The sequence below is a fragment of the Sporomusa sp. 246TCP1 genome (assembly GCF_057319775.1).
The window spans coordinates 3147844-3204854 of record NZ_CM170492.1 but is presented as its reverse complement, the minus strand read 5'-3'; the positions used below and the strand labels follow the sequence as shown (position 1 = coordinate 3204854).

Sequence of the window (57011 nt, the reverse complement as noted above, 5' to 3'; positions counted from 1 at the left end):
GTCGCAGGTTCAAGTCCTGCTCCCGCAACCAATTATATGGTGGCTGTGGTGAAGTGGTTAACACGCCGGATTGTGGCTCCGGTATTCGAGGGTTCGAGACCCTCCAGTCACCCCAATTTATATTTATGAATATATAAGGCAGAAATCTATCGAATAGATAGATTTCTGCTTTTGTTGTGCTTAACAGTAGAGATTTGTACTCGTTTATGTGGTCAGTCTGGTTGCCGTTGTGGCGGAACTATGCGGTACTGATTAGCTATACTGTCTGTGAGATAATAATTAGAAGGAAAATTGAATACTGCCGTGTACATAGGCGCCAAGCAGCGGAACATCTTCATCGGTTTTATTAAAGATATTATCAATACCAAGCCGTAGTTTGTAGTGATCGGAAAGTTTTTGCGTGAGGGCAAGATTCCAGATCGAATAGGTTTTATTGCCACCGGGAGATACCAGGTATTTGCCAAAAGTCTGAGACTGCAGACTGGCTGTAAATCCGTGCTGGTTATGATAAGTCAGTCCTGATACTAGCACATGCCGTGCCCGGTTTTCCAGCCGCTGGTTGGTAGCCGCATTGACGGCATCAAGATAGGTATAGCTATTTGTCCAGGATAGCTGATTAGACAGTACTTGGGTAAATTCTGCTTCGATTCCTTTAAGTGTGGCTTTGCTAATATTTTGATACTGTTTGTTAGTCCCGGAGAGGGTGACTAAATCAATCATATTGGTGACATCATTGTTAAAGAAGGTTAATTTGGCTGATTTTTTGTTCCAATCTTTTTCAACAGAGATATCATAAGAATGGGAAGTCTCTGATTTCAAATTAGGATTTCCCTGTTGCGTTGATGTACTCTGATAGAGTTGATTTGGTGTTGGACTGCGGAACCCCTGAGCTATATTTGCTTTGAGACGCATAGCATCATTAAGTTTATAGGTAAGGCCAAGTTTGGGGCTGATATTACTTTCAAATTTATTGCTGTCATCATACCGCACCGACATAACTGCCAGCAATTTATCATTTACATTCCATTCGTCCTGTAAGTAGGCGGCCCGATAATTGAGATAGGCTGTCGAGCCTGTTTTGCTCTGACCACTGGGATGAACAACGGTAAAATATCCTTCATGGGTATTGACTGCTGTACCGCGGAAGGTTTCCGGACGGTATTCGGCACCAAAGGTCAGTCGGTGCTGCTCATTTAGTGTTTGAGTGAAGCGGCCTTCATACATATTGATGGTGCGCTTGGCTCGCACCCAGTTAGCTAATGCATTTGTAGAAACATTATATTGATCAAGGTTTTTTTCCATAATTGACTGGTAAAAACGCAAGAATAATTCGTTATCTGTTTCTTTTTTGTTGTAGGAGATTGAATATTCATTCCGTTCAATATAATCTCGGGCTTTTAGCAGTACAGTCGCTGGTTTTACATACTCGTCTGTTGTTTCTTCGGAATGATTTTTTGAAAAACTGATTGTCTCGCTGCCGGACAGTCGGTAGTCTATGACTGCATTGAGGCTTTTTCTGGTCCCGTATGGTTCATAGGTTAACCCGTTGCTTTTAAACATCGCGTTATTCTCTACCTGTGAGCCGGAAACTCTAACCGAAAACTTGCCCAGGTCACCGGAATCATAAGTAAAACTATAGCGGTCTTTGTCGTTTTGGGCGTCATTGTAGAAACCGCTGTCAACATCAATAATTAGCGATTGTGTCTTTGATTTTTTGGTGATAATGTTAATAACACCCCCTAACGCTTCGGTACCATACAATGAACTAACCGGCCCACGGACAATTTCAATGCGTTCGATATTTTCCAATGGAATACGGTCTAATTCGTAGTTCTGGTCAATCTCCGATGCCAGTCGCTTACCATCAATCAGAATCATGGAAAAGCGGGAATCAAAACCGCGGATAGAGACGGCTTCCCGGCTTGATGAGGTGTTGCGGCGCGTTAACTGTATGCCGGTAGCATAACGCAGAACATCCTCCAAAGTCTGTGCGCCTTGTTCTTCGATTGTCTGGCTGGTTATCACCTGGATGGCAGATGGAACATTTTTGGCAGAGGTTTCTGTCCTAGTAGCCGTAACGACAACTTCATCAAGGGTAAAGTTTTTTTCTGTGGTATTCTCTGCATAGGCGGTTGCTGAAAATAATACTAAGCCTGCAACCGCCAAAATAGCATGGTTCCTTTTTCGCATTTTCAAATCCCCCCATAATTGTAAAATATATAGTTCAAATTTTTTATTGTAAGATGCTCTTTATTGAAAAATAAAATGAAACAGATCATAGGCGTCTCGGGCGATAAGTATGGCGGCAAGCTCTTCTTTTATCTGTTGCAGACGCTCTTTTTCCACAGAGGTAATTGTTCCGTCATGGGTTTTGGTCGCCAAGTCTAAAAATTCCTGGGGAACTAGGCCCTGCTGCAGCCACACTGCCAGTCTTCTGTCGGCATAAGTAACAACGAAATAGTACTTGCCCTCGGCGCCGTCTGCCGCCATCGGTGCATCTTTGCCGCTGGCTATCTGTTGATTAATTGCCATTGTTCCCCGGGTTCTTGCACGCGTAGCCATTTCGATGCCATCAATAATACCCGGTCCGTTTACTCCCAGTATTATGTGGAATTTGTCCCGCTCAAGTATACCGTCAAAAACACCATTAAGCAACTCTAAGAGTTTATAAGCCATAGCCGCGCCGGCAATAAAGCTACGGCCATGGTATTTGATTATATCGTCATACGATATGCGCAGCAGGTCATCATGGTCTTTAACACAAATCATCTTTTTGTCTTCCTTTCTGTGCGTTTTATTGTCTAAAGGAACGTGTTTTGAATATGTATAGCGTCGATCCTTCAGGTTAAAAAATCCGGCAGTTGCAATGTCTGTTTAAAAGTAGTAAATAAACGGGTTGCAGCCCAACGGTGTCTGTCAGCGGCGTTCGGCTCCAGCTGCAACCATTTGGTATCGACTGGTTCCAGCCTTTTTTTTTGCATTGTGCTAATACCAGTTCCACCTTCGCAACCGGCACGGCAGTTATACAGTTCGGCTAAGTGGGGTAAAGGTTCGTTGGAGCAAGCGCGGCGTTCGTATTCCTCCAGCCAGCGGTACACTTTGTCTGGGCCGCTGACCTTAACGAAGCGGCGATCCGGCAAATGAGCGGCAATACTTTCACTGACACCACCATAGACGCCAAGTGTGAGACCGGCGCCTTCTGACCGGTCAGCGAAATCTACGGTTTCATACTTGGATAAATCAATATTGTGGTTGGCAATATACTGTTGCAACCTGTTAATGGTAATATTATAACCGTGATTATCCAATATCTTGAGTTCTTTGCGTTTGGCAACGCAGGGCGACAAAAAAGCCAGTCTGTCAGTAAGATTACGGTATTTTTGTAAATAGATTATGGTGCAAAGCAAAGGACTGTATACCGGCATGAGATATGGCTGTAGCCTAGGCTTATGATGGCGGATATATTCTGTCACTGCCGCGCAGGGCGAGGATAAAAAGGCAACTTGCTTATTGCAGCGCAATAACTCGACATAAGCCCAAATGGTAATATCAGCTCTTAAAAGTACATTATGAAAAGACCGCACTCCCAAACTATACAAATAGCCGAACAATTGGCGATAATCAGGGAAATTATTGACTGCCGCTGGCGCCGCCAACATTGCTATTGGTACACCCCTGTATACATCGCGCATAAAGCGGTCGGTATCATCTGCAAAACGCTGTTGCAAGCCTGCATCACAATCCACGCAATTGTTTGGATTGAGTGTTGTCAATATGCCATCTTCTTTAGGCTGTAGCATTATGGAAGCATCTTTATTAAAGCATAATCGGCAGTTTGTACAATTTTTGCTTATCATCTTATTGACGACCTCCCATCAGATTGAACAGCCTTTTGGATACTGCTAAAAAAATTGCTCCTCCGGCGAAACCTGTGATCAACTGCGGCCAGCCCAACATCATGGTTAGCGTAGTTGCTATGTTTCCGGTTATCCCCATGTACTGTATTAGGCTTGTTACCATTAGATAAATAATAAGAAACTTAGAAGTTGTTGCCGTACTTATCGCCAGTATATTATTTTTGCCGGCAAATGCCAGATAGCCACCAACATAAGCAAGATTTGCGGCAGCAACCGGCAGAATAAGGACAGGTAGTTGTAGAACCTGCTGCAGATACGCTACTACCGGCACAACAACAGACAATACCAAGGCGGCTTTCCAACCAGCTACAACTGTGCTTAGCAGCAGGCAGGCATTAACCAGACTGCCGATAATGTAGACTGACACAAAAGGTGGTATTGGCAAATACAAGCGCAATGCTTGGAACACAATTACAAGTGCAAGCAGTAGGGCTGTCCGACTGATTTTCTTTATACTCATACTCCCTCCTAAATAATCATTTTTTAAAAAAAATATGATAATGATTTTCATTATCAATTGATTTTTAGAAAATTATACTATACCATAAAAGTAAATACAGTATCTGAAGACACACTTATCATTTTTTAGGAGAAAAGTTATGGAGAAGTTGTTATCTGCCCTTCAACAGTCTGCTTTATTTAAAGGAAAAACACGTAGTGAAATTGCCGCTTTGTTAGCTAAGATTAATTACCGGGTCCGGGAATATCAGGAAAGTGAAATTATTTTTTCTATCAACCACCCTGCCGATACTCTGGGCATTATATTGGAAGGAGAGGTTGATGTAAAGAAGGATTTTTGTTCTGGTAAAGTCATTACTGTTACTACCCGCTGCCGGTTTGACCTCTTGGCAGACGCCGCCATGTTCGCCGGTACCCAATACTATCCGGGAACACTTTTTGCCAGTAAGCCCAGCAAAATATTGTTGTTGCACAGAAAGGATTTACTTCAGCTATTTGCTTTTGAACAAACCATTATGTTAAATTTCTTATGCTCAGTTTCAAGTCGCATGCTGGTTTTAAATCAAAAAATTGAGACTCTTTCCTTACCCTCGATTCAGAGTAAAATTGCGTACTTTATCATTACCGAAAGCCAAGCCAAGCGCTCTGCCGTTATTACACTTTCATTTTCTAAGAAAGCTTGGGCTGAACACCTTAATGTGTCTCGTACCTCCTTGTCCCGGGAATTGAGACAGTTAGAAAAGGCCAACCTAATAGCTTTTCATAAACGTACTATCCATATTAAACAGTTAGATAAACTTTATGAATTACTGGCAGGATGAAGGATGATAAAAAGGATTTCATTATCTATGTGTTGCTTGTGCAGATATTGACACTACCTGGGGTGTACTGATATTATAGACATAATCGATATATTTTCCGATAGAGGCGCGGCAGAGCAAGAGTAAGTATGAAGAGTTGGCAGCGATGACCATACTGAAAGGGGCTGACCGCCGAAGTGAAGGTTTTTGCCAAGAACTTTTTGCTGGTTTTGCATTTAATAAATGTAAGACTGTCACCTGTGGTTATGGTGGAGCGCTATCCTTGCAGCTGATGAGAGTCTCTCTTGTCTTTAAGCAGTTTGCGGGAATCAGCGCAAACTGCTTTTATAATGGGAATTATAGCATTTGCATACGCAAGCGGTAGTTTATTGCCGACAGCTCACCCGTATATGCAACAAGATTTAACATGCTGTTCTATTAAAAATAGTTATTAACAAAGGTAGGCGAAACAATTGGCTGAAAAAAGATTACCATTTACAAAAGAGCAAGTAACAGAAGTGATCAAACAGTATCCAACACCGTTTCATATTTATGATGAGGCACCCATTAGACAAAATGCCCGTAAACTAACGAAAGCCTTTGCCTGGGCACCAGAATTTAAAGAGTATTTTGCTGTAAAGGCTACTCCCAATCCGCATCTTTTGAAAGTGCTGAGGGAAGAAGGTCTTGGGGCAGACTGCAGTTCGCTGCCAGAACTTATTTTAGCAGAAAAAGCAGGTATGTGCGGTGAAGAGATTATCTTGACATCGAATGATACTCCGGCTATTGAATTCAAAAAGGCGCGTGAATTAGGGGCGATCATTAATCTTGATGATATTAGTCATATTGACTATTTAGATAAGCATGCTGGAATTCCGGAGATGATTTGTTTCCGATATAATCCAGGTCCGCTTAGGGACGGAGGCAACTCAATTATCGGTAACCCGGAAGATTCTAAATATGGCTTAACGCGTAAACAGCTTTTGGATGCCTACCGGATTATGCAGTCAAGAGGAGTAAAGCGGTTTGGTATTCATACTATGGTTATTTCTAATGAACTTGACCCTAATTACTTCATTGAAACTGCCAATATGATGTTTGACCTTATTATTGAGATTTATCGGACACTTGATATTAAAATCGAGTTTGTTAATTTTGGCGGTGGCATTGGTGTCCCTTACCGGCCTGAAGAGGAGCCCGTTGATATCGATGTGGTTAGTCAGGGTATTAAGAAAGCATATGAGGCCAAGATTGCGGCCAATGGTCTGGCACCGCTAAAGATTGCTATGGAGTGCGGCCGGATGATTACCGGGCCTTATGGTTATCTGGTATCGACAGTGTTGCATAAGAAAGAGATCTACAAAAATTATATAGGCTTGGATGCCTGTATGGCTAACCTGATGCGTCCGGCTCTATACGGTGCTTATCACCACATTACGGTATTGGGTAAAGAGGAGTGGCCGTTAGGATATATGTATGATGTCGCTGGTTCTCTATGCGAAAATAATGATAAGTTTGCCATTAATCGTAAGTTGCCCATGGTTGATATTGGTGATATATTGGTTATTCATGATGCGGGAGCTCATGGTCATGCAATGGGATTTAACTATAATGGCAAGTTACGGTCGGCGGAATTAATGCTGAAGCCGGATGGCAGTGTTGAACTTATCCGGAGGGCGGAAACTATTGAGGATTACTTTGCTACATTGGATTTTTCTGGTTTGGAAAAATAATGCGAAATTCGCCTGACGTTTGTCAGGTGAAGAAGTAGAGCAAGGGGCGACATTTTTTTTTTAGCCTAGCAAAAAAAATGTAAAAAAAATCATGATAAAGAACAATATTCCCTCTTCCAAAATTAGGCAATGTGATTTATAATGTTAATTGTTGCTAATATAAGGAAATTGTTTTGTGGAGGGCACATTTGTTGTTAGATAATATCGAAAAAATTACCATTAACGATATCATAGAAAATTTGCGCGAAAGAATGCATTCACTGGCTGTGTCCTATGGATTGTCACATCCCCAAGTTTTGGAAGCCAGCCAGTTATTAGATCACGAAATAAGTAAATATTACCATCAACTACGCAATCATTAATTGTTAGGTTGCAAGTACTCACCCGGGAGTTGAATGGTTTGGCTGATTTAAGCAGAGTTTTAGCAGGCTTAGAAGAAGAGTTGGCTGTATCAGCCAATTTATTACAAGATATCGCTATCCGGTTTAAAGGTGCAATGACTGCTGGTTTGCTCGGTATGCCAAGTTCTCTAAAAATGTTGCCGGCATTTATTAATGCTCCCACTGGTCAGGAGCAAGGTACTGTAGTTGCTGTTGACTTTGGCGGCACAAACATAAGGGTATTGCTGATTGAACTGACAGGACAAGGTCAGGCTCAGATTATTTCCAGGCGGTCATTTCCCCTCAAAAATAAGCAGGCCAATTATGACTTTACGGCTGCGTCAGCATCTGGAATGCAATTATTTGACTTCATAGCTGGGAAAATTGCTGAAATCGTGCCAACAGCCGACAAAACCTACCCACTGGGACATACTTTTTCTTTTCCTTGTCGCCAGTATGCTGTTAATAAAGCTGAACTAATTAGTTGGACAAAGGAGATCAAGACAGCGGGGGTTGAAGGAGAAAATGTCGGACAGCTATTGCAAGCGGCATTAGAACGCAACGGGATTGGTCATGTTCAGTCACTGGCGGTAATTAATGATACTACCGGTACTTTGCTAACTGCCGCATATAAGGATAACACTACTGATATTGGTACTATTTGCGGTACCGGACATAACAGCTGTTATCTTGAACCTGATCATCCGCTGACCAAGCAGCCGATGATCGTCAATATGGAATCAGGTAATTTTGATCAAATAGTGCAAACTAAATACGATATATGCCTGGATCAGAATAGTGAAAAACCAGGGGTGCAACGCCTGGAGAAGATGGCTTCAGGTCATTATTTAGGTGAACTTGTTCGAATTATTGTCAGCAGTCTGGTCGCTAATGGTTACATGAACGGAGAGACAGCAGAGCCATTGAATATACCATATTTTCTATCTACAGAAGATCTTTCCACAATGCTTGCTGATCATACATCAGGCTTGAATGCTGTAGCTAGAGTTGCTGCTAATCGCTTAGGAATGAGTGAGCTAAGGACAAGTGAACTTGTAGCTTTGCAAACCATTGCCAGATTTGTTACGATCAGATCTGCCCGTTTGGTGGCTGCTACCTGGGCTGGTATATTGTTTAAGATTGATCCGGAGCTTAAACGGCGGCATACGATTGCTGTTGACGGGTCACTATACGAAAAGATGCCAGGATATGCCGAGTATTTGGCACAGGCGATGAAGGAGGTGTTAGGTATAGGGAACAATCAGGTTGCTATTCGCCTTAGTAAAGACGGTTCAGGTATTGGTGCGGCTATTGCGGCAGCCACGGTATATAGTCCTCACTAAATACAAAAAAATGATTACTGGTGTTGACATTTTTTAATTTGCATAATATAATAGTCAAGTAGCACATGACTCCGTAGCTCAGCTGGATAGAGCGTTTGACTACGAATCAAAAGGTCGCAGGTTCGAATCCTGCCGGGGTCGCCATAGATATTTCAAGGGTTTTACGAGGTTTTCGTAAAACCTTTTTTTCGTTTTCATAGCAGTTTGACAAACATTGTCAATCGTTTTTATGGAGATGTATGCCAGGGGTTGCAGCGGTCCCTTGCAATTTCATACTGTCATGCGAAGAAATTGAGCTGTCAACTTTGTACCAGGCGGTATACATGACCGGCAAGACGATGAGTGTTAATATCGTAGCACCGAACAGGTCCGCTGGCAATAGCGACGGCCATGGCTCCCCAGAAAATACTAGATACTAACGGAATCATCCCCAGTATGGCGGCTGCCGCTGTCAGCAGTATGGGACGCAGATTTAAAATAAGGGAGGGAAAATCTTATTTTTTAGGTGGGAGTAGTCCGAACACGATGATATCGGCCATTGCCGATAATGCATCCGCGTGGGTCATGTTGCTTTCTTCCAGAAACCGGTAGTTAAACAGATCATTCATCGCACTGGTTACAATTTGCCTGAGTACAGGTACATTGACAGGGCGAAGTGACTGAGTTTCAATGCTCTGGATGATAAAGGATGTCAGGTGATGCAACTGCTCCTGGCGAAAATCTGATACTAACTGCCATTCCTCAGGATAATAATGGCGGAGGTCATCATAAAGATTATGATTGTTTATGGGGCCGAACACTTTTGGGGCGACTTTAAGCAAGGCCTGAATTTTTTCTGTTACGGACAGTTCGGTGTTATTGTAGATTTCCTGTTCCTGGTGTTGAACGTCCTGGGTGGCTGTAGCTATAATGTCATGCACAAGTTCATTTTTGGAGGCAAAGTGCTCATATAAAGAAGTTTTGCTGAGACTAAGACGCCTGGCCAGGTCGCTCATTGTAAATTTTACACCGCGGGTTTTCATTTCGTCGGCTGCGGCCATGAGAATTTGATTACGCAAAATAAAATCACCTCAAATAGTTTGTACTGAAATGACAGAATGAGTATCGTATAATTTAAATACAGGATATACCACTTTTTAGCATCTGTCAATCCATCATTACACTAAAAAAAGCAAAATAGCAAGTAACGTTATCTGGTGCTGTTGATAGTTGGAGCAACCAGTCTAAGTGGTGTAACTTCAACTTTTATTGGTAATCTTGTATTGACAGATGATAGGGAAAGGAATATTATGACATTATAATTATTGTACTTATTTTGTCGTAACGGTACAGAGATGAAATAGGCGAGTTAGAAAACTGATGTCAGAAACAAAAACATTGTTAGAACAAAAGTTTATTCTGAATGAAGTCTGTATATGAGGAGTTAAAAAGTATGTTGATAGTCTGTGGCTTTGGATTAATCAAAAGGGGGCAATAGGAACGATGGACGGGATGAACAGGATAATCGAGCGAAACATTAAAAAGGCAATTAACGAGGGAACTTTTAATGACTTACCTGGTAAGGGAAAAGCTCAACGACTTGCCGATCTGCGATTTATTCCCCCAGAGCAACGAGCGGCATTTTTGGTATTAAGAAACTCAGGATCGCTTCCACCAGAAATGGAATTGCGTAAAGAAATCAGTAGGTTAGAAGAACAATTACAAATAGCTACGGAACAAGATAAGCCTGACATAATGAAAACAATTACTGAAAAGAAGATGTTTTATGATATTCTAATGGAACGCCGGAAACGGTAAGACGGGATATTGAGAACGAGGCAGGAAGGAGAAAAAAATGCCTAATGTGACGGCCAATGGAATTCAAATTGAGTATGATACTTTTGGTGATAGGTCTTCTTCAGCCTTACTATTAATCGCCGGTAATGGTGCCCAACTGCTCTTTTGGGACGCTGAGTTCTGCAAATTATTAGCGAAAGCGGGGCTTTTTGTTATTCGTTTTGACAATCGCGATGCTGGCCTTTCGACAAAATTTGATGAAGCCGGCGTCCCAGATATTATGGCTGCAATCAAAGCTTCTATGGAAGGCAAGCACGTTGCCGCGGTATATTCCCTGGACGATATGGCAGACGACTGCGTGGGGTTACTTGATGCCTTGCATATTGAAAAAGCGCATATCTGCGGTGCTTCAATGGGTGGCATGATAGCCCAGGTTGTTGTTTATCGGCATCCACAGCGTGTTCTGAGTCTGACTTCTATCATGTCAAACACAGGGAATCCCGATCTGCCGCAGGGACAACCGGACGCGATAGCTGCTGTTGTCGCACTGCCGCCAACGGAGCGCAAAGCATATATTGAACATAATATGAATGTTTGGCGAAAGATTTGGAGTCCAGGTTTTCCCTTTGAGGAAAAAAGAGCCCGGACATACCTGGCGAAGAGCTATGACCGCTCATATTACCCGCAGGGAATGGCGCGTCAAAATATGGCTATTCTTTCCCGTGGCGATAGAACAGCAGCACTTTCATCCATTAAGGCTCCAACACTCGTAATACACGGGTCCGGTGATCCGCTGATCCCGGTCGAAGCGGGGAAAGAAACAGCGCACGTAATTCCTGGGGCAAATTTATTGATCATTGACGGAATGGGGCACGATCTCCCCACGGGGGTTTGGCCGGAAATAGTAACCGCTATTTCCCGTCATATAAAAAAGGCCACCCTAATTGTGTAAGGCGGCACAGTATACATTAAATTCATAAGCAAAATATTTTCTTACTCACCTGGAAGATTATACTATAATAAGTGTAACAGGCTGCTCGGGGGACGGTTAGCCCCTTCCTTTACAGGAAGGGGTGGTAGGGTGACTGTATATGAAGCATTGACATTTGCTGTCGCATTTGCCACGCTCATGGTATTGGTCATAACCCAAAAGAAATAACCGCCCCTGCTTAGATGGCGGTTATTTCTTAATAACGCAACTTTTGTCTAACCGTTTTCCGGTTAGACAGCCTGTGGGACTGGCGTGTATCAAGCACGTCAGTCCTTTTCTTATATTATACCCGTAGAGCGTAAAATATGCAATCTAACAAGAAAATAATTCTTTTCGTGTGCTCCGTTAACTTGATTTCGCGATGGATATCAAATAGCGCGACCGGCTGTTGTTGAAGCAGCTTCATAGCGGTACGCCGGGAACATTGATAGGCGTTCGCATCATGGGGATCGTGAAGGGTTTTGTCATGATTGGTCTGGTAACCGAGTTCGGATAACCGTTTGCTAAAGGCTTCACCTACAAGAAAGATGCTGCCATCGCCTGTGACGGTAGATTTACCGCCGGTAGGAATATAGGATTCATCTGTGTGGTATGGTAGATGCTCACCAGTTGACTTGCTGGCTGGGCGGGTGCCTGCACAGGGATTGTGTCCGGCCATAGCTGGGTAGCATGGCCTGGTATTGAAGATTATTGCTAAAATCTGCGTACTGTAACTATGATAAAAATCGCATAATGTCTTCATAACATCTTCATAAGTTCTTCATAATGGCTTGTTATAATCATGCCAAATACAAAACTAGCTCACTGAGGAGCTTTTGTTCCACGCTACATAAAGCGTTGGATTTTAAGACGGGTAAACTAGAATCTTAGGAGGTTGAACAATGAGCAGTATCATTCCCCAAATGGGCCCTTTAAGACCACTTATAGTAGGCAGTATTATGCTGGCAACAAACTTATCGCCAGTGCTTGCAGCGGAGCAGCCCCTGACCCTGCAGGAAATCGTGAATAATGCGATCAAAAACAACCCAGCGGTTGTAGAAACCGAAAGAAAATGGGAGGAAAAGTCCAGTCGCCTTCCCGCAGTTACAGCCCAGCCTAATCTCAAGGTCGGATTTATGAAGGATGATATCCCAACCACGAGTTTGAATCCTGGTAACGCCATGATGACAGAATTTAGTATTAGTCAGGAAATAATGAATCCAGCTAAGCTTAAAGCGATGGGTAAGATGGCGGAGAATGAAGCAAACATGACCAAAACCGGCTGGGCTGAGAAACAGGTAGAGATCTACGCACAAACAAAACAGGCCTATTACGATTATCTTTATTCCAAACAAGCACTGGTAATTGGTAAGGAGAGCCAAGAGCTTATGGGTCAGCTCGCGAAGTTGGCTCAAGTTAATTATTCAACAGGTATGGTACCGCTCCAGGATACGCTGAAAGCCCAGACTGAATTTTCCCGGATGACAATTGATTTGTTAAATATGGCGTCAATGGAAGCGGTAGCCAAAGCAAAAATTAACAATCTGATGGGACGCAGTACCAATGAAGCCCTCGAAGTTAAAGAAGAATTTATAGCTCCTCCGCCTAATTTTGATTTGGCCGACCTTATAAAAAACGCCACTGAAAATAAGCCGTCAGTAGCAGGGATGAAGTATCAAGTGGACATGGCCCAAAACGGGATTGATTTAGCAAAGAAGCAGCAACTGCCTGATTTTGAGGTCAATTTAGGTTACAAAAATAACAAGGAACCCATGCTAGAATCACAGGCAGACCCTATGGACCCCATGAGAACAACATTCATGCTAGGCGAAAGAAAGTCGACCTGGAAGATTGAAGTCATGGCAATGTTTCCTATCTGGCAAGGTAAAAACAAAGCTGAAATAAGCGCAGCACAGGCTAGCTTTGCTGCTTCGCAAGCTGCCCTGCAGAATATGCAGAATATGACCGAACTTGATGTCCAAATGGCGCTTACTGAAGCGCAAGCTACGTGGCGGCAGATTGACCTGTATAAAAATACCATCATTCCCCAGGCCGAGCAGACCTACCAGGCTGCCATTGTAGGGTATACCAACGGTAAGGTAGACCTTATGACAGTACTGGAAGGAGTTAATACCCTGCGCAATGCCAAATTAGGCTTATATAAAGCAAAGACAGATTATGAAAAAGCGGCGGCCAATCTGGAGAAAGCAGTAGGTAAGCCCTTATTTACCAATGGAGTGCAGCCATAATAAGTAGCCGGAAGAAGGAGAGGACAGCATGATCGAAAAACTACAGGCCAAAAAGAAACTTATCATTGGTGTGACTGCCGGTGTTCTGGTAATCGGCGGTGCGGGCTACTACTATACTGCTCAACATAATAAACCAGTGGCTGTAGATCATACGGGGCATCAAACAAATGCCCCGGTGATGGCCATGGGTGATACGGTTACCCTGGACGCTAAGGCCCGGCAATTGGCCGGGGTACAAACCGCGCAAGCCATTGTTAAGCCGCTGGCAAAGGAAATCAAGACCACCGGCAAGATTGCCATGAATGAAAGCGGCCGGACCTATATCACTTCCCGGGTCGAGGGACGGGTGGATGAACTCTACGTAACCGCCGATGGGGAAACGATTGCCCCCGGGCAGGCTATCGCCGCGGTATACAGTCCAACCTATATTGCTGCCCAGGAAGAATATTTGTTAACGTTGGAAAATGTGCAGAAACTGAATAATGCCGGTAAAGATATAGTCCAGATCAACAAAAGCCTGGTAACGGCAGCCCGGCGAAAATTGCAACTCTTAAATGTGCCTGACAGCGATATCATTCATCTGGAACATACCAGACAGATCAATGATCATATGACCATCTATGCCCAGTTCGGGGGAACTGTATTGGAGAAACAAGTACTGCCAGGAGCCTTCATTATGCCTGGCGACAAACTGTACAGTCTGTCGGACTTATCAACTGTCTGGCTGTATGCCGATATTTACGAAAAAGACATAGCCGGGATTAAACCAGGTCAGCCGGTCATGGTAAATAGTGGAGCCTACCCGGGGGAAACCTTTACAGGACAAGTGACCTTTATCAGCCCGGTACTTGATGATGCTACACGGACGGTCAAAGTGCGGGTGGAGATGGCCAATCCTAGCGGTAAATTGAAACCCAATATGTTTGTCAATGCCAATGTTCAAATACCGTTGGAAGACAGCCTGGTCATCCCGGAGTCCAGTATCCTGGATACCGGCAGCCGTAAAATCGTCTTTGTCGCACAAAGCGACGATACCTTCGTCAAACGTGATGTAGTTACAGGACAATATGCAAATGGTTATGTCCAAATCTTGTCGGGGCTGCAACCTAGTGAAACGGTGGTAACAGCCGCCACCTTTCTTATTGACTCTCAGACTAAATTAGGCGGCTTTGGCAGTCATGCCGGTCATGGCGGCGGGGGAGCCGCTAGTACACCTGCTGCTACAGGCGCTCAAACCAGCGGAGCAGTTGCTCCAGCATCGGAACCAACTGCTCCGACTGCACCACCGGCTGTAGGGGGCGAACACAGCGGCCATAGTGTTCAGTAAGGAGGATTAGCATGCTCAATAAATTAATCGAGTTTTCCTTGAAAAACCGCGTGATTATTCTGACATTAGCCGCTTTGATTATTGTTTGGGGAGTCTTTGTCTTGCGCGATACCCCCATTGACGCCTTTCCCGACCTCAGTGAAAACCAGGTACTTGTTTCGGCCGATTGGATGGGCCGGGGTCCGCAGGAAATTCAGGACCAAGTCACCTATCCGCTAGAGACTGCCTTGCGGGGGTTGCCAAAGGTTAAAGAAGTACGCTCGGCTTCTTCTTTTGGGATGTCGCTCATAACCGTAATTTTTGAAGATGGGATCGAACCTTACTTTGCTCGTCAAGTTGTGAACGAAAAAGTGCAGCAAGCCATTCCTCAATTACCACGCGGCGTGCAGCCAGCCTTGGGCCCAGTAAGCACGCCCATGGGACAAGTCTTTATGTACACCGTGGAAAGCGACCGACACAATCTCGCAGATTTGCGAACTGTTGAGGATTTCACGATTAAGCAGCAATTGAGTGCGGTGCCGGGTGTAGCTGAGGTCGCCAGCATCGGCGGTTATGTAATGCAGTACCAGATCAATCTTGATCCGCATCTTCTGCAAAACTACCGGGTTACCTTCAATCAGGTATTTGGGGCGCTTGGCGCTAATAACGCTAACATCGGCGCCAAAGTAGTTGAGCAAAACGGTCAGGAATTTATCATCCGCGGGCTGGGGCTAATCCAGTCACCTGACGATATTAAAAATATAGTAATTGCCCAAAACAATAATGTGCCTATTTATATCAAAGATGTAGCCAATGTGACCGCCGGCCCGGACTTTCGCCGGGGCGTGCTGACTAAATCTGGTTATGAAGCGGCCGGTGGTATTGTTATTCAGCGTATGGGCGAGAACACGCTAAACGTCATTGACCAAGTAAAAGCGAAGATCGCCGAAATTCAACCAACCTTACCGGAGGGCATGAGGATTGTACCTTTTTACGACCAGACCGACCTGGTGAAAAAAGCGGTCAATACATTGACACAGGCATTGGTTGAAGAATTCATCTTAGTTTCGCTTATTGTAATTCTCTTTTTAGGGAATGTCCGGTCCAGCTTGATTGTGACCAGTGCTATTCCTATCGGTATCCTGATAGCGCTGATTGCGATGAAACAGATTCACCTCTCGGCCAATTTAATGTCGCTTGGTGGTATTGCCATCGGCATCGGCGTCATGACCGACGCAGCCATTGTTATGGTAGAAAACATCTTTAGGCATTTGGCGGAGGACCGCGGGCAACGCAACATTGTTGATGTAACGCTGGAAGCAGCTAAGGAAGTAGCCGCACCAATTTTCTTTTCTATCACTATTATTATTGTCACTTTCTTGCCTGTATTTACCATGACTGGCACCGAAGGTAAAATGTATACCCCGATGGCCTGGGCTAAATCTTTTGCCATGAGTGGATCACTGCTACTGGCGTTCACATTGGTACCGGTGCTGTGCACCTTGTTTCTCAAAGGTAAAATTCAGGAAAAGGACACCTGGATTGTTGCTAAAATGCATCAATTGTATGTACCGTTTCTAAAAACGGTGATGAAGTACCATAAAACAACCATTGTGATTGCTGTTGTCGTGATGATTGCCGGGTTCTCACTGCTACCGCTTATTGGCACTACCTTTATGCCGGCATTAGATGAAGGAACCTTCTTAGTCATGCCGACCATGCTGCCCAGTGTTTCCCTTACGGAAGCAGTAGAAGCTGCTAAAACCATGGATAAAGTCATTATGGATATTCCGGAGATCGACATGTCTGTGGGGAAAGTAGGACGTGCCGAGTCGGCCATGGACCCAGCGCCGATTAGTATGATAGAAACCATTGTCACACTAAAACCAAAAGACCAATGGCGGCCTGGTATGACCAAAGAGACGATTGAACAGGAAATGATGGTCAAACTAGCCAATATCCCAGGACTTAATTTGGCCTTTACCCAGCCGATTGCCGGTCGATTATCCATGCTGACCACCGGAGTTCGTACCGAACTTGGCATCAAACTCTATGGGGAAGACCTCAAGGTGCTGCAGCAAAAGACCTTTGACATTGAAAAGGCACTGGCAACCGTGCCGGGAGTCAGCGATCTGTTGGCTGAACGGGTCTTTGGTGCTTCTTATTTGGAGATTCAAGTCAATCGGGAAAAGGCAGCCCGGTATGGGCTTAACATTGCCGATGTTGAAGATGCCGTTGAATTAGCGGTAGGTGGCAAAACCGCCACCACGACCATCGAAGGCCGCAAACGATTTAACGTCTTAGTGCGTTATAACCGGGAAAATCGAGAAACCATAGACGCTATGCAAAATATTCTCATTCCGGTAACCGGTGGCAACGCCTTGGCGAAAAGCGGTGGTGGCGGGATGAGCGGCATGGGTGGTGCTGCAACTGCACCTGCAGCTGGGCCGGCAACTGGTGCCCACGTGCCGTTAGGCGAAGTAGCTCAGTTCCAGGTTGTGGACGGTCCGTCGATGATCAGCAGTGAAAACGGTGTCTACCGGATGAGCGTGCAGATGAATACCCGGGGTCGGGATGTGGTTAGTTTTGTTGATGAAGCCAACAAGGTTATCAAAGAAAAGGTTGATTTACCTCCCGGATATTCTCTAAAATGGACCGGCCAGTATGAAAATCAGCAACGGGCGAAAGACCGGCTGTCACTGGTAGTGCCAGCGGTCATCGTGCTCACCTTCTTCTTACTCTATATGACCTTTAAGTCTGCCAGCGATGCTTTCCTTATCCTGATGAACATTCCGTTCTCCTTAGTGGGTGGAATTGTAGCCATGTATGTTACTGGCACCTATATAACGGTAGCAGCTGCTGTTGGTTTCATCGCTCTCTTTGGGATTGCGGTGCAAAACGGAGTCATCATGGTGACCTACATTAAACACCTGCGGGACCACAAAACATTAGAAGAGGCCATTATTGAAGGTGCATTCACTCGCTTGCGACCGGTTATGATTACCGCCTTGGTTGCTAGCTTGGGCTTGTTTCCATTACTCTTTGCGACTGGTACCGGTGCTGAGGTGCAGCGGCCAATGGCTACTGTAGTTGTGGGTGGTTTGGTTACCTCTACAATTTTGACGCTGATTGTGCTGCCATGCATCTATCTGGTTTGGAACCAATGGCGTGAACGCAAGAATCTTAATAAAATCAATTGGAGGCTATTCAATTATGAAAAAAAGTAAAGTAGTACTAGGTATTTTAGCTATTACCGTAGTTATGTCTCTACTAGCTGGTTGCAGCTCTAGTGAAAAACCGGCGGCTCAGGCACCGGCCAGTCAAGAGCAAGCTGCAACTGGTCATCAAGGGCATAGTGCGGCAATGCCGAAGGAAGACCCGATGCCCATGATGAAAGAGCTGGATAAATATTTACAAGACGTGGTCAAGCAGGTGAAGGCTGGCCAAACCATGGACGCGCAAAAGAGCGCCGCACAACTCGTGAGCACCACTGATAAGGTTATGCCGCATATGATGGATGCCGGTTTAAAAGATAACCTGCGTAAAACAGCAGTTGAGATAAAAGACAGTGTAAACTCAGGTAAAACAGACCCCAGTGCCTTAGAGGGCAAAGTAAAGGTTATGCAGGATCTTATGAAGCAGACGAGCACCCACCTGCAAAGTATGAGTCATTAAGTAGTTCGGAAAGGTGGGGCGGACAGTATAGTATAACTGGAAGTGCGCGTGATATTAAAGCCTGCCAGGATAGTTACTACATACTTGTAGTCGCTATTCCTGGCAGGCTTTTAATGCTTGTTTTTTGGTATTGTGCAACAAGGTCAAATTCGACGCCAGTAGTGAATGAACGATCTGGAACACTTGCTGGGAAAAATTATCTAAAATACTCTTACTTGCTGGAAAGGATAGGAATGTTGTATAATGTAATGATATAAAGTGGACAATCTTAAGGAGGATTTGCATGAATACCGAAATTGAAGCAATTGATAAAGAGCCTGGCGCTAATCCTGCTATGCCTGCTAATTTTATCGAGGTTAGCATTAATGAAGATATAAAGACAGGGAAATATGGCGGTCGGGTACATACGCGCTTTCCACCAGAGCCTAACGGCTATTTGCATATTGGTCATGCTAAGTCGATTTGTCTAAACTTTGGCTTGGCGATTAAATATGGCGGCAAATGCAATCTGCGTTTTGATGACACTAATCCTACTAAAGAGGATGTTGAGTATGTAGACTCAATCCAGGAAGATGTAAACTGGCTGGGGTTTGATTGGGATGACCGTAAATATTATGCCTCAGATTATTTTGAAAAAATATATGAGTTGACGATCGAGCTTATTAAAAAGGGCATGGCTTATGTCTGTGATTTGACTGCCGAAGAGACCCGGCAATATCGTGGTACACTGACAGAACCGGGAAAAGAAAGCCCCTATAGGAGTCGTACAGTTGAAGAAAATCTGGAACTTTTTGAAAAAATGCGTGCTGGCGAATTTCCAGAGGGTAGTCGGGTACTGCGAGCGAAAATTGATATGGCTTCGCCTAATCTAAATATGCGGGACCCTGTTTTGTATCGTATTGTATACACAAAGCACCATCGTACCGGCGATACCTGGTGTATCTATCCCATGTATGATTATGCTCATCCGATTTCTGATTCGATTGAGAATATAACACACTCCATCTGCACGCTTGAATTCGAAGACCATCGCCCGCTGTATGACTGGACGTTGGCAACATTAGGCATTTATCAAAGCCGGCAGATTGAGTTTGCCAGGTTGAATATAACGAATACTATTATGAGTAAGCGTTACCTGCGCCGACTGGTAGAAGAAGGCTATGTCAGCGGCTGGGATGATCCCCGGATGCCGACAATCTCTGGCCTGCGGAGGCGAGGGTTTACCCCTGAATCTATCCGCGATTTTTGTGATCGCATTGGTGTGGCTAAAAGTAACAGCCTTGTGGATGTTGCTATGCTGGAACACTGTATTAGAGAAGACCTTAACACAAAAGCACCGCGAGTGATGGGGGTGCTTAAGCCCTTAAAAGTGATTATTGACAACTATCCGGCAGATCAGGTAGAAGAATTAGTAGCAGAAAATAATCCGGAAAATCCCGAGATGGGTTCACGGACAATGCCATTTTCCCGGGAAATATATATTGAGCAAGATGATTTCATGGAAGATCCGCCCAAAAAATTCTTCCGTTTGGCTCCAGGTAAGGAAGTTCGTTTGAAACAGGCCTACATAATCAAGTGTGAGCAGGTAGTCAAAGACGAACAAACTGGCGAGATCGTAGAATTACACTGTTCCTATGATCCAGATACCAAGAGTGGCAGTGGTACTGCCAATCGTAAGGTTAAGGGTGTGCTGCACTGGGTATCAGCTGCCCAGGCAGTGAAAGCCGAGGTGCGTCTCTATGATTATCTGTTACTTGATAATCAAAATCACGAAGAAGCCGAAGGGGCTGCTAAGGATTTTGTAGATACACTAAACCCGAACTCGCTGGAAGTGCTGGCTAATTGTTTAATTGAGCCCAGCATCAAAACAGCCCAAGTGGGTAATCAGTTTCAGTTCATGCGGAACGGCTATTTTTCTCTTGATCGCGATTCCACACCACAAATGCCGGTATTTAACCGCATTGTGTCACTGAAGGATTCCTGGGCCAAGCAAGGGAAAAAATAGCAGTGGAAAAGACTTTTGTCGGCAGGAATGTTGACAAAAGTCTTTCTGTAACATTTGAGAGACGGGGTATTGGCAAGTGTTGGTTTTGATAAAATTTTTGTACATAACCTTTTTGTTGCCGCCAGGCATATTTATTGCTGCATTAACTGTTTGTTGTGTATGGCTGCATAGGCACAAACAACGGGGTATGGGAGCGCTGGCAGTGATAACGGCGCTCTTGTATCTCATTTCCATTCCGTTGGTGGGGGATTGGTTACTGCGATCTTTAGAGAGCCGTTACCAGCCACCGGCAACTGTTAGTGGTGATGTTATTGTCGTGCTGGGAGGCGGAGCAACAGCAGACACACCTAATGTGCATGGCAAAGGGCATTTGATGGGCTCGGCTGCCAACCGCTTACTGACAGCAGCGCAGCTATACCATAGTACTGGTGCACCAATCATCATTTCCGGGGGGCAGGTATTTGCCAATACTGGCAAGGAGGCAGAAATCGCACGTCATATCCTGTTGGGAATAGGTATTCCTGATGAGAAGATCATTGTGGAAGGGCAGAGCCTTAATACTACTGATAATGCTAAATTTACCAAGCAGATTTTAGCGGAACGGGCTTTTACAAGTCCCATACTAGTTACTTCGGCGTTTCATATGGAACGCTCAGTGGGGCAGTTTACCAAATATAATATGACCGTATTGCCCTATCCTACCGACTATCAAACAAATACTCGCTTTATCTTTGAATGGCATCAATTGTGGCCTCGGGCTGATGCTTTCTATAACAGCCAGTTAGTTATTAAAGAATATCTTGGGCTGATGGCTATACGTTGGTTTTAACGTAACTGTATACACGAAGGAGTGGTAATTTGAAAATTTTACTTATTGGTGGCGGCGGGCGTGAGCATGCGTTGGCTTGGAAATTGGCGCAAAGCCCCCGGGTAGAAAAAATATACTGTGTTCCGGGAAATCCCGGAATTGCGGCTGTGGCTGAATGTGTGTCTGTTGATATAACAGATAATGAGGCTTTGGGTAAATTTGCGCTCGAACACAACATCAGCCTGACTGTTGTTGGCCCGGAGTTACCGCTAACCAACGGTCTTGCCGATCATTTTGCTGCGCTTAATCTGAAAGTATTTGGTCCGTCCCAAAAGGCAGCGCAACTAGAGGGTTCTAAAGCCTTTGCCAAAGAGATTATGCATAAATATCATATTCCCACTGCCGTCTCGGCTGCTTTTACTGACATTGACAGCGCACTGGCCTATATAAAAGAACAAGGCGCACCGATTGTGGTTAAAGCTGACGGATTGGCTGCCGGTAAAGGCGTCGTTGTTGCCCTGACAGTAGAAGAAGCTATTGATGCTGTTACGATGATGATGCGTGATAAGGCATTCGGCAATGCCGGCAATTTGGTGGTTATTGAGGAATATCTGGCAGGAGAAGAAGCTTCTCTGCTGGCCTTTACCGATGGTACTACGGTTGTACCGATGGTTGCGGCTCAGGACCATAAGCGGGTATTTGACAATGATCAGGGACCCAACACCGGTGGAATGGGAACATATGCTCCGGCCCCGGTTGTTACTCCGGCTGTGCGGGAACAAGTATGGCGTGAGGTCTTGCAGCCGGTTGTCGATGCTATGCGGCAGGAAGGTATCGTTTATAAAGGTTGTCTGTATGCTGGATTGATGATTACGGCTCAGGGGCCAAAGGTCATTGAATTTAATGCTCGTTTTGGCGATCCCGAGACACAGGTCGTGCTACCGCTTTTAGCCAGTGATTTGGTGGATATCATGGAAGCCTGCGCGGATGGACGACTGGCTGATGTAACCATCGAATGGGAAGATAAGGCCGCTGTATGTGTTGTGCTGGCTGCGGGTGGGTATCCTGGGAGTTATAATAAAGGGGATAAAATTACCGGTCTTGATCAAGCAGAGTTACAAGGGGCAATGGTATTTCATGCTGGAACAGGCACGGTTAACGGCCAGATCGTCACCCACGGCGGCCGGGTACTTGGCGTGACGGCGGTAGCCGCTAATCTCCGGGAAGCTGTAGATAAGGTTTATCAGGCTGTACCAGTGATAAACTTTGCTGGTATGCAGTACCGTAAAGACATTGCTCATCGGGCATTTAACCGGAGTGACAGGTGAAAACGTTGAAGAGGTGTATGCTTTAATGGATGCAGGCTTAACAGCCAGTAATTTAGTAGTCATTGCGGTTACAGTTATTGGTATTGGTCTGACGGCTATCGGCTTGCCTGGCAATTGGTTGATCTTTTTTACTGCTTTAGGCTATGGATATTTGGAAAGCTTTACTCATATGAATACTACTGTGCTGCTGCTGCTTTTTGGCGCGCTGTTAACAGGGGAACTGGCCGAATTTGTTGCGGGGTCGCTGGGAGCTAAAAGGGAAAATGCCTCGCGTGCGGCCATTGCAGCCGCTTTTATTGGTGGCATTGCCGGCGGTATAATCGGTACAGGATTCATGCCAGGACTTGGTTCTATTGCCGGGGCGATTGGTGTCTCCTTTGCCGCCGGATATTTAGCGGAGTATGCGTCTACTGGAAATCAGGAAAGGGCAACCAGGGTAGCCAAAAGTATTGTCATTGGCCAGACGTTGGGTTTAATTTTTAAGCTAGCTGTAGCCATCGGGATGGTGGTTTTTTTAATCTCCCAGCTTACGTGGTGACAGGAGGAAGTACGATGAAACGTCAGCAAATACTAGAAGCCGCTTATACTATTTTCTCCCGCAAGGGGTATCATCGTGCTACAGTGGATGAAATTATTGCTCTGGCTGACACTGGTAAGGGTACAGTATATAAGTATTTTGTCAATAAAGAACAGCTCTTTTATACCCTTATAAAAGAACGGAGTGCTAATTTTGAGGCCGAACTTAAGGAAATTTCAGTTCTTACGGAACCAGCTTTGAACAAAGTAAAAAAGGCTATCAGGATATTTCTGGAATTTTATATTGCTAATGCTGATTTGTGGCGGGTGCTCATGCATGAGATGCGTGGCTTAGGTCATGAAGAACCATCAAACTTCACCGAGGCGCAGCGTGAAAAATATCGCGAAAGATTTGTTCATACCATCGGGATATTGCAAGCTATCTTACAAGAGGGTATAGAACAGGGCACTATTCGTAATTGTGATATACATAAAGCTGCTCATGGTTTGTTCAGCGTCATTGTTATGATGGTATTTCAGGGTTTTGTTGAGGATAGCAGGGAATCCATTGATACGGCAGCCAACAGTATTGCCGATGTTTTCCTTTATGGTGTTGCTGCGTTAAAAAAGTGAGTCAGGATTTCCCTGACTCACTTTTTAACTTAAAATGCGGGTACAATGGCACCTTGATATTTTTCATTAATAAACTTCTTAACTTCTTCGGAAGTCAGGGCTTTGGTTAATTTTTGGATTTCTGGGCGGTTTTCATCACCTTTGCGAACAGTGAGAATATTAACATAGGGTGAGTCTTTTTGTTCAGTAAACAGAGCATCTTTGGTGGGGACAAGCTTGGCTTCCAGTGCATAATTAGTGTTGATGACGGCTAAAGTAAGGTCATCAAGCGAACGCGGTAGTTGCGCAGCTTCAAGCTCGCGGATTTTTACACTTTTGGGGTTATCAGTGATATCACTGATAGTAGCAGTAACACCGGCGTCATCTTTGAGTTTAATGATGCCGGCTTTGGCTAGCAAGGCTAGTGCACGGCCGCCGTTGGTGGGGTCATTGGGGATGCCGATTGATGCACCGTTTTCCAGATCATTTAGGTTCTTGACTTTTTTGGAGTAAATACCCATCGGTTCGATATGTACAGCAGCAGTGTAAGTCAGATCAAGGTTGCGTTCGGTACAAAACTTAGTCAGATAAGGGATATGCTGAAAAAAATTGGCATCCAGTTCTTTTTCTGCCACAGCCATGTTGGGACGGACGTAATCGCTCATTTCGACAATAACCAGGTTGATGCCTTCTTTTTCAAGCATTGGTTTGACAACATTGAGAATCTCAGCATGCGGTACGGCGGTCGCGCCAACTTTAATTGTTTTCTTTTCAGCAACTGACGGTGCGGGGGTGCTCTTGCTGCAACCAGTGACAAAGGCAGATAAGGCTAATACTGCAATTATTACTAACAGGGTAAACTTCTTCATAAAGTGATTCCTCCTAAAATTAAATTAAAATAACTAGAAACAAAATATCCTCCTTTCGAAAAAATGTAAGCCTCTTCGGCAGTCCGAAGAGGCTTGTTGTCCAGTTCTTCATCTGCCAGGAGGTAATCCTGTGGAATTGGCACCGTTCGCAGATGCGATGGTTGCCGCGGCATCATCGGGCCATTCCCTCAACCAGCTCTTGATGAACAATATTTAAATTATGAATTTCATATTAGCATGCATAAGGATAGCTGTCAACTAAAAAAAGTGGTATTTTGTGTAAAAAACGGGGATTTTATAGAAGAGGTTTTACTTGAATAAAGATGGAAAGTATTAAAGAAGGAAAATCTGGGTAAATGGCGAATAAATATACAATAGCAAGTATTACAGGGAGGCTAGAAGTATGCCTACAAATCCTAAATTGAAAGATAGGCTTACCGATCAGCTGTTTAGAGGAATTTTATCGCTAAACAGTGAGGAGGAATGTTATCAATTTTTTGAAGACGTATGCACAATTGGCGAACTTAAAGCTATGGCTCAGCGCCTGGAAGTGGCGCGACTGTTAAAGGCTGGCGTTATTTATGATGATATAGTTGCTGCTACCGGTGCCAGTACAGCGACTATCAGCAGGGTTAAGCGCTGTCTGTATTATGGTGCTGATGGTTATAAGACAGTATTAGATAAGATAGAAAACAGTTGACTAGAATGGAGTGAACACAATGAACAGAAATAATTATGTGCCGCAAATTCCCTATGGAACACGTGATCTGCTGCCACGGGAAGCAAAACAAAAGCGTATTGTCGAGGGAGCTCTTGCCGAGTTGTTTTCCCGTTGGGGTTATGATGAAGTGGTAACGCCAACTTTTGAATATATGGAAACAATAACACTGGGTACAGGCAACGCGATTCAAGAGCATGTGTTTAAATTTTTTGACAAGAATAATCGTACGTTAGCACTGCGCCCTGATATGACAACACCGATTGCACGGGTAGCTGCGACAAGATTTAAAGAAAGGCCGCTGCCGCTGAGATTGTTTTATCTTACTAATGTATTTCGGCATGAGCAGGCGCAGGCTGGACGACAGTGTGAATTTTACCAGGCTGGGATTGAACTGTTAGGGGCTCCGGGACCAGCTGCTGATGCCGAGATTATCGCGTTGGCGGTCGAAGCCATGCTGGAGGCAGGCTTAACCAATTTTCAGATCGGTTTAGGTCAAGTTGCATTTATTAACGGTCTTATGGCAGAGAGTGGATTAACTCAGCGGGATCAGCAAAAAGTAAAATATACTATGGTTACTCGCGATTTGGTGGGTTTGGGTGAGGTTTTGGCCCAAAGCGACCTTAGTCAGGCAGCCAGGGAGATATTTCAGCAAGTTCCGCTCTTACATGGGCGGGAGGATATGCTCAGAGCAGCTTACCGGCTTGTTACTAACGAACAAAGCCGCGCCGCATTGGATAATCTGGCCGATATCCATAAACTCTTAACAGGTTATGGCGTTGAACGGTATGTCAATTTTGATCTGGGTATCATTCGCGATTTTGATTATTATACAGGCATGGTCTTTGAGGTCTATACACCAGGCCTGGGTTTTCCACTATGCGGTGGTGGCCGTTATGATACTATGTTGGCTTCTTTTGGTGTTCCTAATCCGGCCACTGGTTTTGCACTTGGCATTGAACGGATGCTATTGGCACTGGAACGTCAGGGGATTGATGTTAGTGTCCGCGGTAAAGACGTATACATTGCCTGGGCAGAGGGTAATCTGGCTGAGGCCATTGAAGCGGCCAAAGAATACCGTAAAACAGGCCGCCGAACAGAATTAGCGCTGGCTGGTTGTTCAAAGACGGCAGCTGAAAAGACGGCTAATGAACAAGGCTATGAAGAATTGATATATATTGAATAAACGCGTTAAGCAGGTCGTTGCCGCGCTTACCGCCCGGATTAACGAAGTTGATAAGGTTTTTATCGATAAATACCTAAATAAAACGCAGACCGCCCTGTTTTGGCAAATGAATCTGCCTGACCAACGGCATGCTTTGAATGTAGCGTATACAGCGCTGAAGCTTGCTGCCAGCCAAGCGGCTGTAAATCAAGAACTACTTATACAATGTGCGCTTTTACATGATGTCGGTAAGGTTAAAGGTGATGTTAGTACTGCCGATAAAATTATTACCGTTATTTTTGATAGGTTTGCGCCACAATGGGCAAAATCCTGGGGACAAATGGGGCGGGGCAGCAAAATAGACAATCTCCGTCATGCTGTCTATATTTATTATAATCATGCCGGACGCGGGGCGGCTATGCTGACTGCAGCCGGCATGTCCCCACAGCTAACCATGATTGTTGCAAGACATCATGAGGCTCCGGCAGTTGGTGAGCCACCGGAGCTTACGCTGCTAAAAAAGGCCGACAGCCTAAACTAATAGCCTTTACCTTTATCAACAAGGTTTATCATATCCCGGCCCTGGATAAACCGGGTAAGATTATCTGCAAATAATTTGATAGCCCGGTCAAGATAAGCCGGTGATAATGCGGCAACGTGGGGTGTGATAATAACATTGGGCATAGTCCACAGCGGACTGGATTCTGGCAAGGGTTCCTGCGTAAACACGTCCAGGCCGGCGCCGCGAATTAGTTTTTGCTCTAAGGCTGTGACCAAATCGGCCTCATTTACAATCGCACCTCTGGCAATGTTGAAGAAATAGGCTGACGGCTTCATAATAGTAAATTGCTTCAGCCCAATCAGATTTTCGGTGTTTTCCGTCAGCGGTAAAGCAACAACGACATAGTCGGCCTGAGCCAGCATTTCCTGAAGACTATCACTATCTGGCAGATACAGCTTATCTACAAACAATTCAGTAGTCATTTCTTGTTTACTGGCAAGAACCGTCATGCCTAACGCCTTGGCCTTTTTGGCAATCTCTCGTCCAATAGCACCAAGGCCGATGATGGCAAGGGTATGTTCGTGTAATTCGTCTGTTGGCACTCTCTCCCATATTCTTGCATTTTGCTGACGAATGCTTAAGGTAAGTCCCCGGCTAAAAGCCAGCATCATAGCTAAGAGATGTTCAGAGACAGGAATACTATGGATGCCCTTGGAATTCGTAAGTATGGTGTCGGCGGCCTGAATTTCTGGAAACAGCAGTTTCTCAACTCCGGCACTTAACGCATGAATCCATTCTAAGTGAGGGGCAGCCTGATACAAATGCTGGGTTTCAGCCCAGCCCCAGGTTACTAGGATATGACACTCCGGCATATGTTCGAGGACGGTTTTTTCATCACTTACAATTATATTTACATTAGGCTCAGCAGCCTTAATGACTTCTTTATGCCGGTCGGCCAGTGGGTTGAGCACAACAATATTAAGAACAGCCATAGTGAACCCTCCTTATATAAGGTTATTATCTTGCCAAATACTTCTACATATACAGTTGGTTTTCCTACCTAAGACGAAAAAGCTGGTAATCTTGTAGAAACGGTATTTGCAAAGAAAAATTCAAATTAGCATATTGACGTTAATAATATACAGTGTTAATATATTATCATGTTAGTTCTTTAATTAACTAAAGAAAAAATAGGAGGAGGCCATGACCTCAAATGATATGGATTATTTAACAATAGCCTTGCCTAAAGGCAAACTTTTTGATCATTCGGTAAGCCTGCTGGCCAAAATAGGCTATACGGCTGAAGGGCTTAGCGAAAACTCACGCAAACTGGTTATTGCCAATGAGACGGAGAAAATCCGTTTTATTATTACTAAGACAGCTGATTTACCTACCTATGTAGAATATGGTGCGGCTGATATTGGGATAATTGGCAAAGACGTACTTTTAGAAGGCAACAAGGATGTATATGAGTTGCTTGATTTAAAATTCGGCTTCTGCCGGATGATGGTAGCCGTGCCTCAGGCACTGAAACAAGAAAAACTAAGCGATTATGCTCATATGCGGGTAGCTACAAAGTATCCCTGGGTTGCTGAAAGTTTTTTTCATAGTGTTGGTATTCAGATGGAGATTATTAAGCTTAATGGTTCCATTGAACTTGCGCCCATGGTGGGACTGGCTGAGATCATTGTTGACATAGTGGAAACTGGTCGTACTCTCAAGGAGAATAACCTTGTGGAAATTGCGCAAATTCATCCGGCAACAGCCCGCTTTATTGCTAACCGGGTAAGCTTTAAAATGAAATTTGACCGGATCAATAAGATGGTTGAAGGCTTAAAAGCACTAGTGGAAAGTGAGGGCAAAGCATGAAAAGGATTCACAGCAGTTTTTTAAGCAAAGAAGAAATGATTGAATTACTGGAAAAACCAGCCTTTGATAAGGTGATATTAGGAACTGGCGGACGTGCCAAAGTAAAGGAAACATTTGGTGAAGACCTGTCAGCCCAGCAGGTTGTGGAACGTATTGTTGAAGATGTCCGGCGCCAGGGCAATGAAGCGGTACAAAAATATACGAAGTTAATTGATGGCGCTGATATTACTACTGCTATGCTGGAAGTAACCCCGGCTGAGATTGAAAGCGCAATTGCCGGGGCTGATAAGGAAGTACTTGATGCACTGGAAGCGGCGGTGGCTAATGTCAGGCGGTTTCATGTCGAGCAACTGCCTAAGTCCTGGTTTACTGAACGGGAACAGGGTGCGATTCTGGGACAGAAATGCACGCCGCTTGACCGGGTAGGCATTTATGTTCCTGGCGGTACAGCAGCCTATCCGTCATCAGTAATTATGAATGCTGTACCGGCGGCAGTGGCCGGGGTAAAAGAGATTATTATGGTTGTACCACCTAGCCGGGAGGGAAATGTAAACCCCTATGTCCTGGCGGCGGCAAAGCTGGCCGGAGTCACAAGAATCTTCAAGGTTGGCGGCGCACAGGCAGTGGCTGCTCTGGCATTTGGCACTGAAACCATTCCTAAAGTAGATAAAATTACCGGCCCTGGTAATATTTTTGTTACGCTAGCCAAAAAGGCCGTCTATGGTCATGTTGATATTGATATGCTGGCCGGACCTAGTGAAATTCTTATTGTGGCCGACAGCACGGCTGACCCCAAATATGTGGCAGCAGATATGCTGAGTCAGGCTGAACATGATGTATTAGCCTCAAGTATTCTTATTACCGACAGTACTGAATTGTCGATAAAAGTATCTAAAGAAGTAGATAGTCAATTAGCTGCATTATCACGCAAGGATATTGCCGCTCAATCGATTGACGATAATGGCTTGATTATTATTACCAAAGATATAATGGAGGCTGTTGAGTTGGCTAACATTTCGGCTCCCGAGCATTTGGAACTATTAACAGCCGAACCGTTTAAGTTGCTGCCGTATGTACGGCATGCGGGTGCTATCTTTATGGGACACTATTCACCAGAGCCGCTCGGCGATTATTTTGCCGGACCTAACCATGTACTGCCGACCGGCGGTACAGCTCGTTTTTACTCAGTGCTCAATGTGGAGACCTTTATGAAAAAAACCAGTATTATTGCCTATACCCAGGAAGCCCTGGCAGCTGTCAGCAACCAGATTATCAAGCTGGCGGAAGCCGAAGGACTGACGGCACACGCGAATGCTGTAAGATTGAGGGGGAATTAGGATGTTTGTACCCCGTAGTGGGTTAGAAACCCTGAAACCATATTCAGTGGAAGAGATTCAGTGGCCTATCAGACTTGATGCCAATGAGAATCCGAATGATATGCCACAGGCTATTAAAACCAAGGTCATTGAAAAACTGGCAGCATTACCATTTAATCGCTATCCTGAAATCAGCGCCCAGTCCCTAAAAACAACTATTGCTGCCGGTTTTGGCTTAACAGCGGCTAATGTGCTTATCGGCAATGGCTCCAGTGAGATTTTGGAGGCACTGTGCTATGCCTTTGGCGGTGCTGGTCGCAGTATTGTGTATCCTAGTCCCTCGTTTTCCATGTATGGCATTTATGCTAAGCTGGCAGACAGCCAACCTGTGCCTGTTGCACTCAATGCCGATTACACCCTTGATGCTGATAAACTCCTGGCAGCAGCAAAGGAAGCAGCGGCCAGTGTGATCTTGCTATGCAATCCCAATAACCCAACAGGTGTAGTATTGCCGCCGGCGCAGATTGAATATATTGTTGCTAATACCAAGAGTCTGGTAGTTGTTGACGAAGCTTATCATGAGTTTTACGGAAAATCGTCGGTGAATTTGTTGGGGAAATATCCGAATCTTGCCATTGCCCGCACCTTTTCCAAAGCTTATGGTCTGGCAGCTGCCCGGGTGGGTTATCTTTTAGCCGGTGAAGATATTGCCCAAACTATCGGTAAAGTGTTGTTACCTTACAATGTAAATGCCTTAACATTGGCAACAGCTGAGATCGTATATAACATGCGTCAGGAATTTGCGGTTAGCCTGGCTGAAAATAGCCGTGAGCGGGAGCATATGACAGCAGCGCTTGGTGCTATCGCTGGTATAACGGTATATCCATCCCAAACTAATTTCCTGCTAATCAAGAGTGATACTATTGCGGCAATGGTTGCGCGTCTGAGCGCCCGGGGCATAGGTATTCGCGATTTTAGTACCGCGCCTGATCTTACTAACTGTATCCGGATTGGTATCGGAACACCGGACGAAAACAAGGCTGTATTGGAGGCTGTTACCGCATGATCCGTACTGCCAGCTTGAAACGAGTCACCGGGGAAACAGCCATAGAAATATCATTGAATCTTGACGGCTGCGGCCAGTCGCAAATTGCCACAGGTATTGGGTTTTTTGACCATATGCTGATTTTATTCAGCAAACATGGACTATTTGATTTGACGGTGGCAGCAAAGGGCGATATATATGTGGACGGACATCACACGGTGGAAGACACCGGCATTGTCCTTGGACAGGCCCTGGCCCAGGCTTTGGGTGACAAAGCTGGAATAAAACGTTATGGTACAGCCTTTGTACCTATGGATGAAGCGCTGGCCTTGGTGTCACTTGATATTAGCGGCAGGCCGTTTCTGGTTTTTGATGCGACCTTGCCTAATGAGCAAGTCGGTCAGTTTGACAGTGAGTTAACAGAAGAATTTTTGCGGGCCCTCAGTGTTCATGCCGGGCTTACTTTGCATGTGAAGCTCTTGTCAGGCAAGAATACCCATCATAGTATTGAAGCAATCTTCAAGGCGCTGGGTCGGGCACTGGATGAAGCTACCCGGCAGGATGACAGGATTAAAGGTGTAATGTCAACAAAAGGAATGTTATAACGGTTAGAATAAAGGAGGCGCAGTGATGGCGCTTAAAACCTTAGCAATTATTGATTATGGTATGGGCAACCTGCACAGTGTGTCCAAGGCTTTAGCCAAGTTAAACGCCGAAAATGATGGTCAATATACTATTGTTGTTACCAGTGATCCGGCAGTCATCTGTAATGCCGCCAAGGTAGTACTGCCCGGGGTAGGGGCTTTTGGTGATTGTATGGCTAATCTGAGCAGCTATGGTCTTGTTGCTACTATTAAAGACGTGGCTGGGCGGGGTACACCTTTTCTTGGCATTTGCCTGGGACTGCAATTGTTATTTGATGGCAGCGAAGAAGACCCTGGTGTGCCAGGACTAGGAATTTTGCCAGGAATGGTACAAAAAATTATTGCTCCTGCCCTTAAGATTCCCCATATGGGTTGGAACAGTTTGGCATTTAAAACACCAAGTCCGTTATTTGCCGGACTGCCGGCAAACCCTTATGTCTATTTCGTTCATAGCTATCATGCTGTGCCGGAGAAGCAGGAAGTTGTTACCGCTGTGGCTGAGTATGGCAGCGCTATTACAGCTGCTGTCGGCTGTGGTAATGTGCAGGCTGTGCAGTTCCATCCCGAAAAATCAAGTGCAGCAGGGTTGGCTATTTTGGCTAACTTTTTAAAGTGTGTTTAGAAACACACTACCTTAATATATGAGACTGGTCCCAAATGCTTAGATGCTAGGCGCGACGAGAACGGGAGTGAAGGCGTACTGGGATGGTACATTGAGCGAGCGCTCGCAGGAGCAACAACGCAGATGAGCGTTTGGGGACAGTCTCTGAGGAGTTGAGATTATGATTATCTTCCCAGCAATTGATATTCGCGGTGGACGCTGTGTTCGTCTCACTGAGGGACGTTTTGATAAGGAAACAGTATTTGCCGATAATCCTGCTGATATGGCCCGCAAGTGGGCGGCTGCCGGGGCCGAGTACCTTCATGTCGTTGACTTGGACGGTGCATTAGCCGGCAAATCGGTTAATCTTGAAGTAGTTCGCACTATCGTAAAGACAGTGAGTATTCCGGTACAGCTAGGCGGCGGTATTCGCACGCTTGCCAATATAGAACAAGTGCTTAAAGCCGGTGTTAGCCGGGTAATTCTAGGTTCGGTTGCTGTCCGTAGCCCCGAACTGGTACGGGAGGCCTGCCGCCAGTTTGGCAGTCAGATTGTTGTGGGTATTGACGCGCGCGATGGTCAGGCGGCTGTAGATGGCTGGGAAGTATCTGGCGGTGTGGGCGCAGAGGAACTAGCCAGGAAGATGACTGATGCTGGTGTGGCTCGCATCATTTACACTGACATATCGCGGGATGGCACTCTGCAGGGTGTTAATGTGGCGGCAACCGCCTCGCTGGCTAAAGCTGCCGGTATTCCGGTTATTGCTTCTGGCGGGGTGAAAAGTATTGACGATATTACGGCTCTCAAAGCAGCTAATACGGAGGGCGGTATTGAGGGTGTTATTGTCGGCAAAGCCATCTACACTGGTGCCGTTGATGTAGCAGCCGCTATTCGTCTGGCCAAGGAGGGCAGAGCTTAATGTATACCAAACGAATTATTCCCTGTCTGGATGTCAAAGACGGGCGGGTGGTAAAAGGCACGAATTTTGTTGGTTTACGGGATGCTGGCGACCCGGTGGAACTAGCCAAGGTATATGATGGTAAACTAGCTGATGAACTGGTTTTCTTAGATATCACAGCTTCCTCTGATAAGCGTAAGACCATAGTAGACGTAGTGCAGCAGGTAGCTGCTGAAGTATTTATTCCTTTTACAGTGGGTGGTGGTATTCGTACTGTAGAAGATATCAGGACAATGCTTAAAGCTGGGGCCGATAAGGTTTCCCTTAATACGGCAGCCGTCAAAAATCCTGAACTCCTGGCCGAAGGTGCTAAACGTTTTGGCCGCCAGTGTATTGTGCTGGCAGTCGATGCTCGCAAATCCGGCCAGGATACCTGGGAAGTATATGTTAATGGCGGCCGGACGCCGACAGGCATTGATGTGTTAGAATGGGTCAAGCGGGCCACTGAGCTGGGAGCCGGAGAAATTCTCCTAACAAGTATGGATAAAGACGGTACCAAAGATGGCTATGATATTCTCCTTACCAGGGCAGTATCTGAGGCTGTCAATGTACCGGTTATTGCGTCAGGTGGTGCAGGCGAGATGGAACATTTTTATGATGTATTAACAGCCGGGAAGGCGGATGCGGTACTGGCAGCGTCGGTGTTCCATTACGGTCAATTTACTGTAGGGCAGGTTAAAGAATATCTTAGATCACGGGGGGTAGAAATGAGATTATGAATATAGATACTATAAAATATGATGCTAACGGCCTGGTGCCGGCAATTATTCAAGATGAAGTTAGCGGAACTGTGTTGATGCTAGCCTACATGAATGCTGAAGCATTGAGCAAAACACTGGAAAGCGGTGTAACCTGGTTTTATAGCCGCAGCCGCCGTGCGCTTTGGCAGAAAGGCGAAACCTCCGGTCATGTACAGACTGTTAAAGAAATGTATTTCGACTGTGACGCAGACACTATTTTAGTTAAAGTAAGTCAAACTGGCGCAGCTTGTCATGAAGGAACATTCTCCTGCTTTAGCCGCAGACTGGATGCTGATGCCGGGCAGGAGGCAAAACTGTTTGATCCGGATAAAGTATATAAAGAGCCGCTGGCTGGCGTATTATATGAGCTTTACAATGTCATTAATGACCGTAAGTATAACCCTAAAGAGGGCTCTTATACCAATTACCTGTTTGAAAAAGGACAGGATAAGATTCTGAAAAAAGTCGGTGAAGAAGCCGCTGAAACCATTATCGCATCGAAGAATAACGACAAAGCTGAGATTCTGTATGAAATGGCTGATCTTTGGTATCACTGCCTGGTACTCTTAGCCAACCACAATATTACGCCAAGTGAGCTGTTTGAGGAACTGAAAAAACGCCGGAAATAATTGTTGAAGAGGCCTTGAAACCTAGCAGTCAGGATTTCAAGGCCTTCTTCGTCCAGATGGAAAGGTTTTTCAAAGTACGCAAAGGTTTATTAATGAAAAATTGACACATGTATTAACTTTCGTGTAAACTAACTGTATATAGATGTATAGATTGCTAAATAGACAGTATTAGCTTTCAAAGGAAGGGTATTATGAGAAGTCGTGAGAACCTGATACCGGTTTATTATCGTTTAGCTGATGACATTAAACAGCAAATTGAAGCTGGTGTGTTAAAAGACGGGGATTTGATTCCGACAGAGGCACAGCTTGGCGAGCAATACGCCATAAGCCGGATGACTGTACGGCAAGGCATTGCTCTGCTGGCAGAGGCTGGTTTAATTGATACAATTAAAGGCAAAGGTAGTTTTGTTACCCGTCCCCGCCTAAATCAGTTGGTTATTGATCTAACGAATAGTGGTGTCAGCAAAGAGCAGCTACGGTATAAGCTTGTAAGCGTCAACTTAATTCGTAATAACTTGGAATTAGCTCATGAATTAGGCCTCTCTGGCGAGACAAATATTATTGCAGTAAAACGCTTACTGTTCAAAGGTCAATTACCGGTGGCGATTGAGGAAAAGTTTTTACGGTACCAAAAAGGAAAACCACTTTTGGAAACACAACTGGAATATGCGGATTTTCCTGAATTGGTTGCTAAACATCAGGATAGTGTACCTGTTCGCAATGATATGGTAATATCGGTGGCAGTTTTGTCTTCTGAGCAGGCTAAATTGTTAGAAACAGAGGAATTACTACCGGCGATGGTAGTAAAACAAGTTATTTATGCTAAAGAGGACAAACCGCTGGGCGTATCCATTATGTTTTGTCACAAAGACCGATTTGAATTAAAGGCTACCTCATACCCACTTTCAGGAAGGTTGTGAGATTATGCTAAAAATCCAAAAGATGCTAGTTGGTGCTATGGCCAGACTAGACGAAACTATGGTGATGAATCTAGTTAAACAAGGTCTCCAGATGGGGATTAATCCCTATGTTCTATTGGAAGAAATTAGAATAGGGACTGACCGGGTAGGAGAGCTTTACAGTAAAGGCGAGTATTTTTTATCAGACTTAATTATGGCTTCTGAAATTTTTAAAGATGTACTGACCCTGGTAAATCAAGATCGGGTGGTTACAGCTGTAGTTTCCTATCCCACTGTTATTTTCGGAACGGTGGAAGATGATATTCACGACATTGGCAAAAATATCACAACAGGTATTATGCGTTATAACGGTTTTGACATCTGTGATTTGGGGGTTGATGTACCTGCACCAAAATTTATTGAAGCTATTGAACAGTATAATAGCCGGGTTGTCTGTTTAACCGGACTTATTACCGAGGCTTTTGATTCCATGAAAAATACAATTGCGTTGCTGAAAGAAAACGGACTTCGTTCCCGGACTACGGTCATCATTGGTGGATTGGTCAATGAAAGTGTAAAAAACTATACCGGAGCCGATTATTGGGCTACCGACTGTACTAAGGTAAACGAATTATGCCGGAATATTCTTGTGAATAATAAGCGAATTATGCAATCTTCGTAAAGGAAGTGAGCAGTTGAGGACGGCAATATTAGCATGCCAGACACTTAAGGCGGAACTTACCTTGGTAATCAAAGAGACCAGGGTAGATTTCCCAATAATTTATGTTGAATCCGGGCTGCACAAAACCCCTGAATTATTGCATAACAGAATTCAGGAAGAGATCAATCGGATTGATAATGTTGATGTAATCCTCCTGTTATTTGGCTATTGTGGCAATAGTCTGCTTGGGATTAAGTCTGATAAGACCAAACTGGTGCTTCCCAAGGTGGATGATTGCATCCCTTTGCTCTTGGGATCATGTGAAGCCAGAAAAAATATAGCCAAGGAAATGGGAACCTACTTTCTAACTCAAGGTTGGTTGGAGTATGAGGATAATCTGCTCAGAGAATATGATCGCTGTCTCAAGCGCTATGGACAGTCTAGAACTGCCAAAATAATGAAAATCTTGCTGGGACATTATAAACGTTTTATGCTGATTGATACAGGTGCTTATCCAGTTGAAAATGTATTGCCACAGACCAGAGAGTTTGCTGAACGGCTCAATATGTGTCATGAAGTTACTCCTGGCTCGTTGCGTTTGTTTTACAAGCTGCTGCAAGGGGAATGGGATGAGGAATTTTTGGTCCTGGAACCAGGAAAAGCTGTTGCCATGAGTGATATTTGCAGTGGTAGTAATCAGCAGGAGTTTAGTCAAACTGTAGCCTTACAATTGTGTGCCAACAAGTAAAAATACAAAGTAAAAAGTTCTGAATCCGTTTATTTAATGGGTTCAGAACTTTTTTTATATCGAGACAGTCTCTGAGGTGAAAGAAATTGGTAATTTAAGTAAATCGTTTAGTATGATTGTTGGGCATAGTTTTCGGAATTATAGGAATTTGACGACGATTGGTATATGCGGATAACATATGTGATATGAAATGCATGCAAGATTGCACTAGGTTATGTGACTATGAAAGTGCTGTCTCATGCATAAGCTTAACTAGTATTAAGTAAACACAGGGGGGATTTATGTAATTGGATTCGTGCTAACTAACAAACATTTTCTACAGTAGAACAATCTAAAAAACTATAAGAACAGGTGGGGGAAATAATGAAAAAGCCGTTAATTGTCTTAGTTACTATGATGATTTTTTGTATTTCCAATCTGGCATTAGCTGTAGACAGTAGCTTTAGTGACCTTCCGTCTAAGCACTGGGCGTATGATGCCGTTACCAAACTAGCTAATGCCGGTATAGTCGATGGTGTTGGCGATGGTACTTTCCGTGGTGATAAAACTATGACAAGGTATGAAATGGCGCTTATTGTGGCTAATGCACTAACGAAGGAAGATAAAGCTAATGCCGAAAACAAAGCGTTATTGGAAAAGTTATCAACTGAATTTTCTAAAGAATTGTCGGGTTTAGGTGTACGAGTTAAAAACCTGGAAGAAAAAGATGCTAATAGTTTGAAAATCACTGGTGTTGCGCGACTCAGTCATGAATGGACCAAAAATCCGCGTGCACTTGTACCTGACGCAGCTCTTGGCGGTGACCCATATTATACTGGTCAACCAACTGATAAATCGGAGATCCGCTCAGCTTTATACGTGTTTATAGATAAAAAGTTTGACAGCAATCATTATTTTCATGCGATAATCGGCAATGACTCTATAGCAGGCGATACGAGAACTGATAGTCCGATGGAGTTTGAGGAAGCGTATTATGCCAGCAAAAATGGTAACTTTGAGTGGGCCGCAGGGAGATTTGCGCCAACAATTGGCAAAGGATTATTATTTAGTGCACCCTACCTGGATGGTGGCAAAGTGACCTTCGGCAAAGAGATAAAAACAACTATTTATTCTGGCAAAAAAACAGATTACTCCTGGCTGTTAGCCGATACGCAGTTTAAACTGAACGAGCATACCAGCATGCTATTTGCTTATAATGCCGATAAACATAAAGAGTATTATAATTCAAAAGCAGTGGGATTAGAATATACCGGGATACCTAATATCAACTTGAAAGGTGAGTATGGTGTAAACACTGCAGTCAATGCAAAAGCTGTAAATGATGGCAATTCTCCGAAGGGAATGTATTTCAAGGCAAAATATAAAGGCGCAAATCCGTTTGCAGTAGGGTCAGCAGGTGCATGGGTAGGTTACCGGAACGGTGACAATGGTTTTGATTCGCACCAATATACTGGTGCACTATCGGCTCCAAATAACTGGACATATCCTGCTCAGGGTAGCAGTATCAATGATGTAAAAGGTTTTGAGTACGGAGTTGAAGTGACAGTTGCGCCACACGCGATGCTTTCGTTTATCTATGGGGATTTGGAGGCTATAAAAGTAGGCGGCGATGGTTTAGCCGACAAAAGTCAGAAATTCTTGATTAGTCAGTTAACCTGGGTTTTCTAAGGGTAACTGTAATCCAACATCTATATTATCAAGTACCTTCAAAAATAGTGAGATAGCAGGGTTGTGGTGCTCCTTTTTCCAGGTAGCCATAATGTTATTATAAGCATCCTCTCCTTGCATGCCGACGACAGAAATGCTAGGGGGAACAGCCAGGTTTAACTTCGGATCTTTTAACATAAAGGAAACACCCATACCTGCTTCCACTAACCAATAGATACTTTCCATACGAGTCGATTTAATGGGTATATTTGGTGTAAATCCTCGTTTCCCACAAAAATCGATGAACCAGTCATACCCCTGCCGACATTCTGTTTCATATAGCAGGATAAAGGGGTCTTGAGCTAAAACCGAGATATCAATAGAGGCTTCATCAGCATAAGGGTGATTATTAGGTAAAAGAAAACATAAGGGACAACGGTGAATTAAGCGCTGCATAAACCGGGAAGCTTTTAAATTATTCCCGAGCATGACAACAAAACCAAGATCTAATTCTTCCTGTTCCAATTCATCCTCAATCATTTTGAGAGTGAGGATACGAACATCTATGCTTATTTGAGGATAAAGTGCTTTGAAGCGTTTCAGGGCATGAGGAAGAAAAACACCTTCGATTCCAAAACAGCCAATTTTTAGGCTGCCGCGTATGCCGCGTTGGGCTTGCCGGGTCTTTTCAATAACTTCACCCACCTTTACGATAAGACTATTGCCTTCACGTAATAAAGTTTTCCCGGCTGGTGTTAGTTCAAGTGAACGGTGGTGACGGATAAACAATTCGACCCCTAATTCTTCTTCAAGCTCGGCAATTTGTTTACTTAGTGCCGATTGTCCGATATAGATTCGTTTAGCTGCTTCGGTGAAGCTGAGGCACTGGGCAACCGTTATAAAAGAACGTAGACCGCGTATATCCATGGTATATATCCTCCTCATGATTGGACAAGCTATCCATTACAATAATAATATAACAGGCGTTAAAATGGTAGCGCCTGATAAAATTTCTATGATTATTAGGAATAGTTTGTGGAATTACAGGAATTTGACCAAATTATCTGGCAGGTGTACCATGAATATGAAGCGTAAGAACCCCGTAGCTACATTGGGAATGCTGTGCAGACAGCAAGTGGATAATAAATTTTATGGAGAGTGAAAATTAATGAAAACAGCACAAGAACTACTTTTAGAGCGTAAAACCAGAGTTCATAAAGCCATTGCTTTGGAAAAACCTGATAGAACACCGGTAATAATAATGGCTGATGCTTTTTGCGCTACTCATATGGGTGTAAAGATGGCTGATTTCTGTTCAAGCCTTGCCATGCAGAATCAAACCATGTTAAACTCTGCAAAAGCCTTGGGTGATATTGATGGTATGAATTCGGTTTTTGCCGCAGGGCCGGTGTTTCCGTTAATCTTTATGACCCATGTAAAACTTCCTGGCAGGGAATTGCCGGAAAATGCCTTATGGCAGCTTGATGAAAAGGAAGTAATGACAGTCGAAGATTATGATACGATTCTTGCTAAGGGCTGGGCGCCTTTTATGCAGGATTATTTAGTAAACAGATTGCATTACCCGCTTGGTCAGACGCTGGAGGAATTAGCACAAACTCCTCAGTTTGTTAAAAATTTTGAAGATGCCGGTTATATGGTCTATTCGCCGATTATTGCTACAGCTGTTCCGGAACTGCTTGGCGGTGGCCGTTCAATGCCCAAATTCATGCATGATCTCTACAAAATTCCAGATAAAGTAGAGGCCGTCTTGGATGTTATTCAAAAAGAAAGCCTGGAAACATTGCGTCAGCAAATCAGGGCTACAAATTCCTCCATTGTTTTTATGTCTCCAGCTCGTGGCGCCAGTGAGTTCTTCTCGCCGAAACTATGGCAGCGCTTTGTCTGGAAATATCTCAAAGAGACAATTGATGTAATTATCGAAGAAGGGGCGGCAGCTGATATCCACATTGATTCTAACTGGGGACGGGATCTTGAGTTCTTCCGCACTCTGCCGAAGGGAAAATGCATATTTGAAACAGATAGTGCCACTGATATTTACAAAATAAAAGAAGTCCTTGGCGATATGATGTGTATTAAAGGCGATGTTCCGGCAGCCAAATTGGCACTGGGTACACCTGATGAGGTATATAATTATTCTGCACAATTGGTTAAGGACATGGGCCCTGGCTTCATCCTATCTTCCGGCTGTTCCATACCGCCAAATGCTAAAGTAGAGAATGTTAAAGCGATGATTTCAGCTGCTATCGGTAAATAAAAGAATCCATTATTTAATCTGTCAGGGGCTGTGGAAAAATTTAGTGATAAGTTTTCCACAGCCCTTGCTTGTATATAAGTCTTCTTGACAAACTATGTGTTTTTGAATAGTATATAGATGTATATACAGTAGCTATAGATTGTTGTTAATTACATAAGAATTATCGCTAACGTAGAATCTACCTGGAATGATGGTATTAGTCTTGCGTGCAGGGAGGTAATTTATATGGTTGATAGTAATGAATTAGTGCAGGCTGCCTTAGCAGCTAAAGCCGACCATGCGGCTATTGCCGAGGTTGCGAAGATCAAATTTGTCGAGGACTTTAGAAAAGCCTGCGAGCAAAATGTATGTCGAAAATATAATACCAATTGGGTATGTCCGCCTGCTGTCGGACCGTTTGAAGAATTGAAAGCGCGGGCCTGTCAGTATACACACGGACTTCTGTTCCAGACCGTCCATCAGATGAAAAGTTCGTTTGACTGGAAAGGCATGGTGGCTGCCAAGAAGGTTCATGATGGTGTGTTTCGAGATATTTTGGCTAGTGTGAAAAATAAACATAAAATGCAGAAAGTTCTTCCCTTAAATGCAGGTTCCTGCGAATTCTGTGCTAAATGTGCCTATTTGGATAATGAGCCCTGCCGATTTCCGGAAGAAGCCTTTGCGTCAGTGGAGGCCTATGGAATTGATGTTATTCATTTAGAAAAAACCTGTGGAATTCCATACTATAATGGGAAGAATACAGTGTCCTATGTAGGACTTATACTGTTTAATAGCGAAGAGTAGTAATAGAAACGTAAACAGAACCAGGAACCGTGTTGCGGGAGACCTGGTTCTTTTATATATGGCAGGGAGGAAAACATGAACAGTTTATCAATCAAAGCCCACCTTTGGATTGCTTTTGCCGTTATCCCTATAATTCCAGTAATTTTTCTCAGCACGCTTCAACTATTGCAGACAAAGGAACCCTCGTTAGAGTCGGTGGTTTTGAACATTGGTATTACTTTGGTGTTCACCCTCTTGGCAGGCTATTTCCATGCAAAACGGATAAATAATACGCTCAAAATTCTTGTGGAATATATTCAGGATGTGATGAGTGAAGGCTATGAGATTAAGCCGGTTAGTTTTCCGCGGTTTGCCCCCTGTGAGTTTCCTATGATGGCCGAACAGTTTTTCATAATGGCCCAGAAAACCAAAGAAGGCCAGAACGCGCTACTTGAGCTAAATGCTGAATTAGAGCAGCGGGTAGAAGAACGAACCGAAAGCATACAGAGAACCAATCATGAGCTTGCCATACTAAATCAGTTAATCACCCCTACCACACCCTACCCAGGAGGGGCAAAGATTATCGAGGGATGCCTCAAACAGTTTTTTGAACTGACAGGGGTTAAGGTAACTTTGTACCTTACCAAACCGGTAGTATCTTTAATGGGGCCTTTCGCTGAGGATATGAGTGGCATTAATGACAACGAAGCGGCGGCTAGACCTAGGCATAAAAACGCGCACAGGTACTATATTCAGCCTATTCGCTCAGGCAATACTACTTTTGGACATTTGGTAGTGTCCAATTCTCCGCTAAGTCAAGCAGATAAGAATTTTCTGGAAACATTGTCCTGCTCTGCCGGGATGATTATCCAAAAGGAAATGTTGTCACAAACACTGCAAAAGAATAATGCTGTTTTAAAGGCTGTTTTGGAAAGCATGAATGATGCCATTACGTTAGTTGACAATAGGCGGGAAGTAGCGTACGCTAATGGACGTATGGCAAAGCTACTCGATATTACCGGTGACAAGCTGCGTGGCTTGCCGGAAGAATATATTTTTGATGCAATTGCAGGTCGATTATCTCAGGCTGACAGGCAAATTATTCAACAGGCCAGGCAGAAATATGGTATTTATAAGTTCAAATTATTGAGTGGAGAAGGGCAGCGATATATGATGCTGTCAGCGTTTCCTGTTACAAGTGATGAAAATTACACCATTGGCAAAGGCTTTGTTTGGTGGGATGTTACTAAAGCGCAAGAAGTCGATAAGCTCAAGAGTGATTTGATTTCCATGGTATCCCATGAATTCAAAACACCCATTACCAGCATTAAAGGCAGTGTTGAAACCTTGTTGCGTGTAGACGCTGAATGGGAGGAAGACTTCAAACGGGAAATGTTAACAGGAATTCATGAAGATATTGACCGTATTCAGGAATTGGTTAACGATTGGCTGGATATTTCCCGGATTGATGCCAAAGCCATAGGTTTAGACCGGGAACCTGTGCGGCCAAGTGTTGTTGTGGATAATGCCATTAAAAAGCTGCCCAAACATTTTGCCAGCGGAGTAATGATCGAATCAACGGTAGAGAAATCGTTGCCTTTTATCTATGGTGACAGAATTCGTTTGGCCCAAGTGATGTTAAATCTGTTTACAAATGCCATCCGTTATAATGAGCGTAGTCCGCAAATCAAAATTTTAGCCAGCTGTGATGAAAAATATGTGCATATCAGCGTAGCCGATAATGGTATTGGGATAAATAGTGAGCACCTGGATAAAGTATTTGACCGGTTTTACTGTGTGGAAAATGGGAAAATACGTCCAAGCGGCAGTACCGGGTTAGGATTGGCAATTTGTAAAGGGATTGTCGAAGCCCATGGGGGCAGCATCAGAACCGAAAGCCACCAAGGGATAGGGAGCGTATTTACTATTTCAATACCTCAATACAACTGTGATGGTGATAAGTATGAAGAAACGTAAAATAATTATTATTGATGATGAGCCGAAAATACTGAGGTTTATTGCTGCCAATCTCAAGTCGCTGGGCTATGAACCTCATAGTTTTTTAAATGGTTCGGAGGCGCTGGAAAACATTGATTTATTAGATCCGGAACTCATCCTGCTGGATCTCATGATGCCAGGGATGGATGGGTTTACAATATTAAAAAGACTGCGAACGTTTTCTGACGTGCCAGTTATTATTTTAACGGCGCGGGGCAATTCAACTGACAAAGTGCAGGGACTCAACATGGGCGCCGATGATTATCTTACAAAACCTTTCTCCCTTGATGAGCTTTTTGCCAGAGTTCAGGCTGTTTTACGCCGTTCTGCCAAGCGGATAGCTAATATCTATGCAACAAGCGAAATAAAAAATGGCGAGGTTACGCTTAACCTGGCTCAGCGGCGAGTATGGCTAGGCAATACAGAACTAAAACTCACCGAAACAGAATATGGTCTATTTTCGTTATTAATGGTCAACGTGGGCAAAGTATTGACACATGAACAGCTTCTAAGTGATGTATGGGGCAGTGAGTACCGGGATGATGTTGAATATCTACGGGTAGCTATAGCCCGTATCCGTCAAAAAATCAAACACGCAGACTATGAGGGTGGATTGATAGTAACCTACCCTGGGGTAGGTTATATGATTTCTAATAAGGAAGCCGAAAAACACCAACTGTAATGAGTTGGTGTTTTTTTAATGTTTTTGTAATAGGTAAAGTTATGAATTTTATGCGAATTTAATGAGTAATACGATACAATACAAACAGTAGCAGCAATGCTTAAATAAAGGTATTGAAATTAAAAATTGCTTAAAAAATGGTAAGGGAGGCCCAAATATTTATGAAAAGTGATGTTGAAATTGCGCAAGAAGCCAAGATGAATCCAATCGCGGAGGTGGCTAAGGAATTAATGATCCCTGCCGAGGAATTGGAACTCTACGGCAATTACAAAACAAAAGTATCCCTTGCAACATGGGAACGGATTAAAGATAAGCCTAACGGCAAACTCATTTTGGTTACGGCCATTAATCCTACTCCTGCCGGTGAAGGGAAAACAACAACAACGGTAGGACTTGGTGATTCTTTACGGCGAAAAGGCAAGAAAGTCGTTATTGCTCTCAGAGAACCATCTTTGGGCCCCTGTTTTGGCGTTAAAGGCGGTGCAGCTGGCGGGGGTTATGCTCAGGTTGTGCCAATGGAAGATATCAATCTTCACTTTACCGGTGATTTTCATGCTATTACCACGGCGCATAACCTATTAGCTGCCGTTATTGACAATCATCTTCATCATGGAAATGCCCTCGGTATTGATTCCCGCCGCATTACCTGGAGACGGGTGGTTGATCTTAATGATCGTGCTTTGCGGAATATTGTTTGCGGACTTGGCGGCAAGGCCAATGGCGTACCCCGGGAAACCGGTTTTGATATTACAGTAGCCTCGGAAATGATGGCCATTCTCTGTTTGGCTAAAGACCTGGATGATATGAAGGAAAGAATTGGACGGATTATTGTTGCCTACACCTATGAAGGCAAACCGGTAACTCCCCAGGACCTTAAAGTGACCGGGGCTTTGACATTGCTATTTAAAGATGCTATTAAACCAAACCTTGTACAGACGCTGGAAAACACCCCTGCTTTTGTTCACGGCGGTCCATTTGCCAATATTGCTCATGGCTGTAACAGCGTATCTGCTACAAAATATGCGCTTAAACTGGCTGATTACTGTGTTACTGAGGCAGGTTTCGGAGCAGACTTAGGTGCGGAGAAATTCCTTGATATTAAATGCCGGTTTGCTGGTTTTAAGCCCAGTGCAGTTGTTATTGTGGCTACCGTTCGTGCCCTCAAGATGCATGGCGGTGTTCCCAAAAATGAGCTGGCTGGCGAAAATATGGTCGCATTGGAAAAAGGGCTTGCTAACCTTACCAAACATATCGAAAACATTCAGCAATTTGGCCTACCCGCAGTAGTAGCTATCAATGCGTTCCCAACCGACACTACCGCAGAGCTAAGCTTTGTCGAAGAAAAATGTAATGCAATGGGCGCTGAGGTAGCACTATCTGAAGTATGGGCTAAAGGCAGCTTAGGTGGGCAGGTGCTAGCGGAAAAAGTACTGGCTGCCTGTGAAAAACCTAGTAATTTTAGCTTTATGTATGATGAACAAGCTTCAATCAAGGATAAAATTGCGGCTATTGCCACCAAAATTTACGGTGCTGACGGCGTAAACTATACTGCTGCGGCAGAGAAAACTAGTAAGGAACTGACTGCTCTGGGCTTTGATAAAACCCCAATTTGTATGGCAAAGACTCAGTATTCCTTAAGTGATGATATGACCAAAATGGGACGTCCAACCGGTTTTACCATCACGGTTCGCGAAATAAGAGTTGCCGCCGGCGCAGGTTTTTTAGTGGCCATTACTGGCGATATTATGACCATGCCGGGGTTGCCGAAAGAGCCTTCCGCCATTAAGATGAATATTGATAATAGTGGTAAGATTGTAGGGTTGTTTTAACTTTCAATAAACAAAAAACCAGGAGGCCAATTTTGGCCTTCCTGGTTCTTTTGTTTATTATAGGGTGACGGTTTTATTTTCGCCACTCATAGAACAAAAATTTGCGCTTGCATTCTCAAGATAGAAGATTTCAAAAATCTCATCATCGACAGAATACATCTGTTTTAGCATCGGCATCAGCTCTAGTGCTTTAGCCTTAGCTTCTTTTGTAGTGCAAAATACAGCTTTACCACTTAGACGCATCCAGCGTGCATCTTTAGTTGCTGCACAAATTTCAGTGTTCGGATTGGCCTTTAATTGTGCATAGACCGGTTTTTGGTTGCTGGTAGCAAAGCAGAGCTTGCCGTTATGCTCCATTACAAAGCCAAATGGACGAACCTTTGGCTGATTGCCTTCAACTGTGGAAACGAAAAATGTTCTGCAGTCTTGAAGAAACGTAAGAACTTCATTCATAGAATAACCTCCAATATAGAATTAATTTAATGTTTATAGTATAATTATAAGTGCTAATAATAATCCAGCAAGTATGCAGATTATTATTACTAAGTAAGTTTTTTATTAGTATAGGAGATTTTAAAAGTGAAAGATACAGTTACTTTTTCAATAGAAGATGATGTATGCCCTGTAGGATTCGCGTTAAAGGTTATAGAAGGTAAGTGGAAATTACCGATACTTTGGGTGCTTTGTCAAAACGGGACGCTTAGATATAACGAATTAAAAAAATGTGTTGTAGGAATAACCAATATGATGTTAACAAGTTCACTTAAAGAACTTGAGGAAAGTGGAATTGTAAATAGAGTACAGTACAACGAAATACCACCACGTGTTGAATATTCATTAACAGAGATTGGGGAGACACTTTTGCCGGTTCTTGATGAATTTGCTAAATGGGGTAAGACGTTGATAGAAATTAAAAAGCAGAGGAACGGTCAATAACTGATTCCAAACATTGATATGTGTACGTCAAGGCTGACACCGGCAGATTGGAAGCTGGTGTTTTTAATTTTGGGTATTCGGATTATTGACAAATAAAAGCAATTGCAGACAAGAAAAGTTATTAAAATGTTGTTATGCTAGTATAGACAAGGAGATGATTAAATGGAGTTAATTTCAGATTATGATATTGAATTTTATACAGAAGGAAATTTACAATCTCAAGATTATCTAAGTGAGATTTGGATTCCTGTTAAGGAAAAATAATTAATTTAGACAAATTATCGGACTAAAACAAATAAAAGCTCGAAGTAATCTCTCTAATATGGACACGCAGGCAAATTTGATATATGTTGCAGTAAAAAATTTGGGAGAAACCAGGCATTAATTGTCTGGTTTCTTTGTGTTTTAACAGACTTTAAAGCATGTGGGCAAATGGGAGTGTATGATTTTTTTGAAATATGAGACAAATAGTATTGACAAGACGTAGAGCTAGCGTTATATTATACATATAGATGTATATACAACATGTATAGAATGATTGGAGGAATAAAGAGTAAATGCTAATAATCGGAGAACTTATTAACACTAGTCGCAAGGCGATTCGTGAAGCAGTAGAAGCAAGGAACACAGCCTATATCCAAGAGGTTGCCAAACAACAAGCGGCAGCCGGTGCTAATTATCTGGACGTAAACTGCGGAACAATGGTCGGCCAGGAAATTGAATGTATGGAATGGCTGGTAAATACCATCCAAGAGGTTACCGATATACCTCTATGTATCGATAGTCCTGATGAGAATGCTTTAAAAGCCGGACTAATGCTGGCCAAGACTACTAATGGCAAGCGAATGATTAATTCTACAACTGCTGAAGAGAAACGCTACCAAGCAGTCATTCCGCTGGTAAAGGAGTTTAACGCCAAGATAGTTGCTCTTTGCATTGAAGATGCCGGTATGCCGGAAACTGCTGAAGACCGTTTACGGATTGCCAGCAAATTGGTTGACGATATGGAAAAAGAGGGAATTCAGCAAGATGATATTTACCTTGATCCACTGATCAAGCCGTTAAGTACTAATGATAAATATGGGAAATCGGTATTGGATGCTATTTATGCTATTAAGCAAAAATATCCCGCAGTACACCTTACCTGTGGTTTGAGCAATATCTCCTACGGTTTTCCTAATCGGGCGGTTCTCAATCGCTTATTTGTAGTTCAAACCATGACTGTAGGAATGGATGGCTATATACTTAACCCAACAGATAAAGCTATGATGGGCGTGGTATACGCAGGACAAGCTTTATTAGGCAATGATAGATTTTGTAAAAACTATCTTAAGGCTCATAGAAAAGGAATATATGAGTAATAGCCTGTAATGCAGGTGACATAACGAATATAGTATCTAATTTTAAATAAATTAATGATATGGGGGAATTTGAAATGGCAAAAGTTGATTTGGTAAAAGCGGTAATTGAGTTAGAGGAAGATTTAGTAATTTCGTCAGTAAATGAACAACTTGCAGCCGGTGTGTCAGCAGTTGAGATTCTTGGACAGCTGCAAGAAGGTATGGAGGGCGTAGGCAAACTGTATGAAGCTGGTGACTATTATCTGTCCGAATTGATTATGTCTGCCGAAGTTTTTTCAAATGCAGCAGCTCTTCTTGGTTCGGCCCTTGCAGATAGCGGCGATAAAAAAGCTGTCGGCACAGTTATCCTGGGAACTGTAAAAGATGATATTCATGATATCGGTAAAAATATTGTTTCCACAATTCTAAACTGTAACGGTTTCAAAGTAGTGGATATTGGTGTCGATGCCCCGATCGAAACCTTTATTGAGGCAGTAAAAACTCACAAACCGGATGTAGTTGGTATGTTCTGTCTGTTGACAACTGCTTTTGATGTGATGAAAGAAACTGTAGCAGCGGTAAAAGCTACTGGTACTAAAGCAACTATTCTAGTTGGCGGCGGCCCGGTTGACGAAAGTGTTGCTACATGGTGTGCGGCAGATGGCTATTGCAAGAATGCTTATGACGCAGTTGAAATGTCCAAAACAGCTTCGGGCGTTAACTAGACGGCATATCCCCAAATGGTAATAGCATAGTGAGCATTGCCAGGAAATGCTATTACTCTAGAGAATAATCCGGGTTGCAGGGCAATCCGGATTATTTCGATAGCGGCTCCAAGATACTTCCTAACTTGGTAGATAGATGGTATACTGGTTTTATAACTATTAGATAGCTTACGTGAGTAGGTAAAGGTGGGGAACGAATGCGTATTTTACTGTTCGGCGGGTTCTTGGGTTCAGGTAAAACTACCACAATACTGCAGATTGCCAAATATATTACCGAAAATAAGCATGAGACAGTAGCTCTTATTGAAAACGAAATTGGCGAAGCCGGTATTGATGATAAGTTGTTAGCTGATAGCGGCTTACAAGTAAGGCCGCTGTTTGGTGGCTGCGTATGCTGTCAAATTACAAGCGATCTAATAACTGCGGTAAGAGAGATCAATGAAACTATTAAGCCGGATTGGCTGATCATTGAGATGACCGGGTTAGCTATTCCTGGTAATATTGCTAAATTGATTAATGAATATTGTAACTTTTATACCGGGTTTAAGACGATAACGATTGTTGATATGGGGCGTTGGCCGGAGTTAAAAGAAGTTCTTGGCCCCCTTGTTACCGGACAGGTAGAGAAAACAGACCTTGTTATTATTAACAAGGCCGATATTGCTGGTTCTGACAGGACGAAAATTATTAATGACATCCGTGAACTAGTCAACACTGCACCGATTAAGGTAGCTAGTGCAGCAGATAACTTGCCTCCAGATATAATAGAGGAGGTAATTCGCTTTGAATAAACTCAAACATAAATTCAAAATCAACAACAAACAGACACCTACAACCCTGACTGATGCTACCGTTTTTAGTAAAACTCATTCTATTAGCTTTGATAAGCCTGTTACCAAGTTAAATGTTGAAAAACTTGTAAAGCAACTGATACAGGATATTGGCAAACCTTTAGCCCATAATGGTATTATCGTGGGCCATATTAAGGTGCTTGCCAAAGTACCGAGTGAAGAGTTTCTGTTTTTATCGCTTACAAGACTTGACCGGCTGGACGTAAAGTCGTCGTCCGAGTGGCAATCTGGCTTATCCGGTGAATTTATTAGTGTTACATTGGATATCAACGTCTTAGTGTTTGGGCATAGTAAGAAGGCTGTAGAAGAAATAGTGAATGAATCACTCGCCATTTTACGCAAAGACAGTAGCTGTGGTAATTGCTAATTGTGTACTACCATGATGTTTCGACGTCTCTACTCCCGTTAGAGGCGTGTTACATACATTCTGCCAAAAGAAGAACTACCAGCGTAATAGAAGTGGTTCTTCTTTTTGGTTTCTATTTATAGTTTTACTATTTAAGAAGCGAAAGAGGGCTTACACATGATAGAGGCATCTTCAGTGTATACATTATGTATTGAAGGCGAAGATCGTTCTTTGCCCTGCGAGCGGGAAAAAACAATTTTGCGTGCTCTCATTGACGGCGGCATATTTCTTGAAGCTAACTGTGGTGGACGAGGTACCTGCGGTAAGTGTAAAATTCAGGTTCTTGAGGGCCCTGTTAGCGGTAAAAACGGAGTTGAAATTCAGTCAGATAAGGACAATATGTATCAGGCGTGCCAGGTTTATCCTCAAGGCGATATCACCATTGTGCTGAAAAGGTCTGAGGCAAGTCAAAAGGGACAAGCTTTTGAAATAGTAATTGACGATGATATGCCTTTACTCCGGAAGGTTGTTTTGACGCCGTCCTATCCTACTGTTAATAACCATTATTCTTTGCAGGAGATGATTCATCAGGCGCTGGGAAAAAGTAAACCAACTGGTGGTATTTTCGACAACACGGGGAATATTGCGAGTGTTGCAATACTTCAGCAATTAAGTGAAGTGGTGGAAACAACCCCTGAACTCATCACTGTTACGATGCTCGATAGTAAGGTTATTGCAGTTGAAGCAGGGGATACGTCAAATATGCTGTATGGTGTGGCGTTTGATATTGGTACAACTACCGTTGTAGGCATGCTGGTAGATATTAACGCCAAAAAGATAGTTGCCGTATGCTCGAAAAATAATCCGCAAGCCGCACTGGGGGCTGATGTTATTTCCCGGATTCAAGCTACGCATGAACTGGAGGGCGGACTGGAACGGTTGTCGGGGCTTATCCGGCATTGTTTAAATCAAATTATTGCTGAGTTATGTAGCTCAGTTGAGGTGACACAAAACCATATTTATGCCGGAACCATAGCTGGTAATGCTACGATGGCACATTTGGTATTAGCAATTTCACCATCGACGCTGGTGAGAAAGCCATATGCCGCACTGTTTAATTATATATCGCCGCTTAGTCCTAAGGCGCTGGAACTGGATATAAATCCACAAGGGAAAATTATGATGCTGCCGAATATTGCCAGCTTTGTTGGCTCAGATACGACGGCAGCTATTCTGGCTGTAGATCAGGATATTGCGGTAGAACCAATACTAATGGTAGATTTAGGCACTAATGGCGAGATGGCTATTGGGGATGGGAAAAAGCTGTACGTCTGTTCGACGGCAGCCGGGCCTGCCTTTGAAGGGGCTCATATCCGGGATGGTATGAGGGCGGCAGATGGTGCTATTAGCGATGTCACGATAACCGGGCAGGCTGTGTCTGTGCAAGTAATTGGCAATGTTACACCTACTGGTATCTGTGGCTCAGGCATTGTAAAGGCCATTGCCGAGATGGTAAAAAACGGTATATTACAGGAAGGCGGACGGTTTAACAAGCCTGAGCGGGCAAACTTACCAGACCAGCTACGGCGACGTTTGAAAAAAAAGGATGGTCAATGGGAATTTGTTCTTTATGAAGGAGAAAATAGTGCCAGTGGCACTGACATTTCGATCACGCAGAATGATGTACGTCAGCTCCAATTGGTAAAATCGTCAATATGCACCGGTATCCAATTTTTAATTGACAGGATGCCTGCTGAAACTCAATACAAGGAAGTATGCTTAGCAGGTGCCTTTGGAAATTATATTGATATTGATAGCGCTTTAACAATTGGCTTGTTACCAGGATTTAAAAGAGAGGCTATCCGTTCTGTTGGAAATGCGGCAGGGACAGGTGCAGTTCAGGCACTATTATCTGCAGAAAAAATGCAGAGATGCATAAATATAGCCAATAAAGTCAGCTATATAGAACTAGCCGCACAGCCAGAGTTTCAAAATAGATTTTTGAAAAACTTGAGTTTCTCCCGATAGTGTCAAAGTAAGGAAGCTACGCTGCATCCAGACAGCTTGGAGTGCAGCGTGGTTTTCATATACGATATTGTAATATAAAGTTCGACTTAGCTTCAGGTGGGGTTTTAACCCCATCTGAAGCTAAGTCGAACTAATCCAGGGATCAAGTTTGGGAAGGAGAGCTTAGAATATGGTGTTAAAACTGCTGCGAATGATCGGGCAAGGCATAGTTTTATGGGTTGTTTTCTGGCTTGGCAACCAAATTACAGCTATTACTGGGCTACCTATCCCGGGTGCCGTATTTGGGATGGTGTTGTTATTTGCACTTTTACTATATGGAATTGTTAAACTTAGTTATATTCAGGATGCGGCCGATTTTTTACTGAGACATATGCTATTTTTCTTTATCCCGGTAGCAGTAGGCCTAATGGATTGGGGAGCTGTGTTTTATGAACATGGCGTAGTGCTGGCGACAGCCCTGGTGGTAGGTGCGGTTTTACCGTTTTTTACAGTAGGTATTCTTACCAAATGTCTGAATAAGGGTGAAAAGAAATGCAGTTAGTGCTTTCCGCTGGCTTTATTCTCCTCACTGTCGCAGTCTATCTTGTTAGTCGTTATTTGTATTTCCGATACAATAGTCCATTAATTAATATTGTTTTGTTGAGCGCTGCTGCAATTATTGCAATCCTGGTGATTTGCAAGCTGCCTTATGAGGCATACAGTCTGGCCAAAGATGCTATGACTTTTCTACTTGGACCAGCGACAGTTTCCCTAGCGGTGCCGCTTTACCGGAATAGGCATTTATTGAAACAATATGGTACGGCTATATTTGTTGGTGTAGGTATGGGAACGGTTGTATCAATGACAGCGGTGCTATTCATTACTAAGGCTGGTGGTTTATCAAGAGAAATCATAGTATCTATTATCCCAAAATCTTCAACAATTCCTTTTGCTGTTGAAGTTGCGGGAATGGCAGGCGGCAATCCTGCGTTAGCGGTAGCTTTCGTTGTTGCTACCGGAACTTTTGGCTCTGTCATCGGGCTAATATTACTTACCTGGTTCAATATTTATGATCCTGTTGCCAGGGGACTAGCTATGGGTACGGTATCACATGGACAAGGAACGGCAATGGCTCTTTTGGAAGGTGAACAGCAAGGGTCTATGGCGGGTGTAGCAATGGCTTTGGCAGGAATATTTACCTCGTTGTTGGCACCTATTCTTGTGGCTTTCTTTGTAGACGGTTAATCGCTTTTCCTGAAATAGTTTCATTCTCCAGGGAACCGGATGTTCTATTTTTGCTTTCTACTAAGCCCACAACAATTACAAGCACGGCAAACAGTGCTGCTATGTCGGCCTGGCTAACTTCACACAAGTCCAGATAGTGGGTTATGAAGGCATCAGATGCAATGATGCTGCCTGAGGTCCAGCCTAAGAATAGTGCTCCAAGCCACATGATAAAGGGAAATCGGTTTAACATACCGGCAATGATTGAACTACCACCAATGATGATAGGGAAACTTATGAACAATCCGATAGCTAATAATAGCGGATTACCCTCAGTAATTACCGCGACAGTTAACACATTATCCAGACTCATAATGGTATTAGCAATCATGATCTTGATAATTGTTGGCAGTAAATCAAGGTTTTCGATCGGCTGAGTAAAAGTGGCCTCATCGGAAATGAGTAATTTTACAGCAACCCATGTAAGGACAACTCCGCCGACTATTTTGAGATAGGGAATATCTAATAAAATCGCGGCAGTATATGTCAGTAGAATCTGCATTACGATGGCACCCAGGCTGCCTAAGAATAAGACGGTTCTCTGGTGCTGGGGCGCAAGCCTCTGAGTTGCCATAGCAATAGCTAGTGCATTATCACCTGAAAGTAATAAATTAACGGCAGTGATACTTAAAATTATTGACCAATCCACATAATTCCCTCCTTATTCTCCTTTATTAGCCTATGCTAACGTGGACTAAAGGGTGACTTCGCTCATTAATAGCAGGTTTTTTTGGAGAAAAATAGGGAAATATGGTATTATATTCTTTGAACTATATTTTTGTAGGAAAGGAGTTAAACTTTATGGCAAAGGATTGTTCTTTCGACATTGTATCAGAAGTAGATCTGCAGGAGATGGATAATGCAGTAAATCAGGCAACGAAAGAAATCGGGCAGCGCTACGATTTTAAAGGCAGCAAAGCTGAAATGGTTTTGGATAAAGAATCCTTAAAATTATCGGCTGAAGATGACTATAAGCTGGGAGCTATGCTGGATATTCTTAGAAGCAAGATGGTTAAACGCAATGTTCCACTAAAGTGTCTGGATGTTGGTAAAATTGAGTCTGCTTTCAGTGGCACAGTGAAGCAAATTGTCACCATCCAAAAGGGCATCAGCAAAGAAAAGGCCAAAGAGGTTGTCAACTATATTAAAGAACAGAAGCTGAAAGTACAGGCACAGATTATGGATGACCAGCTACGGGTAACAGGCGCGAAAAAAGATGATTTGCAGGCCGTTATTCAAAAGCTTAAAGAGAAAGATTTTGGTATTGAGTTGCAGTGCATTAATTTCCGCTCATAAAATAAAAGCCACCCTATTGTAGGATTCATTTCATCCAATAGGGTGGCTTTTATAGTAGTCGATATCAGGAAATTGAGAGCACAAGTTCAATGCGTCCGCTGGAAAAGGTTATTGGAATCCGGTACCCGGTATAGTGAGCGGTATTAGGTGTTATTGCCGGCGGGTGTAAATCAAGATTGAAGCCTTTATCTGATACATTAATAAGAAAGATACCATTATGCAAATTCAGGAATTCACTTACACTATCTTTTGCCAGTTCATCCACATGGGTTAATGTCTCTTGGCTGAAACGACCGGCTATATCAACAAGCCCGGCATCGCTGAGGATTATTCCAGTAGAAACGGTGTAGTTGCCAATTGCTTGTTGGGAGATATACCAGCCATCAGCTGTTTGGTTTAACGGTTGCGGCCAGGAAAGTACAGGACGTTCATTGAGGAAGCGAATGCTGTTTTTCAGGAAAAGTGCGACATAATCATAGTAGAACTGAGGAACGTCATTAGCAGGAAAATCCAGAAATAAACGAACGATTTCATCCATATTGCCAGTCTGCATAGCTTGGAGTTGTTCGGTAGAGAACTGGGTATCCTGCTTAAATTGAGTAAGTGCTGTTTCTAATTGTGATAATGTAAGATAGCCTTTATCAATGATCGCCTGACTTAGGTTCAAATGACGGCTGTCTTGTTGGGAAAGCAGGCTATCAACCTGCGTCTGGGTAAGATAGCCTTTGGTGATGGCAATTTCGCCAAACCGGCGATCCATCGTTCGTTGCAGGCCATGTACTTCTTCAACCTGATTTGCTGTCATAAGTCCGTTATTAATTGCTAAAACTCCAAGCTTTACATGGGTTGATTCGGCTAATGACAGTAACTCGCAAAGCTGGTCGGCAGAAATGAGGCTTGTATTAAGTAGGTATTGACCCAAATATTGTGTATACATCATTAGCTCCTTTTATTCAATATAACCAATCGCTTTGGCAATTTGGTCTTTGGTGTAGGGTTTTTGGATAAAATCAGTAGCGCCATTTTTAAGGGCTTCGAGAAGTTTTTTGGCAGTGCCGGTTGATGACAGCATAATAACACGTGCACTTTTGTCACAATGTTTGATTTGCTTAAGGGCTTCCAGGCCGTCAAGCTCAGGCATTACAATGTCCAAGAATATTGTGTTAGGGGTATGGAGTTTGAACATTTCAACACACTCAAGGCCGTTCTTTGCTTCATAAACCTGGCAGCCCAATTCTTCGAGTGTGGCCCGGAGTTTTTTTCGAATAAGCATTGAGTCATCACAGATTAATACTGAGGCGTGAGATTTCATAGTAAACTCCTTCCATAAACTAGTGATTTAAGATATATTCTCGTTAACTTAGTAAAATTCCTTGTAAATTTTACTAATAGAATACAATATTGCAAAAAATGACTAATTTATGGCTTGGAATTCCTTAAGCTACTGCATGTGCAGCATCGGCAATGGTAAAGGCTTTACTTAGCCGGGTGCGGTCAAAGGCAGTTTTGACTGTGCCGTGCAGGCCTTGAAGAGTGATGTTGCCGCCACTTTGCAGGGCGCGTTTTTGAATAGTAACAAGAATACCCAATCCGGTTGAATCAATGTTGCTTACATGAGAAAAATCAACTGTAAAACTGTTGTAGCCGTCTGCGATATACGTTAGCAGGGTCGCCCGGAGCTGGGCGGCGGCTTCTCCTTGCAAGCTGCCTGTCAAATTTGCGATAACCTGACTGTTTTCAATAAGAAATTCGTGGTTTTCCATTCTCTTATACCTCCAAGTGATTCAAATTT

At 43.6% G+C, this 57011-nt stretch carries 59 protein-coding genes, 3 tRNA genes, 1 pseudogene and 2 riboswitches (2 of these 65 only partly in view); of the genes and pseudogenes, 47 read left to right on the top strand and 16 right to left on the bottom strand.

The features are described 5' to 3' along the window. Together AC1ECB_RS15240 and AC1ECB_RS15235 are read left to right on the top strand one after the other, a co-directional pair. A tRNA-Met gene (locus AC1ECB_RS15240) sits at nt 1-31 on the top strand (it extends 45 nt beyond the left edge of the window). A gap of 8 nt (nt 32-39) precedes the next feature. Then, nucleotides 40-115, top strand: a tRNA-His gene (locus AC1ECB_RS15235). A 164-nt stretch (nt 116-279) separates the two neighbouring features. On the opposite strand, the gene AC1ECB_RS15230 is transcribed toward AC1ECB_RS15235, so the two are convergent. The 4 genes from AC1ECB_RS15230 to AC1ECB_RS15215 form a co-directional block, all read right to left on the bottom strand. Then, nucleotides 280-2190, bottom strand: coding sequence for a TonB-dependent receptor plug domain-containing protein (locus AC1ECB_RS15230; RefSeq protein ID WP_485664581.1), 1911 nt, complete (start codon nt 2188-2190; stop codon nt 280-282). A gap of 60 nt (nt 2191-2250) precedes the next feature. After that, nucleotides 2251-2769 carry a hypothetical protein gene (locus AC1ECB_RS15225; RefSeq protein WP_485664580.1) on the bottom strand — a complete coding sequence of 173 codons (519 nt, stop codon included), beginning with the start codon at nt 2767-2769 and terminating at the stop codon, nt 2251-2253. A 71-nt stretch (nt 2770-2840) separates the two neighbouring features. After that, nucleotides 2841-3857 (bottom strand): [Fe-Fe] hydrogenase large subunit C-terminal domain-containing protein, encoded by a 1017-nt coding sequence (locus tag AC1ECB_RS15220; RefSeq protein WP_485664579.1) that lies wholly within the window; start codon nt 3855-3857, stop codon nt 2841-2843. A gap of 1 nt (nt 3858) precedes the next feature. Continuing rightward, nucleotides 3859-4377, bottom strand: coding sequence for a hypothetical protein (locus AC1ECB_RS15215; protein ID WP_485664578.1), 519 nt, complete (start codon nt 4375-4377; stop codon nt 3859-3861). A gap of 139 nt (nt 4378-4516) precedes the next feature. Between AC1ECB_RS15215 and AC1ECB_RS15210 the strand changes: the two genes are divergently transcribed. From AC1ECB_RS15210 to AC1ECB_RS15190, 5 genes are all read left to right on the top strand, one after another. Continuing rightward, the gene (locus AC1ECB_RS15210; RefSeq protein WP_485664577.1) at nt 4517-5197 is read left to right on the top strand and encodes a Crp/Fnr family transcriptional regulator; all 681 of its coding nucleotides are present in this window, start codon (nt 4517-4519) and stop codon (nt 5195-5197) included. Nucleotides 5198-5290: 93 nt separating this feature from the next. Further along, nucleotides 5291-5464, top strand: a riboswitch (Lysine riboswitch). A gap of 185 nt (nt 5465-5649) precedes the next feature. Beyond that, a complete protein-coding gene (locus AC1ECB_RS15205) occupies nt 5650-6909 on the top strand; it encodes a diaminopimelate decarboxylase family protein (RefSeq protein ID WP_485664576.1) in 1260 nt (419 codons plus the stop codon). Between the two features lie 191 nt (nt 6910-7100). Continuing rightward, complete coding sequence (locus AC1ECB_RS15200) at nt 7101-7271, top strand: aspartyl-phosphate phosphatase Spo0E family protein (protein WP_222427850.1); 171 nt, start codon at nt 7101-7103, stop codon at nt 7269-7271. Between the two features lie 38 nt (nt 7272-7309). After that, complete coding sequence (locus AC1ECB_RS15195; RefSeq protein WP_485664575.1) at nt 7310-8632, top strand: hexokinase family protein; 1323 nt, start codon at nt 7310-7312, stop codon at nt 8630-8632. A 67-nt stretch (nt 8633-8699) separates the two neighbouring features. Further along, nucleotides 8700-8776 (top strand) — tRNA-Arg (locus AC1ECB_RS15190). A 73-nt stretch (nt 8777-8849) separates the two neighbouring features. Here AC1ECB_RS15190 and AC1ECB_RS15185 read toward each other — a convergent pair. Both AC1ECB_RS15185 and AC1ECB_RS15180 read right to left on the bottom strand, forming a co-directional pair. Beyond that, a pseudogene (locus tag AC1ECB_RS15185) lies at nt 8850-9117 on the bottom strand (efflux RND transporter permease subunit); the annotation flags it as partial. 9 nt (nt 9118-9126) lie between these two features. Continuing rightward, on the bottom strand, nt 9127-9690 hold the full coding sequence (locus AC1ECB_RS15180; protein WP_485664574.1) for a TetR/AcrR family transcriptional regulator: 564 nt from the start codon (nt 9688-9690) through the stop codon (nt 9127-9129). 424 nt (nt 9691-10114) lie between these two features. Between AC1ECB_RS15180 and AC1ECB_RS15175 the strand changes: the two genes are divergently transcribed. Then, complete coding sequence (locus AC1ECB_RS15175) at nt 10115-10429, top strand: DnaJ family domain-containing protein (RefSeq protein ID WP_485664573.1); 315 nt, start codon at nt 10115-10117, stop codon at nt 10427-10429. Between the two features lie 37 nt (nt 10430-10466). Beyond that, nucleotides 10467-11360, top strand: coding sequence for an alpha/beta fold hydrolase (locus tag AC1ECB_RS15170; RefSeq protein ID WP_485664572.1), 894 nt, complete (start codon nt 10467-10469; stop codon nt 11358-11360). A 322-nt stretch (nt 11361-11682) separates the two neighbouring features. Here the strand turns inward: AC1ECB_RS15170 and AC1ECB_RS15165 are convergent, their stop codons facing one another. Continuing rightward, nucleotides 11683-12141 carry a stage II sporulation protein P gene (locus tag AC1ECB_RS15165; RefSeq protein WP_485664571.1) on the bottom strand — a complete coding sequence of 153 codons (459 nt, stop codon included), beginning with the start codon at nt 12139-12141 and terminating at the stop codon, nt 11683-11685. A gap of 139 nt (nt 12142-12280) precedes the next feature. On the opposite strand from AC1ECB_RS15165, the gene AC1ECB_RS15160 reads away from it, so the two are divergent. The 9 genes from AC1ECB_RS15160 (at nt 12281) to AC1ECB_RS15120 (ending at nt 23898) form a co-directional block, all read left to right on the top strand. Further along, nucleotides 12281-13627, top strand: a complete 1347-nt coding sequence (locus tag AC1ECB_RS15160; protein WP_485664570.1) for a TolC family protein — start codon at nt 12281-12283, stop codon at nt 13625-13627. Between the two features lie 28 nt (nt 13628-13655). After that, nucleotides 13656-14954, top strand: a complete 1299-nt coding sequence (locus tag AC1ECB_RS15155; RefSeq protein ID WP_485664569.1) for an efflux RND transporter periplasmic adaptor subunit — start codon at nt 13656-13658, stop codon at nt 14952-14954. A gap of 11 nt (nt 14955-14965) precedes the next feature. Then, complete coding sequence (locus AC1ECB_RS15150) at nt 14966-18160, top strand: efflux RND transporter permease subunit (protein WP_485664568.1); 3195 nt, start codon at nt 14966-14968, stop codon at nt 18158-18160. Then, nucleotides 18147-18608, top strand: coding sequence for a hypothetical protein (locus AC1ECB_RS15145; RefSeq protein ID WP_485664567.1), 462 nt, complete (start codon nt 18147-18149; stop codon nt 18606-18608). The genes AC1ECB_RS15150 and AC1ECB_RS15145 overlap by 14 nt, the downstream gene beginning before the upstream one ends. Before the next feature lie 283 nt (nt 18609-18891). Then, nucleotides 18892-20613 (top strand): glutamine--tRNA ligase/YqeY domain fusion protein, encoded by a 1722-nt coding sequence (locus AC1ECB_RS15140; protein WP_485664566.1) that lies wholly within the window; start codon nt 18892-18894, stop codon nt 20611-20613. Between the two features lie 76 nt (nt 20614-20689). Further along, nucleotides 20690-21442: a YdcF family protein gene (locus AC1ECB_RS15135; protein WP_485664565.1), complete on the top strand. Its 753-nt coding sequence runs from the start codon at nt 20690-20692 to the stop codon at nt 21440-21442. 29 nt (nt 21443-21471) lie between these two features. Next, nucleotides 21472-22749: a phosphoribosylamine--glycine ligase gene (gene purD / locus AC1ECB_RS15130; protein WP_485664564.1), complete on the top strand. Its 1278-nt coding sequence runs from the start codon at nt 21472-21474 to the stop codon at nt 22747-22749. Between the two features lie 25 nt (nt 22750-22774). Further along, a complete protein-coding gene (locus AC1ECB_RS15125; RefSeq protein WP_485664563.1) occupies nt 22775-23287 on the top strand; it encodes a DUF456 domain-containing protein in 513 nt (170 codons plus the stop codon). 14 nt (nt 23288-23301) lie between these two features. Continuing rightward, nucleotides 23302-23898: a TetR/AcrR family transcriptional regulator gene (locus tag AC1ECB_RS15120; RefSeq protein WP_485664562.1), complete on the top strand. Its 597-nt coding sequence runs from the start codon at nt 23302-23304 to the stop codon at nt 23896-23898. Nucleotides 23899-23927: 29 nt separating this feature from the next. Here the strand turns inward: AC1ECB_RS15120 and AC1ECB_RS15115 are convergent, their stop codons facing one another. Beyond that, nucleotides 23928-24746, bottom strand: a complete 819-nt coding sequence (locus tag AC1ECB_RS15115) for a MetQ/NlpA family ABC transporter substrate-binding protein (protein WP_485664561.1) — start codon at nt 24744-24746, stop codon at nt 23928-23930. Between the two features lie 105 nt (nt 24747-24851). Beyond that, a riboswitch (SAM riboswitch) is annotated at nt 24852-24955 on the bottom strand. A 194-nt stretch (nt 24956-25149) separates the two neighbouring features. On the opposite strand from AC1ECB_RS15115, the gene AC1ECB_RS15110 reads away from it, so the two are divergent. Genes AC1ECB_RS15110 through AC1ECB_RS15100 form a run of 3 tightly spaced genes read left to right on the top strand, consistent with a single transcriptional unit; the run spans nt 25150 to nt 27170 of the window. Then, nucleotides 25150-25446: a YerC/YecD family TrpR-related protein gene (locus tag AC1ECB_RS15110; protein ID WP_094604286.1), complete on the top strand. Its 297-nt coding sequence runs from the start codon at nt 25150-25152 to the stop codon at nt 25444-25446. Nucleotides 25447-25465: 19 nt separating this feature from the next. Then, nucleotides 25466-26650: an ATP phosphoribosyltransferase regulatory subunit gene (hisZ, locus tag AC1ECB_RS15105; protein WP_485664560.1), complete on the top strand. Its 1185-nt coding sequence runs from the start codon at nt 25466-25468 to the stop codon at nt 26648-26650. Beyond that, nucleotides 26643-27170 (top strand): HDIG domain-containing metalloprotein, encoded by a 528-nt coding sequence (locus tag AC1ECB_RS15100; RefSeq protein ID WP_485664559.1) that lies wholly within the window; start codon nt 26643-26645, stop codon nt 27168-27170. The genes hisZ and AC1ECB_RS15100 overlap by 8 nt, the downstream gene beginning before the upstream one ends. On the opposite strand, the gene AC1ECB_RS15095 is transcribed toward AC1ECB_RS15100, so the two are convergent. Beyond that, nucleotides 27167-28123, bottom strand: a complete 957-nt coding sequence (locus AC1ECB_RS15095) for a D-2-hydroxyacid dehydrogenase (RefSeq protein ID WP_485664558.1) — start codon at nt 28121-28123, stop codon at nt 27167-27169. The genes AC1ECB_RS15100 and AC1ECB_RS15095 overlap by 4 nt on opposite strands. A gap of 211 nt (nt 28124-28334) precedes the next feature. Between AC1ECB_RS15095 and hisG the strand changes: the two genes are divergently transcribed. From hisG to AC1ECB_RS15035, 12 genes are all read left to right on the top strand, one after another. Next, nucleotides 28335-29000, top strand: coding sequence for an ATP phosphoribosyltransferase (gene hisG, locus AC1ECB_RS15090; protein ID WP_485664557.1), 666 nt, complete (start codon nt 28335-28337; stop codon nt 28998-29000). Beyond that, the gene (gene hisD / locus AC1ECB_RS15085) at nt 28997-30337 is read left to right on the top strand and encodes a histidinol dehydrogenase (protein ID WP_485664556.1); all 1341 of its coding nucleotides are present in this window, start codon (nt 28997-28999) and stop codon (nt 30335-30337) included. Before hisG ends, hisD begins: the two co-directional genes overlap by 4 nt. A 1-nt stretch (nt 30338) precedes the next feature. Next, nucleotides 30339-31382 carry a histidinol-phosphate transaminase gene (gene hisC / locus AC1ECB_RS15080; RefSeq protein ID WP_485664555.1) on the top strand — a complete coding sequence of 348 codons (1044 nt, stop codon included), beginning with the start codon at nt 30339-30341 and terminating at the stop codon, nt 31380-31382. Beyond that, nucleotides 31379-31966, top strand: a complete 588-nt coding sequence (gene hisB / locus AC1ECB_RS15075) for an imidazoleglycerol-phosphate dehydratase HisB (protein WP_485664554.1) — start codon at nt 31379-31381, stop codon at nt 31964-31966. The genes hisC and hisB overlap by 4 nt, the downstream gene beginning before the upstream one ends. Nucleotides 31967-31991: 25 nt before the next feature. Beyond that, a complete protein-coding gene (hisH, locus tag AC1ECB_RS15070; protein WP_485664553.1) occupies nt 31992-32627 on the top strand; it encodes an imidazole glycerol phosphate synthase subunit HisH in 636 nt (211 codons plus the stop codon). A gap of 160 nt (nt 32628-32787) precedes the next feature. Then, a complete protein-coding gene (hisA, locus tag AC1ECB_RS15065) occupies nt 32788-33525 on the top strand; it encodes a 1-(5-phosphoribosyl)-5-[(5-phosphoribosylamino)methylideneamino]imidazole-4-carboxamide isomerase (protein ID WP_485664552.1) in 738 nt (245 codons plus the stop codon). Continuing rightward, nucleotides 33525-34283, top strand: coding sequence for an imidazole glycerol phosphate synthase subunit HisF (hisF, locus tag AC1ECB_RS15060; RefSeq protein WP_485664551.1), 759 nt, complete (start codon nt 33525-33527; stop codon nt 34281-34283). Before hisA ends, hisF begins: the two co-directional genes overlap by 1 nt. Beyond that, nucleotides 34277-34933 (top strand): bifunctional phosphoribosyl-AMP cyclohydrolase/phosphoribosyl-ATP diphosphatase HisIE, encoded by a 657-nt coding sequence (hisIE, locus tag AC1ECB_RS15055; protein ID WP_485669352.1) that lies wholly within the window; start codon nt 34277-34279, stop codon nt 34931-34933. Before hisF ends, hisIE begins: the two co-directional genes overlap by 7 nt. A 191-nt stretch (nt 34934-35124) precedes the next feature. Continuing rightward, nucleotides 35125-35853: a GntR family transcriptional regulator gene (locus AC1ECB_RS15050; RefSeq protein ID WP_485664550.1), complete on the top strand. Its 729-nt coding sequence runs from the start codon at nt 35125-35127 to the stop codon at nt 35851-35853. A 4-nt stretch (nt 35854-35857) separates the two neighbouring features. Next, nucleotides 35858-36514: a cobalamin B12-binding domain-containing protein gene (locus AC1ECB_RS15045; RefSeq protein WP_485664549.1), complete on the top strand. Its 657-nt coding sequence runs from the start codon at nt 35858-35860 to the stop codon at nt 36512-36514. Between the two features lie 13 nt (nt 36515-36527). Then, nucleotides 36528-37241 carry a DUF1638 domain-containing protein gene (locus AC1ECB_RS15040; protein ID WP_485664548.1) on the top strand — a complete coding sequence of 238 codons (714 nt, stop codon included), beginning with the start codon at nt 36528-36530 and terminating at the stop codon, nt 37239-37241. Nucleotides 37242-37604: 363 nt separating this feature from the next. Further along, the gene (locus AC1ECB_RS15035) at nt 37605-38909 is read left to right on the top strand and encodes an S-layer homology domain-containing protein (RefSeq protein WP_485664547.1); all 1305 of its coding nucleotides are present in this window, start codon (nt 37605-37607) and stop codon (nt 38907-38909) included. Here AC1ECB_RS15035 and AC1ECB_RS15030 read toward each other — a convergent pair. Further along, nucleotides 38892-39815: a LysR family transcriptional regulator gene (locus tag AC1ECB_RS15030; RefSeq protein ID WP_485664546.1), complete on the bottom strand. Its 924-nt coding sequence runs from the start codon at nt 39813-39815 to the stop codon at nt 38892-38894. The genes AC1ECB_RS15035 and AC1ECB_RS15030 overlap by 18 nt on opposite strands. Nucleotides 39816-40056: 241 nt before the next feature. On the opposite strand from AC1ECB_RS15030, the gene AC1ECB_RS15025 reads away from it, so the two are divergent. From AC1ECB_RS15025 to AC1ECB_RS15005, 5 genes are all read left to right on the top strand, one after another. Beyond that, the gene (locus tag AC1ECB_RS15025; protein ID WP_485664545.1) at nt 40057-41163 is read left to right on the top strand and encodes a uroporphyrinogen decarboxylase family protein; all 1107 of its coding nucleotides are present in this window, start codon (nt 40057-40059) and stop codon (nt 41161-41163) included. A 225-nt stretch (nt 41164-41388) separates the two neighbouring features. Further along, complete coding sequence (locus AC1ECB_RS15020) at nt 41389-41946, top strand: DUF2284 domain-containing protein (protein ID WP_485664544.1); 558 nt, start codon at nt 41389-41391, stop codon at nt 41944-41946. A 75-nt stretch (nt 41947-42021) separates the two neighbouring features. After that, a complete protein-coding gene (locus AC1ECB_RS15015; RefSeq protein WP_485664543.1) occupies nt 42022-43902 on the top strand; it encodes a sensor histidine kinase in 1881 nt (626 codons plus the stop codon). Next, complete coding sequence (locus AC1ECB_RS15010; RefSeq protein ID WP_485664542.1) at nt 43889-44605, top strand: response regulator transcription factor; 717 nt, start codon at nt 43889-43891, stop codon at nt 44603-44605. Before AC1ECB_RS15015 ends, AC1ECB_RS15010 begins: the two co-directional genes overlap by 14 nt. A 161-nt stretch (nt 44606-44766) precedes the next feature. Then, the gene (locus AC1ECB_RS15005) at nt 44767-46434 is read left to right on the top strand and encodes a formate--tetrahydrofolate ligase (RefSeq protein WP_485664541.1); all 1668 of its coding nucleotides are present in this window, start codon (nt 44767-44769) and stop codon (nt 46432-46434) included. 57 nt (nt 46435-46491) lie between these two features. Here the strand turns inward: AC1ECB_RS15005 and AC1ECB_RS15000 are convergent, their stop codons facing one another. Beyond that, the gene (locus tag AC1ECB_RS15000) at nt 46492-46887 is read right to left on the bottom strand and encodes a pyridoxamine 5'-phosphate oxidase family protein (RefSeq protein WP_021171365.1); all 396 of its coding nucleotides are present in this window, start codon (nt 46885-46887) and stop codon (nt 46492-46494) included. 126 nt (nt 46888-47013) lie between these two features. On the opposite strand from AC1ECB_RS15000, the gene AC1ECB_RS14995 reads away from it, so the two are divergent. The 8 genes from AC1ECB_RS14995 to AC1ECB_RS14960 all read left to right on the top strand — a co-directional run bounded on the left by AC1ECB_RS14995 (nt 47014) and on the right by AC1ECB_RS14960 (nt 53884). Continuing rightward, nucleotides 47014-47370, top strand: coding sequence for a winged helix-turn-helix transcriptional regulator (locus tag AC1ECB_RS14995; protein WP_485664540.1), 357 nt, complete (start codon nt 47014-47016; stop codon nt 47368-47370). A gap of 557 nt (nt 47371-47927) precedes the next feature. After that, entirely contained in the window at nt 47928-48731 is an 804-nt protein-coding gene (locus AC1ECB_RS14990; RefSeq protein WP_485664539.1) for a methyltetrahydrofolate cobalamin methyltransferase, read from the top strand. Nucleotides 48732-48805: 74 nt separating this feature from the next. Then, on the top strand, nt 48806-49435 hold the full coding sequence (locus AC1ECB_RS14985) for a cobalamin B12-binding domain-containing protein (RefSeq protein ID WP_485664538.1): 630 nt from the start codon (nt 48806-48808) through the stop codon (nt 49433-49435). 197 nt (nt 49436-49632) lie between these two features. Further along, nucleotides 49633-50226, top strand: coding sequence for a GTP-binding protein (locus tag AC1ECB_RS14980; RefSeq protein WP_485664537.1), 594 nt, complete (start codon nt 49633-49635; stop codon nt 50224-50226). Continuing rightward, nucleotides 50219-50653 carry a hypothetical protein gene (locus tag AC1ECB_RS14975; protein WP_485664536.1) on the top strand — a complete coding sequence of 145 codons (435 nt, stop codon included), beginning with the start codon at nt 50219-50221 and terminating at the stop codon, nt 50651-50653. The genes AC1ECB_RS14980 and AC1ECB_RS14975 overlap by 8 nt, the downstream gene beginning before the upstream one ends. A gap of 156 nt (nt 50654-50809) precedes the next feature. Beyond that, nucleotides 50810-52660, top strand: coding sequence for an ASKHA domain-containing protein (locus AC1ECB_RS14970; protein ID WP_485664535.1), 1851 nt, complete (start codon nt 50810-50812; stop codon nt 52658-52660). A 169-nt stretch (nt 52661-52829) separates the two neighbouring features. Then, nucleotides 52830-53201, top strand: a complete 372-nt coding sequence (locus AC1ECB_RS14965; protein ID WP_485664534.1) for a CidA/LrgA family protein — start codon at nt 52830-52832, stop codon at nt 53199-53201. Continuing rightward, nucleotides 53192-53884, top strand: coding sequence for an LrgB family protein (locus tag AC1ECB_RS14960; RefSeq protein ID WP_485664533.1), 693 nt, complete (start codon nt 53192-53194; stop codon nt 53882-53884). The genes AC1ECB_RS14965 and AC1ECB_RS14960 overlap by 10 nt, the downstream gene beginning before the upstream one ends. Here the strand turns inward: AC1ECB_RS14960 and AC1ECB_RS14955 are convergent. Next, nucleotides 53853-54572, bottom strand: coding sequence for a YjbE family putative metal transport protein (locus tag AC1ECB_RS14955; RefSeq protein WP_485664532.1), 720 nt, complete (start codon nt 54570-54572; stop codon nt 53853-53855). The two genes, AC1ECB_RS14960 and AC1ECB_RS14955, sit on opposite strands and share 32 nt — an antisense overlap. A gap of 152 nt (nt 54573-54724) precedes the next feature. On the opposite strand from AC1ECB_RS14955, the gene AC1ECB_RS14950 reads away from it, so the two are divergent. Beyond that, entirely contained in the window at nt 54725-55219 is a 495-nt protein-coding gene (locus AC1ECB_RS14950) for a YajQ family cyclic di-GMP-binding protein (protein ID WP_485664531.1), read from the top strand. 64 nt (nt 55220-55283) lie between these two features. Here AC1ECB_RS14950 and AC1ECB_RS14945 read toward each other — a convergent pair whose 3' ends face one another. From AC1ECB_RS14945 to AC1ECB_RS14930, 4 genes are all read right to left on the bottom strand, one after another. Beyond that, entirely contained in the window at nt 55284-56159 is an 876-nt protein-coding gene (locus tag AC1ECB_RS14945) for a hypothetical protein (RefSeq protein ID WP_485664530.1), read from the bottom strand. Between the two features lie 9 nt (nt 56160-56168). Next, nucleotides 56169-56531, bottom strand: a complete 363-nt coding sequence (locus AC1ECB_RS14940; RefSeq protein ID WP_485664529.1) for a response regulator — start codon at nt 56529-56531, stop codon at nt 56169-56171. Nucleotides 56532-56655: 124 nt separating this feature from the next. Next, nucleotides 56656-56982, bottom strand: coding sequence for an STAS domain-containing protein (locus tag AC1ECB_RS14935; protein WP_485664528.1), 327 nt, complete (start codon nt 56980-56982; stop codon nt 56656-56658). A gap of 4 nt (nt 56983-56986) precedes the next feature. Then, nucleotides 56987-57011, bottom strand: the final stretch of a protein-coding gene (locus AC1ECB_RS14930) for a methyl-accepting chemotaxis protein (RefSeq protein ID WP_485664527.1). 1808 nt of this gene lie beyond the right edge of the window; 25 of the gene's 1833 nt are visible here — the last part of the coding sequence; the start codon falls outside the window, past its right edge — the gene reads right to left on this strand; it ends in the stop codon at nt 56987-56989.

Bases quoted from the DNA above. Each gene is read 5' to 3' on its own strand.
- AC1ECB_RS15230 (WP_485664581.1), bottom strand. From the start codon at position 2,190: ATGCGAAAAAGGAACCATGCTATTTTGGCGGTTGCAGGCTTAGTATTA.
- AC1ECB_RS15225 (WP_485664580.1), bottom strand. From the start codon at position 2,769: ATGATTTGTGTTAAAGACCATGATGACCTGCTGCGCATATCGTATGAC.
- AC1ECB_RS15220 (WP_485664579.1), bottom strand. From the start codon at position 3,857: ATGATAAGCAAAAATTGTACAAACTGCCGATTATGCTTTAATAAAGAT.
- AC1ECB_RS15215 (WP_485664578.1), bottom strand. From the start codon at position 4,377: ATGAGTATAAAGAAAATCAGTCGGACAGCCCTACTGCTTGCACTTGTA.
- AC1ECB_RS15210 (WP_485664577.1), top strand. From the start codon at position 4,517: ATGGAGAAGTTGTTATCTGCCCTTCAACAGTCTGCTTTATTTAAAGGA.
- AC1ECB_RS15175 (WP_485664573.1), top strand. From the start codon at position 10,115: ATGGACGGGATGAACAGGATAATCGAGCGAAACATTAAAAAGGCAATT.
- AC1ECB_RS15170 (WP_485664572.1), top strand. From the start codon at position 10,467: ATGCCTAATGTGACGGCCAATGGAATTCAAATTGAGTATGATACTTTT.
- AC1ECB_RS15165 (WP_485664571.1), bottom strand. From the start codon at position 12,141: ATGAAGACATTATGCGATTTTTATCATAGTTACAGTACGCAGATTTTA.
- AC1ECB_RS15160 (WP_485664570.1), top strand. From the start codon at position 12,281: ATGAGCAGTATCATTCCCCAAATGGGCCCTTTAAGACCACTTATAGTA.
- AC1ECB_RS15155 (WP_485664569.1), top strand. From the start codon at position 13,656: ATGATCGAAAAACTACAGGCCAAAAAGAAACTTATCATTGGTGTGACT.
- AC1ECB_RS15150 (WP_485664568.1), top strand. From the start codon at position 14,966: ATGCTCAATAAATTAATCGAGTTTTCCTTGAAAAACCGCGTGATTATT.
- AC1ECB_RS15145 (WP_485664567.1), top strand. From the start codon at position 18,147: ATGAAAAAAAGTAAAGTAGTACTAGGTATTTTAGCTATTACCGTAGTT.
- AC1ECB_RS15140 (WP_485664566.1), top strand. From the start codon at position 18,892: ATGAATACCGAAATTGAAGCAATTGATAAAGAGCCTGGCGCTAATCCT.
- AC1ECB_RS15125 (WP_485664563.1), top strand. From the start codon at position 22,775: ATGGATGCAGGCTTAACAGCCAGTAATTTAGTAGTCATTGCGGTTACA.
- AC1ECB_RS15120 (WP_485664562.1), top strand. From the start codon at position 23,302: ATGAAACGTCAGCAAATACTAGAAGCCGCTTATACTATTTTCTCCCGC.
- AC1ECB_RS15115 (WP_485664561.1), bottom strand. From the start codon at position 24,746: ATGAAGAAGTTTACCCTGTTAGTAATAATTGCAGTATTAGCCTTATCT.
- AC1ECB_RS15110 (WP_094604286.1), top strand. From the start codon at position 25,150: ATGCCTACAAATCCTAAATTGAAAGATAGGCTTACCGATCAGCTGTTT.
- hisZ (WP_485664560.1), top strand. From the start codon at position 25,466: ATGAACAGAAATAATTATGTGCCGCAAATTCCCTATGGAACACGTGAT.
- AC1ECB_RS15095 (WP_485664558.1), bottom strand. From the start codon at position 28,123: ATGGCTGTTCTTAATATTGTTGTGCTCAACCCACTGGCCGACCGGCAT.
- hisG (WP_485664557.1), top strand. From the start codon at position 28,335: ATGACCTCAAATGATATGGATTATTTAACAATAGCCTTGCCTAAAGGC.
- hisD (WP_485664556.1), top strand. From the start codon at position 28,997: ATGAAAAGGATTCACAGCAGTTTTTTAAGCAAAGAAGAAATGATTGAA.
- hisC (WP_485664555.1), top strand. From the start codon at position 30,339: ATGTTTGTACCCCGTAGTGGGTTAGAAACCCTGAAACCATATTCAGTG.
- hisB (WP_485664554.1), top strand. From the start codon at position 31,379: ATGATCCGTACTGCCAGCTTGAAACGAGTCACCGGGGAAACAGCCATA.
- hisH (WP_485664553.1), top strand. From the start codon at position 31,992: ATGGCGCTTAAAACCTTAGCAATTATTGATTATGGTATGGGCAACCTG.
- hisA (WP_485664552.1), top strand. From the start codon at position 32,788: ATGATTATCTTCCCAGCAATTGATATTCGCGGTGGACGCTGTGTTCGT.
- hisF (WP_485664551.1), top strand. From the start codon at position 33,525: ATGTATACCAAACGAATTATTCCCTGTCTGGATGTCAAAGACGGGCGG.
- AC1ECB_RS15050 (WP_485664550.1), top strand. From the start codon at position 35,125: ATGAGAAGTCGTGAGAACCTGATACCGGTTTATTATCGTTTAGCTGAT.
- AC1ECB_RS15045 (WP_485664549.1), top strand. From the start codon at position 35,858: ATGCTAAAAATCCAAAAGATGCTAGTTGGTGCTATGGCCAGACTAGAC.
- AC1ECB_RS15035 (WP_485664547.1), top strand. From the start codon at position 37,605: ATGAAAAAGCCGTTAATTGTCTTAGTTACTATGATGATTTTTTGTATT.
- AC1ECB_RS15030 (WP_485664546.1), bottom strand. From the start codon at position 39,815: ATGGATATACGCGGTCTACGTTCTTTTATAACGGTTGCCCAGTGCCTC.
- AC1ECB_RS15025 (WP_485664545.1), top strand. From the start codon at position 40,057: ATGAAAACAGCACAAGAACTACTTTTAGAGCGTAAAACCAGAGTTCAT.
- AC1ECB_RS15020 (WP_485664544.1), top strand. From the start codon at position 41,389: ATGGTTGATAGTAATGAATTAGTGCAGGCTGCCTTAGCAGCTAAAGCC.
- AC1ECB_RS15015 (WP_485664543.1), top strand. From the start codon at position 42,022: ATGAACAGTTTATCAATCAAAGCCCACCTTTGGATTGCTTTTGCCGTT.
- AC1ECB_RS15010 (WP_485664542.1), top strand. From the start codon at position 43,889: ATGAAGAAACGTAAAATAATTATTATTGATGATGAGCCGAAAATACTG.
- AC1ECB_RS15005 (WP_485664541.1), top strand. From the start codon at position 44,767: ATGAAAAGTGATGTTGAAATTGCGCAAGAAGCCAAGATGAATCCAATC.
- AC1ECB_RS15000 (WP_021171365.1), bottom strand. From the start codon at position 46,887: ATGAATGAAGTTCTTACGTTTCTTCAAGACTGCAGAACATTTTTCGTT.
- AC1ECB_RS14990 (WP_485664539.1), top strand. From the start codon at position 47,928: ATGCTAATAATCGGAGAACTTATTAACACTAGTCGCAAGGCGATTCGT.
- AC1ECB_RS14985 (WP_485664538.1), top strand. From the start codon at position 48,806: ATGGCAAAAGTTGATTTGGTAAAAGCGGTAATTGAGTTAGAGGAAGAT.
- AC1ECB_RS14980 (WP_485664537.1), top strand. From the start codon at position 49,633: ATGCGTATTTTACTGTTCGGCGGGTTCTTGGGTTCAGGTAAAACTACC.
- AC1ECB_RS14970 (WP_485664535.1), top strand. From the start codon at position 50,810: ATGATAGAGGCATCTTCAGTGTATACATTATGTATTGAAGGCGAAGAT.
- AC1ECB_RS14965 (WP_485664534.1), top strand. From the start codon at position 52,830: ATGGTGTTAAAACTGCTGCGAATGATCGGGCAAGGCATAGTTTTATGG.
- AC1ECB_RS14960 (WP_485664533.1), top strand. From the start codon at position 53,192: ATGCAGTTAGTGCTTTCCGCTGGCTTTATTCTCCTCACTGTCGCAGTC.
- AC1ECB_RS14950 (WP_485664531.1), top strand. From the start codon at position 54,725: ATGGCAAAGGATTGTTCTTTCGACATTGTATCAGAAGTAGATCTGCAG.
- AC1ECB_RS14945 (WP_485664530.1), bottom strand. From the start codon at position 56,159: ATGATGTATACACAATATTTGGGTCAATACCTACTTAATACAAGCCTC.
- AC1ECB_RS14940 (WP_485664529.1), bottom strand. From the start codon at position 56,531: ATGAAATCTCACGCCTCAGTATTAATCTGTGATGACTCAATGCTTATT.
- AC1ECB_RS14935 (WP_485664528.1), bottom strand. From the start codon at position 56,982: ATGGAAAACCACGAATTTCTTATTGAAAACAGTCAGGTTATCGCAAAT.